The following is a 47,245-nucleotide window of genomic DNA, read 5'->3' as shown; positions in this document are numbered from 1 at the left end:
CCGGGGCTGTAAGAAAGGAAAGACTTGAAGAGCTGCCTCATGATCAAGGTGCCGCCACAGGCTCCAGCAAAGGCAGCGCTCCGACGGCACTCTCAGTGCTGGCTGCAGCAGCGGTCTTTGCTGCGTTCGGCTTGAAGGTTCGCGTGATTTCATCCGCCGCCTTGCGGCCATGGACCACCTTGCCAAGCACGACATACACGCCGTCTTCATCCTGAATCGGGTTCTTCACGCTGGCTTCAGCACCAGGATAGAGGTTTTCGATCACGCCGCTGTTCGGACCTTCCGCATCCGTGTGAGGAACTCCTGGTTCATCCGAGATGGTGTAGTCGAAGCTGATGATGCTCGTGCCCACATTGCGGAACTTCACGGTGTGTTCCAGAGTCTCTTCGTCCACCATGTCACTCACGAGCTGATAGGCGACGGGTGTGTTTGGAAAGGTGACACGTTCTGTGGTCACAGTCTTGCAGGAGACAACGGCCAGAGCAGCGGCGGCAACGGCGACGAAACGGGAGATAACAGGGCGCATGGGCGTCAGAAGGAAGGGTGGGAGTATGGAGGAATCAATAGCGGTAGCGGAAGCCAACGAGATAGCCGTCAGCGCTGTAGCCGCGGAGGTCTTCGAGATCGCCAAAATGGAAGTCACGGTATTCGGCAAAGACAGAGTATTGGTCTTTCCAGGTCCACTCGACCCCCGCGTACCAGTTCCAAGAGTTGATGAACTCATCAATGGTGAAAGGCGTCTGGGTCGGGTCCGTGCTGCTGGCGTTGCGGAACCACACCTGACCACCGCCGAAACCACCACCGATGTAAGGGCGGAAACCAGCGGCAAACTTGCCGATGCGCGCACGGTAGCGATACAGATCGAGTCCAATGGTGCCGTTCAGGTTGAAGAAGAGCGAATTCATGTCGGCTTCCACGGCATCACCCGTCAGTGTGGTGGACATGAAGGTGGATTCGACATCCAGCGACGTCATGATCGGCAGCTTCTTCATTTTCCAGCTTTTACCCACTTCAATGCTGAAGATGGCGGCACCATCCTGATCTTCGATCGTTCCACCACCGCGCAGAGATCCAGTCTGACTCATGGTCTCACCCACAGACACACCGACATAGGGGCCATATTTCCGCTTGGCACTCTGCCCCTCAGCGGCGTCGCCGAGGGACTTAAGCTCCAAATCGGCGGCGAAAAGGCCCGATGCCGTGAAGAGGAAAGAGAGAAGTAATGTCGTGCGCATGAGAATGATTAATCTACCTGCTTTTAGCGTGCAGACGAAGGTGTCGAAATGCCTTCGATGTGAAGAATTCGTCACACGGAAGCTGCCGCGGATTGTCACATGAAGGACACATTGAACCCATGCGACTGCTCAGACTGCTGTCCCTTTCCCTCCTTCCTGCCCTGATTTTCGCGCAGGAATCCCCCCCCAAACTCGTCGTGCCAGCGCCGCTGACGGAGCCTTTGCCCCTGCCCAGCTCCGAACCCGAGTTGCCGACAAATGCAGGCTTTCCCGTGGACGTGAACAACTACGAGAACCCGCTCCTCCTGTTCCAGGGCGCACCCAAAGGTCTACCCATGGCTGATGAGCCCAGTCCGGATCTGCTGCCCCCCATCTCTCCATATCTGCCCGGCGAAAAACCTCCAACCGGCACACCCGACCGCCCCCTGACCCCCGACGAACTCCGCCTGCGGAATCTCGGCGTCAAGATTGTCTCCTCCATCGTCGGACTTCGTGTGTGGGATGCTTTTGGCTCACAACTGGCAAACGGCGTCGGCTGCTATGTCTCCGCTGACGGCGTCATCCTCACGGACACTGGTCTCCTGCATCCTGAGATCGCCGAAAAAATCGACTACGTCACCGTCACAGGAGCGGATGGCACGCACCAAAAGATCACCGGCTTCTACATGGCCGATCTGGTCACCGGTGTGACCTTGCTTCAGGGTGAACGCACGGACACGCGCCCTCTCGAACTGCAGCCCGCCACGGATTTCCGCAGCAAACAGCCCTGCCACGTTCTCGCCATGTCAGAAAAGCGCGGCCTTGTGCTTGCCGATGCCACCGCAGAAGTGGACGGCGCTCTCACCGGCCTTGGCTGGTTGAATGTGCGTGGCCTGGACTCGCCCGGTGCCGTCGGCTCACCGGTCATCAATGACCTCGGCCAGGTCATCGGCATCGTCGGGATGCAGGTGCCTCTGAAGAGCTGGATGAACTTCGCCCTGCCCTGCGATGCCGCCGCTCTTCAGATCCGCAAATCTCGCGCCGCCCTTCAACCGCTCGCCAATCTCCCCAAAACGCCCAAATTGCGCGAGGTCGCCAAAGATGCTGATTTCGTCCGCGCCTTCGAGACTTTGCAGATGCGCCGCGTCGAGTCCGCCATGCGTCAGTTCGTCACCCTCACCCGCAAATACCCGCGCAGTGCCGAATGCTGGGCCTTGCTCGGTCTCAGCGCCTCCTATCTCGGAGCTGCTCCCGAGGCATTGAACTGCCAGCGCAAAGCCGTGGCTCTCGATCCCAAGACCGGCCTCTACTGGCATCAGCTCGCCTTTGCCAAGCTGCGCGAAAACCCCAATGCGGTTCCCGACACCACGGAAGATCGCGAAGCCCTCGAACTCGCCACCGAACAGCGTCCCAATGACGCCCTCGCCTGGCTCCTGCTCGCCAGTCGTCGCGTGCGGGATGGTGATCTCGGCAGTGCTGAAGATGCACTGAAGCGTGTCATCCTCCTCGCGCCGAACTATGCCCAGGCCTACTACCTCAGCGCTTATGTTCGTGGTCGCCTCAAAGACTACGACGGAGCGCAGGCCGCCATCACGCAGAGTCTCAAGCTCAACCCGGGCTACTCCGAAGCCTGGTATTATCAGGGCCTCCTTTTCGACAAGAGAAACAGCCTCGATGAAGCTGCCAAAGCCTACCGCAACACCGTCCGCCTCCGCCCGACACATCCGAATGCGTGGAAGAACCTCGCCTACTCTCTGAAGAAGAGCGGACACAGCACCGAGGCCAAAGAAGCCTTCGCCGAACACACCAAGCGAACCGCGAAACGGTAGCCACCACTACCTCCACAAGATCCGCGCGGCATACACCGAATTGTCCGCACCAAAAGCATTCTCCGGTGTGATCACGATGTTCGGCGACCACGTCTGCATCCACTCCGCCACCGTCACCCAGGTTTCGTTTTCACTGACTTCCGTGATGGCGAAGTTCCCCAGCCGTGCTCCACGCTCAGGGACGAGAATGCACTCCGTCGCACGCTTCACCGCCAGCGTTTTTTGATCCACCTCCGCCATGAACAGCGGTGCCCGATGCCGAGCGACATGGTCGTTGTGAGCGCCTTTGCGGTTATAAACGAGATAAAGCCGATCTCGATGCGTCACCCAGTGCTGCTGCGTGTTGTAGTTCCCCAGCTCGCTGCCGTCGTCGAACTTCCAAGGCTGGATGGGCCCGAATTGCAGCCCATCATCGCTCGTCGCCACATAGCCCGCTGTATCGTTTCTCAGCGTGAGGAAAAACTTGCCCGCGCAACGCGTGATCGACGGCTCATACACACCGCGACCACTTTCGAGCGCGAGTTCCGTGCCGTGCTCGAGATACTTCAGCGTCGTGCCATCAAAGGAGCAACGCAGCACGGTGGTGCGGTAGTATTTGTCCTTCTCGGCCTTGAAGTAGATCGGCAAAAGGATGTCTCCATTCTCCAGATCGAAGCGCTGCACACTGCCGGCACCTGCGTTGATGAATTTCACGTCATCCGGCATCGTCAGCGTCGTCCAGGCCGACCACGTCCGCGTCTTGTCATCATAGACGGCATAGCTCGCCTCGCGCTTCCGGTTCTCCACCACCTTGTCACCGCGATACCGCACCGTGTGGCCGATGCCGAGGAGCTTGCCCGACTTTGCGTGCCATTTCGGTGTGAAGTCACAAGCCGCCACGATCTGACCATCGGGCTCATTGCGTCGGCCCAACGTGTCCGCGTGCTCCTTGATCGGACTCCAACTCGTGCCGAGATCGTCAGTGCGCACATCGTTCAGCGCATAAAAGATGTCGCTGCCCGTGAGCAGCAGCTTCTGCATCGTCAGCACCACACTCGGTGTCTTGCCAGGGATCGCGCCTGCTCGCGGATGCACCCAGCAAGTCTTGCCATCGTAGCCTTCCGACACCGTCGTGAGCTTCACTTCAAACGGCAGCCCGGCGGGTGGTGGCGTCACGAGTTGGAGATGCTCGCGCAGCTCCGGCACTTCGCTCTGCAATCCCTCCGCCACCAGCCTCGCCATCATGCGGGCACCCTCGCGGGAGAAGTGTGACTTGTCCGTCACGCTCGGGCCATAGAGTTGGCAAAACTTCTCCCCCATCTGCTGAAACAACGCAAAGCTCGCACGATGCAGATCGACCACCGGCACCTGCATCTGTTTGCCCACGGCCTGCGCCGCTTCAACATACGGCGTCAGTGAAGTGGTCATCTTGCCATCCACATAAACGCGCCGTGCCACCGAGGTCACGAGCACCGGTTTCCCGCCGCCCTCGCGAACCTCGCGGATGAAGGCTTTCAAGTTATCGCGGTAGGTCGTCGCCGGATCAGTGAAGCGTTTAGGGTCCGCCGTCTTTTGATCGTTGTGCCCAAACTGGATCAACACCCACTGCCCCTTTTCCTTCAGCACCCGATCCCACAATCCAAGATCCCGAAAGCTCTTCGTGCTCGTCCCCGACCGCGCATGATTCACCACCGTCGCCTTCGGCAAAAACTCCCCCAACATCTGCCCCCACCCCGCCAGATCCGGCCGATCCTTCGGTGGGTTCAGAACACTCGCCACCGTCGAATCACCCGCGAGGACGATCTTGATCGGCTCTTGCGAAAAGCCGCTGATGACGAGGAGAAAGAAAGCCGAAAGTGCAATGAAGCGCATGAGTCGTGTACGACGACACAGCTCAGAACAATTCACCGATGGTCGAGCCTTCCGTCAGAGCCACAGGGCGGCCATCGGAGGAGCGATAGCTGATCTCACGGAAGTCATAACCTAGCGCGGCATAGATGCTGGCGTGGATGTCCGCTGGCGAGATGGGGCGCTCTTTGGGGTAGGCACCCGTGGCATCGCTGCTGCCGATGACCTGACCGCCACGCACACCGCCACCGGCGAGCAGGACGCTGTAGCAGCCTGGCCAGTGATCGCGGCCCGCGTCGCCATTGATCTTCGGTGTGCGGCCAAACTCACCCATCCAGACGACGAGCGTGCTTTCCAGCAGGCCGCGTTCTTCGAGGTCATCGAGCAAGGCCGCATAGGCCTGTTCCATCGGCGGCACGAGGCGGTTCTTGAGGCCGTTGAAGTTGTCCTTGTGAGTGTCCCAGGTGATCGAGGGGCCATTCACGGTGGTGACAAAACGGGTGCCAGACTCGATCAAGCGACGCGCGAGCAGATGCGACTGGCCCCAGCTATGCCGACCGTAGCGTTCGCGGACTTTGTCGGGCTCTTTGGAGAGATCAAAAGCCTCCGCCGCCTTGCCAGATTGCAGCAGTTGCGCGGCTTGTTGATTGAAGATGTCGATCTCTCCCACCTGCGGTGATGCGATGGGCTGCACGGCAGCACTGAGGTCACTCAGCAGCGAGAGGCGTTCCTGGAAGCGCTTCGGCGTCAGGCTGGTATCGAGCCCCATGTTGCGCACGCGGAAGGTGGCGGCATTGGGATCATCATCGAGCACGTAGGGGTCGTAGCGCTTGCCGAGACAGCCGCCGAACTGACCCGGCGTGAGGTACACCTTGCTGTCGCAGTGCGGAAAAGGCGTGATCACATACGGCGGCACGCCTTTGCTGTATCCATCGCGCTGGGCCAGCCAGCCGCAGAGGGTGCCGACACCGGGAAGATCCGTCGGACTCGGGTTGATCAGCGTGCTGTCCACGCGATACGGCCTGCCCGTCGTGGCCCAATGCATGCCGCCATTGTGGCTGCTGTGCCCGTGATGCACGCTGCGGATCAGCGCCAGCTTGTCCATGCGCTTCGCCATCTGCGGCAGCAACTCCGTGATGTGGATGCCGGGCACATTCGTTTTGATCGTCTTGAACTCGCCGCGAATCTCTGAAGGCGCGTCCGGCTTTGGGTCCCAAAGGTCAATGTGGCTTGGCGCACCGCCATTGAAGATCAGAATGACCGACTTCGCCTTGCCCAAACCAATGCTGCTGGGTTTTGAAGGTGCGCCGAGAGCCGAGAGCTGGCTCAACCCAAAATTCAGCATCCCCATGCCGCTGGCATGAAGCACGCTGCGCCTTGTCAGGCGAATCTCTGGAAGCTTGGAAGCCATCGCGGCAAACCTACGATGCCGCCCCGTTCATCTTGCTCAGCTCCGCCACTTCAGGTCCACCTTGATCCCATTCCATTCATGATCGGTGAGATGAGTATGTGTTGTGAAGCAGCCGCCGCTCGCGCTGATGGGAGCATCGAAAAATTGGGATCGGCGCGTTGCTTGGATGTAACCCTCAAAACAGCCAAGATGGGACGCTCGGGCGGTGATGTCCTTTGAAATGGCTTTCCGTCGTGAGTGCGGGCTGGATTCAATCCTTCTGGCCCCAGACGCGTGGGGTCTTGAAGCTGGCGGATTTGGGGGCGCTTTTCGGGGGCACTGCCTGGGCGGCGAGGGTTTCCAGCCGCGCCCGGAGTTCGGCGACTTTCTCGGGTTGGGCGGCGGCGAGGTTGATTTTCTCGTTCGGATCAGTGGCGAGGTTGAAGAGTTCCACACCGGGAGCATTGCCAGCGCTTTTCTTTTTGTCCTTCTTCTTGGCTTTGACCTTCGGTTCTCCGCCCTCCTCGCTGTCGGAGACGTTTCCGGCGAGCACGAGCTTCCAGTCGCCCATGCGGATGGCTCCATTGGCGGGGGTGGTGTTGAGCAGGATGGCATCGTGCGGGGAGGCGGAGCCCTGGGTGATGGCGGGCCAGGCATCGCGGCCATCGAGAGGGAGTTTTTGCTCCAGCGAGACGCTCGCGAGTTTCAGAAGGGTGGGATACCAGTCCACCATGTGCAGCGCTGCGGTGACCTGACTCCCGGCTTTGATGACGCCATCCCAGGTGGCAAAGGCGACGACGCGTGTGCCGCCTTCGTAGAGGGTGCCTTTGCCAGCGCGGAGCGGGCCGTTGTCGGTGATCTGGCCGGGGCTGGGGCCGCCGTTGTCACTGGAGAAGATGAAGAGGGTGTCTTTGCGCATCCCGGCGGCGTCGATGGCGGCGGCGATCTGCCCGACGGCCTCGTCCATGGCGGTGAGCATGCCTGCGTATTTCTGGCGGGTGCCTTTGAGGTCTGGGTAGGCCTTTGAGTAGCTCTCCGGGACCTGATAGGGGCCGTGGACGGCGTTGAAGGGGACGTAGAGGAAGAGCGGTTTGGATGGGTCGCGCTTCTGGATGAGGCGGACGGATTCTCTGGCCAGAAGATGCGTGGAGTAGCCTTCGTCGCGGTTCTCCTGGTCGTCGCGATGCCAGTCGTGACCACCATCGCGATCATGGGTGAAGTAGTCGAGCGCGCCGTTGTAGTGACCGTATTGATGATCAAAGCCGCGCTTCGTCGGCAGGTAGGCTGACTGGAAGGAACCGAGGTGCCATTTGCCGACGATGGCGGTTTCGTAGCCGCCTTCCTTCAGGGCCTGAGGCAGCGTGCGCTCCTCCAGCGGCAGGCCGTATTCAGCCCAGGGGCGGACCACGCCGACCTGCAAGCCATGCCGCATCGGGTAGCGGCCTGTCATGAGTGCGGCGCGCGTGGGGGAGCAGACGGGCTGGACGTAAAATTGATCCAGGATGGCTCCGGCCTTGGCGAGTTTGTCGAGGTGCGGCGTCTGGATTTCCTTTCCGCCCATGAAGCCGCAGTCAGCACGCCCGAGGTCATCGGCCAGCAGGAAGACGATGTGGGGGCGCGATGGTTCTGCGAGGGTCCAGGCTGCGGAAAAGAGGAAGAGCGCGATGAAGGCAACAGGTTTCATGAGCGCGGTGAAACGTGGGGCCGGGCCTTGTCTTGCCGACTTAAAAAGATGCTAAAAGATGCCATTCACCCTTCAGGCCGGGCATTTCGTCGCGTGCAGAGCGATGCCCTGTCGCTGGGGGGTAGTTCACCCCATGGCAAAGGAATGACGGATGGTTCAGCTTTCATCCTCAATCATGAATACCCATCCATCCACTCTGCCTCCGTCCAGCCCACTGCCCCAAGCCGCCAAGGAATTTAGCTGGCATGCCGCTGAAACTACCAAGGAAGCCGCCCAGCGCGGTGCTTCTGCGGCCAAGGAATTGTACCAGACGATCTCGACCGAGGCGAAGGACGGTCTCGCGCACGGCAAAGAGTATGCTCAGCAGGCATTCGATGCCACGAGGGACGCTGCCCAGCACGCGACAGAAGTCGTGAAGGACACCTACCTGACGGTGGCGGCAAAGGCAGAAGACACTCTGGCCAACTCGAAGGACTATGTGCGCCAGCACCCTCTGCCGGTCATTCTCGGAGCCCTCACGCTGGGGAAGACGCTCGGATGCCTGATCGGTATGTCGCACAGGCAGGAGCAGACGTTCCGCCAGCGCTACCTTTGGTAGAACAGGATCTCCGGCTGTCCTCCGTGACTCGGAGCAGGAGGATTGGCTGAGGAGAATGATGGACATCCGCCGTGAGATTGGCTGTAATCCACTTCCAGCCATGCTGGACCCCAACCTCAAAGAGCTGATCCAACGGAACCGGTTTCATTTGAAACCAGTGCTGGAGGTGGTGCCGCTGCTGCCGGAGACGGAGGCGGACGCCGCCGCACTCCGCGAGCTGCGGGAAAAAGTGCGCGAGCAAAAATCCACCATCCGTGAAACGCACGATGAGCGCTCCCAACTGCTACGCGAACTGGGGCAGGTTTACACGGAACTGAAAGCCCTGCGCAAAGAGCAGGCAAAAGCCCCTGCCCCGGCTCAAGAGCATCTGCCCGTCGAAGACGATCTGCTGCTGCCTGATGAGGTGGAAAACGCCCAGCCTCCGAGGTTGATCGAGTTTCCCCGCCGCTTCCAGGACACGCTTTTGCATCTACCACGCCAGATCGGTCGTGCAGCGCTGACTCTGTGTGGACGGCTGGCAGCGGGAGACCCCTCCGCCTATTCGGGCGTGGTGCGGCTGAAGGCAGCTCCAGACGTGCTGCGCGTGCGAGTGGGCATGGATCACCGGATGCTCTTCCGTCTCCTGCCAGAAACCGTGCAGATCGTGGACCTGATCAACCGCCGGGATCTGGAGAAGCGTATCCGCTCTCTGTGAGCACTCGTAGATGATAGGCTCGTGCCACCCGTCATTTCGTAAAAGCACGAAGCACCCTTCAGCCATGCCTCAAAAATCTTGTCCGCCAGAGACCGTCGTGCTCATCCATGGGCTCGGGCGCTCACCGCGCAGCATGAGCGTGCTGCGGTTTGGGATTCAGAGAGCTGGCTTTCGGGTGCTGAGTGTGGGGTATCCCTCGCGCTGCATTTCGATTGCTGAAGCGGTGAAGGATCACTTGGAGCCGGCTTTGGCGAGGTTGCCCATCGAACCAGGAGCTCGGGTGCATTTCGTCACGCATTCGTTGGGCGGCATCGTGTTTCGCGCCTGGGCGGCACAGCGTGATCCGGCGTTCCCACTCGGGCGGACCGTGATGCTGGTGCCGCCGAACCAGGGCAGTGAGATCATCGACATGCTCCAGCCGCTGCGCTGGCCGCGCTGGGTGCTGGGTCCGGTCGTGGATGAACTCGGAACCGCGTCCGGCAGCACGCCGAAGGCGCTGGGTATGCTGCCTCCTGAAACGGGCGTGCTGATGGGAAGCAAGGCGACGCTGCCTTTGTTCAGTCATCTGCTGGGGGATGAGCATGATGGTCTCGTCACCACGCGTGGCGGCCAGGTGGAAGGGCTCGCGGACTTCACGGTCCTGCCCGTGAATCATTTCACCGTGCTCTTCCGACCCTGTGTTCTACGCGCTGTGAATCACTATCTGAAAAACGGTAGTTTCACATGACGGGCAGGATGCGCCGGGTCAGTCCGCACACTGCGGGCACTGGCCGTAGAACTCGAGTTCATGGTAGATGCGCTTGAAGCCGGAGTTTTGGGCGATGGTCTTTTCCAAAGCTTCGACGGGACAGGCGATGTCGAGCCGCTCGATGCGACCGCAGCCGTTGCAGATGAGGTAGTCGTGGTGCTCGCCGGGCAGATTGATGGTGTAATAAGCGGCGCGGTCATGAAGGCCGAGTCGGCGGATGAGGCCGTGATGCTCCAGCTTGATGAGCAGGCGATAGACGGTGGCTTTGTCCGCACCGCTGGACAGCGCCTCGGACTCGGCGATGTCGCCAAGTGTGATGGGCTGGCATGCCTGGATGAGGATGCTGAGCACGTCACTCAGCGCCTTGGTGCGGCGAAGACCCACACCGCGAGCACGCTCCATCGACTCCGCGAGCAGCTTTTCCGGCTCATGCCGGTGACAGCCGTCGTGATGATGATGGTGGTGCTTGCTCATGCGCCGTGAAGTGAACTCTGGGTCAGATGCCCTCGGCCTGACGCTTTTTCTCGGCCTTTGCTTTCATGCGTATGTTCAGCATCTCGTTGAAGATGGAGAAGGCCATGGCGAAATAGACGAAGCCTTTCTGGAAGTGAACGCCGAAGCCCTCGGCCACGAGCGTGGTGCCGATGAGCAGGAGGAAGGAGAGGGCCAGTACCTTCACCGTGGGATGACGGCTGATGAAATCACTGACGGTTCCGGCGAAGATCATCATGAAGCCGACGGCGATCATGACGGCGATGATCATGACCATGACATCATCGACCATGCCCACGGCGGTGATGACCGAGTCGAGGGAGAAGACGATGTCCAAGATGGCGATCTGCACGAGGATGGCACCAAGGGCAGCCCTGGCTTTGCCAGCGTCCGGGTTCTCCTCTTCGTGACCTTCGATCTTGTGGTGCAGTTCCTTCGTGCTTTTCCAAAGGAGGAAGAGACCGCCGAGAATGAGAATGAGGTCCTTGCCTGAGATCTCATGCCCCATCACGGCAAAGAGAGGCTCTTTAAGCTGCATGACCCAGGTGATGCTGAGCAGGAGCATGATACGGGTCACCATGGCAAAGGCCAGGCCAAGGAAGCGGGCGCGCGGACGCTCCGCCACGGGCAGCTTGTCCACGAGGATGGAGATGAAGACGATGTTATCGATCCCCAACACGATCTCCATCACGGTGAGTGTGAGAAGGGCGATCCAGGCTTCGGGACTGCTGATCCAGGAGATGTCGAAGGGGTTGGCGGCGAGCAACGGGAGGAAATCGGTCATGCGGCGCGGAGACTAGATCAGGATGGCCTGCTGGCAAGGCTCACTGCTGTCTGGATGCACGCGCTGCGCTGCCTCAACGGACGATCTGCCACTTCGCCTGACGGAGCACGGCGAGCTTGGGTTCCTTCATGCTTTCATACCAGACGGTCAAAAGGGTGCCGTCGGCGAGTTCGACGGTGCTGGGGTAACCGAGGTCACCACCTTTGCCATCGCCGGAGAGGATCATGGGCTCGCTCCAGGTCTTGCCGTGGTCGGTGCTGAGGCGGGCTTGGTTGCCAAAAGGCGGGCGGCGGTGGCCGTAGGTCATGAGCAGGCGGCCATCGCGCAGGCGGAGGAGGTGGGAAGGAAGGCCGAAGGTGATGGCATGGGGCTCTGTCCAGGTCTTGCCGCCATCCTTGGATTCGGTTTGCAGGGTGCCGCCTTTGTCAGCGGGGTTATGATTGCGGATCTGGGCGATGATAGAGCCATCAGCAGCTTCGACAGCGTGGAGTTCATGGTAGCTTTTCACCGCGTCGTCGCCTTTGCGGGTGGGGATGTCTGCCAGCCATTGCCAGGTGAGGCCATCGTCCTTGGATTCGGCCACGCCGACCTTCTTTTCACCAGTCCAGAGCTGCTTGCCGGCATAGAGCAGGCGGCCGTCTTGGAGCTGGATGGGCCCGTGAGGACTGTTTACCACGGTTGGGATGCGGTTTGACCATGTTTTGCCGCCATCCGTGGAGCGGATGAGCCACTCCCCGAGTTCAGCCTTGCGCTCCTCGTCATTGAGACGGTCATGAGCGGCCTTCCACTTGGCAAAGCGCTCAGGGGGCATCGCTTTAGATACCCAACCCTTTTCGGTGTGCTCGGCCATGGCGGTGGCTTTCTTGAAGGAGTCCTCATAAGCGAGCGAGGTGAAGGTGGTAACGAGCAGGGTGCCCTTCGCCGTCTCCAGCACGCCGGAGTCTCGGTCGTCGATGGCTCCATCCAGCAGCACTCGTGGCCAGGTCCAGGTCTTGCCGTCATCGCGCGAGGTCATGGCGTGGACCTGGCCGAAGGGGCAGACGTGGGACTCGCGACCACCGGACCAGGAGAGCCAGAGCTCGCCATTCGCGCGGCGGACCACGGTGGACCAGCCGTGGTAATACTCGGACTGAGGGGAGATGACCATGGTCTCCAGGATCTTGATCGCTGGTGGTTCAGCGCTTTGCAGAATGCTGCCGAGAATGAAGATGCTGAGGATGGAGAGCAACGATGGGTTGGAGGTCATGCCGACACTACGGGAGAAGGGTGGCAGGTTTGCATTGTCACGTCGCGGGACCACGCTCCTATCCAGCGTCATGCCAGCACACGCCGACAGCTTTTCCATCACCACTCGGGGCAAGGGAACCTACGAAATCACGGACCGCTGCGAGCAGGTCGTGCGCGCTTCGGGCATCAGGACGGGCATGGCGACGATCTTCGTGCAGCACACGAGCTGCAGCCTCGTGATCTTTGAAAATGCCGACCCCTCAGCGCGGACGGATCTGCATTCGTTCTTCGATCATCTGGTGCCGGAGGACACGCCCTACTTCGTGCATACTCATGAAGGCGCGGACGACATGCCCAGCCACCTGCGCATGGCGCTGACACGCACGAGCGAGGTCATTCCGGTCGTGAACGGGCGGCTGGCGCTGGGGACATGGCAGGGGATTTTTCTTTTCGAGCATCGGCGGGCACCACACACGCGGAGTGTCGTGATCAGCGTGGTCGGGGAGTGAATTGACAAAACGGTTGCTCCACGAGCCTGCGAATGGCTATGATGACGAACTATGGCCTCCCTCAATAAAGTCATGCTCATCGGCAACCTCACCCGCGACCCCGAGGTGCGCTTCACTCCGAAAGGATCTGCCGTCTGCGATATGGCGATCGCCGTGAACCGCCGCTATCTGAATGAAAACACTGGTGAACGTGTGGAAGAAGTGACCTATCTCGACATCGTCCTCTGGAACAAGCAGGCCGAGCTTGCCGGGCAATACCTCTCCAAAGGCCGCTCTGTTTATATCGAGGGTCGCCTCCAGATGGACACCTGGGAGGATAAGGCCACTGGCCAGAAGCGTAGCAAGATCCGCATCGTCTGCGAAAACATGCAATTCCTCAGCGGTCCTGGTGGTGGCGGCGGTCCTTCAGGTGCAGGGGCCAGTGGTGGCTATCAGGGTGGCGACGACGAGGGCGGCTACAGCTCTCCTCCACCTCAGCAGCAAGCACGTCGTCCGGCAGGCAATGGTGGCGGTGGCGGCGGCGGCGGCGGTTACCAGCGTCCCGCTCCTGCACAGCAGCGTCCACCTCAGCGTCCAGCCCCCGCACAACAGCAGGATGACTTCGGCGAAGGCCCCATCACCGACGGTCTCGAAGGCGACGACATCCCCTTTTGATCGCCCGACTGCGCGCCCTTTGCGCATTCATGTGCAGCCTTTGGCAGCCCTCTAGGAAACTGGAGGGCTGTTCGTTTTGGGTCACAGAACGCCGCTTCCCCCACCGGCCAACCACCCAAAACTAAACGCCATGAAAGCACTCATCCCCGCCATCCTGCTCGCCCTCGTCAGCGTCACTGCCGTCTTTGCCAAAGGCGGTCCCGCCATCAATGATAAATGCCCCGTCGATGGCAAAGCCGTCCGCATCATCTACCGCGTCTTCACCGAAAAAGGCAACGTCGCCTTCTGCTGTGTGGACTGCATGGACACTTATCAGAAAAGCCCCGGCCGCTACACCGTCGAGCCCAAGGCACCCGGCAAATAAGCCGTCGCAGGAGGCAGCGTTTGAGAACTGGGAGGCGGCTGGGACCGGAACTTGCTCCAAAGAGCACCGGCAGGCGGCTGCAAACTTCTGTGCTCTCGCTGCGTCTTTTGAGTCCCCCCCAATGAATACCTCACGTCGTCTTTTCCTCCGTGGCACCGGTGCAGCGCTCGGCCTGCCGTGGCTGGAGTCCATCTGCGCTTTTGGAGCCGAATCGGTCAAAAACAACACCGCGCCGCGTCGGCTCGCCGTGTGCTTCACCGGCAATGGCGTGAACCCGCATCACTGGGGCGCGGAAACAACGCCCAGCGGCATGGTTTTCAAAAAATCGCTCATCCCGCTCGAAGGACTCAAGAAGCATGTGAACGTCTTCACCGGCCTGTGGAATCCCACGACCGTCGAAGGCGAAGGCGGTCACTATCCGAAGATGAATGTGCTCTGCGGCCTGAAGGTGAAAAAGACCACCACCGATGTCGAAGTCGGCACCACGATGGATCAGCTCATCGCGGCACAGACAGGCAAATTCACGCCCGTGCCCAGCGTCGTGCTCGGCACTGAGCGGCCCAGCTACAGCACGGACAGCGGCTTCACCTCGATCTACTCCGCCTACATCTCTTGGAGCACGCCCACGACTCCTGCGCCGAAGGAAATCTTCCCGCAGCAGGCCTTTGACCAGCTCTTTGACGATGGCAGTCGCCGCAAGCGCGACAAAAGCATCCTCGACCTCGTGCTCGAAGACGCCAGCAGCCTCAAACCGAAGCTCAGCAGCCGCGATAAGCAGAAGCTCGACGAATACCTCACCTCCGTGCGTGAAATCGAGCAGCGTGTCGAGCTCGCCGAAAAAATCAGCCAGGCCGAGACCAACGGCCAAGGCTGGATGCCCACCGTGAAGGCTCCAACCATCGGCCGACCCGCCGCAGGCATCCCCGCCAGCAGTGAGGACCATCTGCGCCTCATGTTCGACATCATGCTCCTCGCCTTCCAGATGGACCGCACCCGCGTCGCCACCTTCATGATGAACAACGACCTCTCCAACATGCGCTTCCCCAGCCTCGACGGCATCAGCGGCGGCATCCACGAGCTGTCGCACCATGCCAATGACGAGCATCGCCTCAGCCTGTATCAGCGGGTGAACGAGCATCAGGTCAAACTCTGGGCCGAGTTCCTCGCCAAAATGCAGGCCACGAACGAAGGCGAGCGCACCCTGCTGGAAAACAGCATGATCCTGCTCACCAGCAGCCTCATGGACGGCAACGCGCACGACTCCCGCCAGCTCCCCGTCGTCCTCGCCGGCGGCGGTGGCGGCACCATCCAAGGCGGCCGCTTCCACGACCTCAGCAAAGACGAAAACCGCAAACTCTGCCGCCTCCACATCGCCCTCATGGACCGCATGGGCGTGAAAACGAGTCACTTCGGTGACGCGGAGAATGCGTTGGTGATTTAGTAGATTCGTTCGGCATTTGAAGGCGGCTTAAATAAAACCAGCCTTCCCGTGCGTCGTCTGCCAAACTGACCACGGATGCCGCCTAGCGAAGCCACTCTCTCCCGACTCCATGCCGACCACGCCTTGAGCGTGTATCGCTTCGCGTGGTCGGTGACGAAGGATGAGGGGCTGGCGCAGGAGGTGGTGCAGGAGTTGTTTTTGAAGCTGGCGCGTGATGCCGAGGCGGTGACGACGGCACGCTCGGAGCGGGCGGTGATCTTCACGATGGCGCGAAACCTCTCGCTCGATGCGCTGCGGCGTCGCCAGCGGGAGGAAAAGGCGCTGGAGGCGTGGGAGCAGGAGTTGCCGGGCTGGTTTGAGCCGGCAGCGGATCACGACGCGCTCATCGCTGCCCTCGCGGAGTTGCCGGAGGAGCAGCGCAGCGTGGTCCACCTGCATGTGTGGGAGGACATGGGCTTTCGCGAGATCGGCGAACTGCTCGGCCAGCCCACGCAAACCATCGCCAGCCGTTACCGCTATGCCTTGGAGAAACTCCGTGCCCACAAACACACTCTCGTATGAAAACCAATGTCGAACAAACCCTGCGAACTCTGCGTTGGCGTGATCCGCCGCCGGAATTCTTGAAGCACAGCATGGAAGTGGCGCTCGCGGAGTCGAATCGAAAGCGTCGCGGCTTCGCATGGCTCACCTTCATCCCGCGACCTTTGCGCCTGCCGCTGGCGGCGTGCTGGCTGCTTGCGTTCTACTTCCGGCTCACCACGCCGGAGGCCATCCCGCAGAGCACGCTGCAAAACTACGCCAATCTGCCGCCGGTGACGCCCGCGCAGATGATCGCCCATCTCGCCGAAACCGAACGCCTCGCCCATGAACTCCTCGAACAACGCCGCGGCCCCATCCCGCCGCTGTGAAGAAAGTGGAACAGGTTTTGAACCTGTTCATTCCCCGTCGCGCTCATGAACCCAGCCACTCCTTCCAAACCGACAGGTTGCAAACCTGTCTCATGTTCTCGCCGCTGGCTCCGTCGCACCGCGTGGACGCTCGTGTGTTTCATCTCCCTCATCACCGTGCTCTGGCAGTGGGAGAACTGGCGCAGTGCCCGTGAACTCAAAGCAGCACGCGAACGCCTGCTCGCACGCATCGGCACGGAAAATTGGTTCGACCTCGCTGCTCCCAGCGTGCCGGATGAGCAGAACTTTTTCGCCCTGCCCGTCGTCGAGCAGTGGATGCACCGCGAAGGAAAGCGAATCCGCTACGTCATCCCGAAAGGCGTGTTTTTGCCCGAAGGCTTCGTAAAGCCAGAAATCCTCGAAAACGAGACCGACGGCACCTCCCGCGTCGATTTCGCGAATTGGGCCAACAATCGCGATTTGAAGGGCGAATCGCCCGCAGTCGCCCTGAACCGCGAACTCGGCAGCGGCAACGGTTTGCTACCCATGCTGGCAGCTGGCCTCTCCCGGCCCTTTTCCGCCTGGAAACCGCACCAGCATGACGAATTCATCACCGCAGGGGCCAATCCATACGAGGCACCGCAGCCGAATGTCAGCCAAGTGAACGCCACCATGCTCGATCTGGGCCTGCATCTTCGCGTCGCTGCCGCCGCAGTTGATTTGGAAAAGACACGCAACACCGCGCTCATCCTGCTGCGCTTGTTTCCTGAGTCCGCCACCTCACATCACTGGCTGGTCGATTCGCTGGTGTGCACCGCCACGCACGGAATCGCCTTTGAGGCGCTGCAAGACGCCCTCGGCAAACCTGCATGGACAGAAGAAAGCCTCCGCGCCCTTCAACTCCAGCTCGGCAAGATCAACGACCTCGAAGTGATCGAGCGTGCCATGAGCATGGAGACACTCACCGGCTACGGCGTCGGCCTCTTCATCCGTGAAAGCTGCCGCAAAGACGGCCTCGCTGTGGAAATGCTCCACTTTGGCAATGAGAACGACTCCTGGCTCGCCCGCCTTGGCAACCAAGCCACCCGCTTCGGCTACATCTACGGTCCCACCGGCTGGCACGACGCCAGCACCGCCTTCTATGTCGAGTGCTACCTCGACACGCTCGGCCCCGCAGGTGAAACCGAGTGGATAAACGCCGCGCAACGTCAAGAAGACATCAAAAGCCGCTACAAATCCGAATACGTCCACAACGACTGGCTCCGCGACTGGAACATGCGCCGCAAAATCGGCCTGATGGCGATCCCCCGCGTCGGCAACCTCTTCCCTGCCGCCGCAGAAACGCTCTTCCACCGCCGCTGCCTCATCCTCGCCTGTGAATTGGAAAAGCATCGCCTGCGTCACGGCGCGTATCCGGCCGCCTTGCCGATTCTCAGCGGCTTTGAAACGCACGACCCCGCCCGCCCGAAGCATCCTCCCGGCTACTGCCTCGAAAACGGCGGCTACCTGCTCTGGTCCGCCGGACCCGATGCCAGGGATGACGGCGGCGTGGCCGACAAAGACTGGCTCTGGCGCATGAAACGAACTCCATGAACTCGAAACCCATCACCGAAACCTGGTTCACGCTCCGTCTTGCTCGCTGGCTATGGCGGCTCATCTGGAATCGCCGTGCGGCGTGGACGCTCGTGGTGATCGTCTCCCTCATCACCGTGCTCTGGCAGTGGGAGAACTGGCGCAGCGCCCGCGAGCTGAAGGAGGTGCATCAGCGTGTGGTGGAGCGGCTGGGCACGGATGATCCCTTTGCCTTCATGCCGCCGACGGTCACGGACGAGCAGAACTACTTCGCGAATCCATTGATCGAATCGTGGCTGCACGAGACGAAGCCGGGAACGTTGGGCACGCACTACAACCCGCCACCCGATGTGCTGGTGCCGAAGGACTTCATCCTGCCGGAGATCGTCGAGAGTGATGACGGCGGGCCTAGCAGGCTCGATTTGAAGGCGTGGATGGTAAAAAGGGCGGCTCCAGCAGGTGAGGACGCCGTGATGGTGCTTTCTCGTGAGCTGGCGGATGGTAGGGCCGTGCTTCCAAAGCTCGCGGAGGGACTGAACAAGCCTTACTCCATCATAAAACCCGGCCAGCGGGAGGCCACGGAGGTGGCGGGCGGCAATCCATGGGAGGCGGCGATTCCCCAGTTTCAAAACGTGAACCGGTTTCAGCAGCAGCTTGGCCTTCATCTGCGCAGCGCGGCGATGGTGGGAGACAAGGAGAAGACCGCAATGACCGCTCAGATTATGCTGCGCTTCAGCGAGGCACCGGCACGCGGCGGCATCATCGGCATCCTGGTGCCGATGGCACTGCATGACATCACTTTTGACGCACTGCACGAGGCGCTGGAGCATCCATCATGGACGGAGGGGTCACTGAGCCGTTTGCAGGTGCGGCTGGGACAGTTCGATGAGTTGGTGAGCTATGAGAAATCCTTCGGCGGCGAGATCACGGGCATGTTTGCCGCACTGGTTTACTTCCGCAGTCATCCCGAGGTGTTGATGGGAAGAAGCGTGCATCAGCCGGGCTGGAAAGGCATGGTGGACCGTGCTTTCGAGTTTGCGATGATTCGTGGCCCCATCGGCTGGCATGATGCCAACATCGCCTTCTATGCAGACTGCATCCTGGAGCAGCTAGGCCCGGTGGGTAAGGACGCATGGCTCACCGCAGCAGCGCGTGATGAAAAAGTGCGCCTGCTTAGCAAAGAGGCCAATTCATGGCCTAACCCAAGGCGGATTCTGGGTGCCATCGCCATTCCGAATGTCGGCAACATCTCCCATGCCGTCGCCGAGGCCCTGTTTCACCGACGCTGCCTCATCATCGCCTGTGCTTTGGAGAAGCACCGGCTGTGTCACGGAGCCTTTCCGGCATCGCTGGAGGTGGTGAAGGAGGATTTGAAGCTCTTCACGCTCGATGATCCAGCACAGCCGGGGCATCTGCCGGGCTACCGCCTTGAAAACGGCGGCTACGTCCTTTGGTCAGCCGGGCCGGATGCGAAGGACAAAGACTGGCTGTGGCGGATGAAGCGTGAGCCTTGAGCTTCTCACCTTCGTGGTCGGCTCATCGGGATCGAGCAGAACGCTGGCGACGAGTGTTTGCGGAGCGACCCTCACCGAGCCAGCCGCTGAATCTCCGCCGCGCTGAGCACGCGCCCGAAGAGCATGAACTCATCCATCACGCCGCTGAAGTGGCGGATGGCGACGGCGTCGCCGCGCTTGCCGTCGTTCCAGTTGCCGAGCTCGGCCAGGGTCATGCGCACGGGGAACATCACCTGCCGGGGCACTCGGGCGACGAGCTCGCCATTTAGGTAATGCCGAACTTCTTTTGCCGCTGGGTCGATGCAGGTGGCCAGATGCAGCCATTGGCCGAATAGCTCGGGCGTGAAAAGCTCGGGCGTGTCGTGATCTTTGGCAGGGATGCCGTCGCGCCCCGCGAGGCCGAGTCGCAGTTTGCCTTCCCGCGTGATCTGCCAGTGAACGGCGCCGTCTTTGTAGCCCTCGACCATGAAGAGGGAGTTGTAGGCGCGGTCGAGCCCGTGGATGCGCACCCAGGCGCTGAGGGTGAGCGCCGAGTGATCTCCGGGGATGCTGAGACGCACGCGGTCGCTGACGTTGCGGAACTCGAGCGCACGTTTGCCCGGCCAGCGGCCCTCCGTCCACTGGCAGCCGACGATGCTGCCCGCCGGCACTTGGGCTGCTTTCAAAGCATGATTGCTCAGCATGCGTGTGTGGCTCGGGTCCTGGAAATCCAGCCGCGCCAGCAAACCCACGTCGGCATTCCACGGCGCACTGTTTTGCAGCCACTGCTCGAAGGCCACGCGCTGGGACTCCGCCGTGCGCTCGTCCACATTGCCGAGCGAGGCAAAGGCATCCTGATTCGCGGCCAGACGCTGAGTCGTGTTCGCCAGCAGCATGGCCTCGCCTTCCTTCAGCGGCTGCATGGCTTTGCCATCGGGATGCAGCTCGACCTCGCCTTTGAAGACATGCACCTGGGCTTCGGGTGAGTTCAGATCGAGCCCGAAGTCGGTGCCGAGATCCACCACGGTGCCCTTCGGCGTCTGGATCTTAAACCCACGGGCCTGAGGCGGCACATGGGCGCTGAGTTTGCCAGAAGTGCAGCGCGCCTCGCTCACGGAGATGAGTTCGAAGTTCGCCGGACCTTCCAGCGTCACGCGCGCTCCCTGATAAAACTCGATCTGCGCCAGCCCGCTCTTCAGCCTCAGCACTCCCGGCACCAGCGGAGTGCCGGTGGGCGGCGCGGCACCTTCCCACTCAGCATTCACGCCGCGCATGAGCACGGCGACGGCACTCGTCGTGGCTTCGTCGTCGGTGGTGAATCCTGCCAGCCAGGTGCCTGCGAGAGTCACACAAGCCGCGAGGGCGGCGGCCATCGTCGTGGGCAGCCAGATCGATTTGCGCGGCGTGGGCTTCACGATGTTCACCGCCGGGGCGAGGGAGCCGAGCCCTGCGGTCGCCTCGCGCAGCATGGCGTCGAGGTGGAGTTGCTCCATGAGCCGCTGCGCCAGCGCGGGGTCACGCTGCGTCATCTCCAGCAGCGCGGCGGCTTCCGCCTCGGTGAGGCAGTCTTCGAGGTAGTGCTGGATCAGCACTTCGGGATCATGAGCATCCTCACGCATAAGCCGGGCCTCCTTTCTTGATCTGACTTTGAATGCACTCGCGCAGCTTCTCGCGCACTCGCGACAACGCGCGGCAGACGGTGTCCGCCTTCATCTCCATCTGCCCGGCGATCTCCGGCGTGGCGACGTCGTGGTAGTAGTAGAGCTGCACGAGTTCGCGGCTTTTCTCCGGCAGCTTTTGCAGGCACTCGCGCAGGATGCCGATCTCCGCTTCGTAGCGCGGCGGCGCGTCCTGCTCCTCGGCCAGTTGGCGGATGTGCTCCGCCAGCTTTTGCACGACCTCCGGCTTTTCGCGTGTGCGATCCCGCCACAGTCGCATGGCCACATGCCGGGTCATCGTGGCGAGAAGCGGTCGCAGATCACGCTCCAGATCCCAGCGCTCTTCTTTGCCGATGAACTCGAGAAACACCTGCTGCGAGATGTCCTCCATCAGCCCCGGCCAGGGCGCGTATTTCAAAGCCACGCCCTTCACGAAATCGTGATGGCTGAGGAAGATCTGGGCGGCGCGCGTCTCGTGAGAGGTCATGTCATGAATTTACCCGCAACTGCCGAGAAAACCGGACAAAAAAGTGCGCCTCACCGGCCTCACTTCTTCCCGCCCTTGGAAAAGAGCCATTCATGCAGCGGCTCTTCTTCAAAGACCTTGCCGACGATGCCGTGGCCTCCGGTGGGATACTCGGTGTACTGGCATTCCTTGTCCCGCTTCAGTTCAGCCCAGAGTTCTTGCGAGCCGGTGACGGGCACCGTGGCATCATCGGCGGCATGGAAGAGCCACAGCGGCACCTTTTTAAAAGTGCCCGCCGTGTCCGGCCCGGTGCAACCAGCCACCGCCACACCAGCGGCGAAGAGTCGCGGCTCGGAGTTAATGAGATGGCAGGTGCCAAATCCGCCCATGGAGTAGCCGACACAATAGACGCGCTCCTTGTCGATGGGCAGTGACTTGAGCAGCTCTTTGACGAGGTCGATGGACTCCTCCCCCGGCGCTGAATTCCACGCGCGTCCGGTGCCGCCGAAGGGCTGGTAGCCGAGCGGGGCGACGATGATGCAGGGGTGCTTTTTGTAGCGCTCCTCCTTCGTGAAGCTCTTCATCCAGCCGCCGACCTGCTTGCCATTTTCATCATTCGGACTCCGGCCATGCAGGGCGAGGATGAGCGGGTAGGTCTTGGAGGCATCGAGATCCTTGGAGGCATAAAAGGCAAAGGGCAGGTTCCCCTGTTTCGAAAGCGCCCAGTCGCCCGTGGCGAGAGCGGCGAAGGGGCCTGAGAGCGGCTTCCCTGCACCAGCGGCAGCAGGCGCAGCGGTGGTGGATTGCTGCTTGATCCATGCCTGATCGGCAGCCGAGAGCCGTGAGATCTCCAGCGGGAAAGTTTGCCCATCAGTGGCGCGCTTCAGCGTCACATGCGTGGCAGTGGCGGAAACGAAGTCCGCCTGCAGCTTCCGACCATCCGCCGCAGTCCATTCGCGGGCGAGGCAGGAGGTGGCGAACGAGAGACTCAGGAGGCAAAGCAATGTTTTCATATCGCCGATCAGCTTAGCGCCCGTGCCTGTCTGGCGGCGAGAATAAAACGCGAGGCACGACTCCTCACTCACCCTTTTCCAGATACTCCAGCGCCTTCGAAAAGCTGGCCTGCTGGAGGAAGTGCGCCAGACGGTTCGGAAGGATGGGCTTCAGCCGATGATGCTCGGTGGTGATCAGCTCGGAGATCTGCTGGAGTGCGGCGAGGTGGCCGGGCGCATCCACATCACGAAACTCATGATCCGAGATGAGATAGAGCCTGCGCTGGAGCAGGGCGTGAAGGGTGCCGAATTCGGAATTCATCGGAGGTCATTACGCCGCCCGGGCGATTTCGGCAATCACGCGATCCATCTCCGCTTCGGTGTTGTAAAAATGCGGGCTGAAACGCAGGTAGGCTTTGCCCGCGCGATCATAACGCAGGCTCGGGCTGATGCGCAGGGCGGTGAGGTGATCGAAGACTTTGTCCACCGGCGGGCCGCTGCCTTCCACGCGATAGGCGGTCGTGATGCCGGAGGCGTTTGGCCCATCGACCGGACAGATGAAGCGGAAGCCCAGCGGCTCCAGCCCTGCCACGAGCCGGGCTTTCAGGCGCAAAAGCTGCGCGCTGACCTGCGGGATACCTTTCTCCAGCAGCAGCTCCAGGCCGACCTTCATCCCGAGAATGCCGGCGACGTTCAGCACGCCCGGCTCATACCGGCGGCCGCCTTTTTCAAACGCGATCTCGGGCTGCGCGATGAAGTTCGGGCTACATACATTCCAGGAGCCGAGCAACGTGGGCCGCAGGCGCTCCCGCACCTCTTCGCGGACATAAACGATGCCCGCCGCCATGGGGCCGAGCATCCATTTGTGGGAGTCGGCGCTGAGGAAATCGACGTGATCGACACGCGTCTCGAAGGCACCGAGCGTTTGGATGGCATCGAGACAAAACAGCACGCCGCGTGCACGCAGCATCTGGCCGATTTCGTCGATCAGTATCCGGTAGCCGCTGAGGAAATGGCAGGAAGCTAGGGCGACGAGCTTCGTTTTCGGAGTGAGGGCTGCCTCGACCAACTCGGGTGTGATGGCTCCCGGCGCGTCGGGTTTCAAAAGTCGCACGACGACGCCATGCCGGGCGAGGTCGGTCCAAGGATACACGTTCGCGGGGTAGTCGTCCTGATAACACACGACCTCGTCGCCGGGCTGCCAGTCGAGGCCGTTTGCCACGAGACTGAGCCCGAGGGAGGTGGGGCCAAGCAGAGAGATCTCGCTCGCCTGTGCCCCGATCATCTTCGCCGCGATGGCACGGGTTTCATTCGTGGCGCGCCAGGCTTCGGGGAACTCCTGCATCCGCGTGCAGGCCTCGTGCAGGTAGTCCTGCATCGCCTTCGCCACCCGCGCAGGCAGGATGGTGACCCCGGCATGGCCAAGGAAGATACTTTCGTGGGCGATGGGGAACTCGGCGAGACGTTCGGCTTCAGAGGTGAACATGGAGGAGAGTGGCATGGGAATGGCGAAATCCGAATGACGAATGACGAAATCTGGATGGCGAAGCCCGGAGAACGGAACGTTGATGTGGAACCATGACCCTTGCCCGCCGACTCGCCTTTCTCCTGCTGCCTTTGTTTTTCGCCTCCTGCTCCGGCTTCAAACCGCAGCCGATTTTGAGCAAGGTGCTCACTTTCTCCGCCGCCGACTTCGGCCCCGAATCCATGGCCGTGCCGCTGCTCGGGCCGGGCAGTGCCGGGAAGCAGGTGATCGTCCATCATGGGCTGCCAGCACGTTATCTGGATCAGCGCTACCCAGGCACGGTCCGCATCTACGCCGCCCCATCCATCAAGCACCTGAACCGATGCGTCAAAGACACGCCGCATGATGCCACTCACGCGGAACTTCGTGCCCGCCTGATCCACACCCGCACCCGCATCCTAGACTTCTACAATCAGCGCCGCGTCGCCTTCAACTCCGTGCCGCCCTATGCAGGTCGCGGCTACATGGCGCGGCAGATGATGATGCCGGGCATCGGCACGGTGAGGTAGCCTATAGCTCCGTCACCAAATCCGGCACGCGGACATCATGCGGCTCGCAGGGGATGTCCGGCAGTGCCTGGAGATGAAAGGCCACCCCGACCAGCCGCGCGCGGATCTCGGGTTTCGACAGCAGGCGGTCGTAAAAACCGCCGCCACGACCTAGCCGCGCGCCATCGCGCAGGGCAAAGGCCAGTCCGGGGACGAGGATGACATCCAGTTCACCCACGGGCAGAGGTGAAGTCCCCACGGGTTCCCAGACACCCAGCGTGCCGCGTTTTAAATCCGCCACCCCACGCACCTCCACGGGGATCAGCTCCGTGCCATCCACGCCGAAGAAAACCGTGCGCCAGCCGCGCTCGTGCAGCCAGGGCAGGAAGTCGGAGACGAGGTCCGGCTCGTTGCGCAGTCCGCCGAAGAGCGCCACCACGCCGGGCTGCTCCCAGAGGTCGGCACGGGCCTTCAGCCGCTCGACGAGTTGGACCGACCATCTCCGCAGCGTGCCGTCCGGCACGGAACGCATTCGTTCGCGGATCGAACGTCTCACCGTTGCCTTGGTCCATGTATCGCCAGTTTCTTCCATGATTCGGCGACCAACCTGCTCTCCGAACCCTCTGCTGCCAAGACGGATGACCAGGAAAAACAGGGTTGTCATCGCGGGCGAAAGGCCGTTTACTTTCCATAATAGTCAGGCATTCCCCCGCCAAGATGATTCACGACCCCGCTCCGGACCACGGAGGGCCCGCTCTCCTGAGCCGGCCCGACAGGAAGCGCTTCTTCAATCGCCGTCAGCGCGATGAAAACCACATCGGCCTCCGCCCCACCGAAGGCTGGCGTCAGCGAAACCTGCAATTCCTCGGCGAGGTCCTCATCCCCAGCATCCTCGCGCCGCGCAAACCGGGCCGCATCATCGACGAAGTGCCTCTGGCGGCCGTGGACCAACTCGGCGTCACCTGGCTCGGCCATGCCGGTTTCTTCACCCAGATCGGCGGCGTGAATCTGATCATCGACCCGAACTGGGCGCTCTGGCACGGCCCCGTGAAACGCCTCCGCCACCCCAGCCTCTGGGCCAGTGACCTTCCGTCCATCGACCTCGTGCTCATCACGCACGCCCACTTCGATCACCTGCACCTGCCCAGCCTCCGCCGCATTGCCCGTGGTCAGCCCATCATCGTGCCAAAAGGCGTCGGCAGCGTCGTGAAGCGCTGCGGCTTCGGGCAGATCGTCGAGCTGGAGACTTGGCAAAGCGCGCAGTTCCGCGATCTCCACGTCACACTGACTCCCGCCCGCCACTGGGGCGCGCGCATGATTCACGACACGCACCGCGGCTTCGGCGGTTACCTCATCCAGGCCCCCGAGCGCACCCTCTTCCACTGTGGCGACAGCTCCATGTTCGATGGCTTCCGCGACATCGGCCAGCGCGCCGACATCGACCTCGCGCTCATGCCCATCGGTGCCTACCTCGCCCCCAGCGGTCGCCCCGTTCACATGAATCCCGAGGAAGCGCTGGATGCCTTCGAGATGATGGGTGCCCGCCACATGGTGCCCATGCACCACGACACATTTCCATTAGGCGGCGAACCCCTGCACGAGCCCGCCGAATGGCTCGCTCGCTCCGCCCTCACCCGTGGCTTCGAAGACCGCGTCCGCCTCCTTCATGAAGGCGAGACAGCGGTGTATTGAAAATCACTTCTTCCCTGAGTCAGCCGCGGTCTTCGGCGTTGGCGTCCAGAGTTTCCAGACAGGGAAGATTCGCTCATTGATGTCCAGATAGGCGTTCGATGCGCGCTCCTGAATGGCGACGTAGTCGGTCTGGATGTTTTGCAGTTCTTGGAAGTTCTGAACCTTCTTGAACAACTCGTCGTGGGTCTTCTTGGCCGCATTGTAGCTCTCCTGCAGACGCTCCTGCTCGGCCAGCTTGGCTGCAAATTCGAGTGCTTCGGCCTGGGCGTTCTGGACTGATTCCTCCAGAACCCCGATCTGCTTTGTGAGCGCAATCTTCTCCTGGGCACATTGCTGGCTGAGCTCCTTTCTCCAAGACGATTCGAGATGGCTCGCCTTGGCAGCCCGGGTTTCGACATCGGCGACAGCCGCAGCATCCGTCGGCTGCTTTTGCTGTAGGAAATCCAGCTCCTGTTTTAGCGCAAAGGCCTCCGCTTTGCTCTTCAGATAACTTTGCTCAGCGATGGTCAGCCCGCGCCCAAGCTCGGGTTTCGCCGTGCCATCTGCGGTATAGCCACGCTCTAAATTGCCGACAGCCGAGCTGGGATCTCTCATCATCACCTCCAAGTCCGAGACCCGCTCCTCCGCCTCCGCTAATCTTGACTGCTGCTTTTGAAGTTTGGCGGCGGCACCGTTGTTTCCCTCGGCCAGAACGACGGAGTTGTTCGCTTTGCGGAAGGCTTCCAGCGCATTGGTCTTGTCTTGGAGTTCCTTGCTCTTTTTGACCACCGTTTCGGTGAAGGTATTGAGAGCACGCTCCAGTCCCTGTTCGCGAATCTGCTGTCTGAAGGCGATGAACTCATCCAGCAAGGCATCCAGGAAGATTTTGGTGAACTTTGGCTCTCCACCGATAGCGAAGACATGGAAGATAGCCGAGCCCTTCGTCTGCATAACGCGGATGTCCACGTTTGCACCCTTGAGGTCAGGATGCAGCGCATTCACCCGCGCCATGGCTCGCTTCTTCATCTCCGCGCTCTCCAGCGTCTCGATGATGGTGCCGTAGAAGTCGGTCATTTGGTCCTGCCAGTTGACGCCCCCTTCGTTCGCTACAATTCGACCACCTGCGACGAGCTTTGCCAGACTCGTAAAGGTCTGCGGACGTGGCTGGAACTCCAACCGCGTACTCGCTAGTGCCAGGAGGATGACGCCGATGATGGCAATGGCGACCAACGCACCTCCACCGATGCGCCCGCGCCAGCGATTGTCCCGCAACAGCTCGCGCACGCGGTGCTGGAGATTCTCACGGCTGCCAAACATGGCCACCCCTGCGGCGGGTGCCGTAGATTGACCCTGAGTCCATCCCGCGGCGATCTCCACCAGGGTGCGAGCATAGCCATGCGCATCGCCACCTGAGGTCACTGCCAAGTCATCCGCTGCCTGCTCCGCTTCAGCCCGCAGAGCACGAGCTGCCGCTGGCATCAGCGGCTGCCACCACCAGAGGCAGCCCGCCAAAGTCGTCAGCAGCTGCCAGCCGAGGTCACGCCGCCTCAGATGCGCCAGCTCATGTTGGAACACCGCTTGCAGTCGAGCCACCGACCAGTCTTTTGCCTCCTCCGGCAACCAGATATGAGCCTGCCAAAAACCTGTGAGCAGTGGAGACCCAATTCCCTCTGACAGATGACAAACAGCTCTTTGAGTCATCCCGAGTTGATGGGAGAGGTCGTCGCAATACTCCTGCTGTTCAGGTGTCGCCAAGCGGCTGCGTTTGAAAAGCTGCCGCAAGCTCCAAGTGCTGCGCAGCAGACGAAGGCAGAGCAGCAGACCCGCCACCACGAGCCAGACCTGATGCGCACGTCGATCCACCGAACTCAATGCATACTCCCACCACGCTGGAGGAGGCAGAGATGGCAGAATGAGTGGCTGAGGATCTACCACCGGCACAGGCTCCATCAGCTCCACATGCACCGTCATCGGCGGAGCATAGCGCGGCATGAGCTGCCAGAAGGCCAGCATCAGCAGAGCAGAGATCACGATGCGCCAGACGATGTTCCGGCTGGCTGCCGATCTCCGGCGCAGCAGTTGCGTCACCACCAGTGCCAGCAGAATGATGCCGCTGCTGATGAGCAGAGCAGAGAGCAGACGGCCCAGATCGGGACGCAGGCTGACTTCGAGCATGAGGGAGTCGAGGATGGTTTTCATGAGCGGCGGGCTTGGTCGATGAGTTGGATGAGTTTTTCGGCTTCCTGGTCGGAGAGCTTCATGTCCTTCTGCCCCAGGAGAGCCAGCGCAGCCTCACCTGGAGAGTCTTGGAAGAGGCGAGAGACGAGGTTCTTCAGCGCCTGCACACGCGCCGTTTTCACCGGCACTGGCGGACGGAACCAGTCGCGACCTTCCTCCGATTCTTTGATCAAAACGCCCCGCTCCACGAGCAGGCGCAGGATCGACCTCACCGCCGAGTAAGTCGGCGCATCCGGCAACTCTTCCTCGATCTGGCGCGCCGAGACACGCCCATGCTTCATGACGATTTCGATGACCTGGCGCTCCCGCCGACTGAGGTCCTGCGATTGATTGGAATCCCACATGCCTGCTGAAATATCAGCAGGCAGACGACTCGTCAAGCTCCGCCTGTTGATTTTTCAACAGGCGGTCAACTTCACTCATTTCGTGCCCGCTCCAATGCGCGCGCCCAGCCTGCCATGAGCATCTTCCGCTTCGCCGCCGTCATCGCCGGTTTGAAACGACGCTCTGCCTGCCATTGGCTGGCGATCTCGCTCGGGCTCTTCCACAAGCCGACACCCAAACCCGCGAGGTAGGCCGCACCGAGCGCGGTGGTTTCCGTGACGACGGGACGCACGACGGGCACGCCGAGGATGTCTGCCTGGAACTGCATCATGAGGTTGTTGTTACTCGCGCCGCCATCGACTCGCAGCTCGCGCAGCTTCACGCCGGCATCGGCCTGCATGGCATTCAAAATGTCCGCCACCTGATACACGATGCCTTCCAGCGCCGCGCGGGCGATGTGTGCCTTCTTGGTGCCGCGAGTCATCCCGCAGATCAAACCCCGCGCGTGCTGGTCCCAATGCGGCGCGCCAAGTCCGGCAAAAGCGGGCACGACATGCACGCCACCCGCATCTGGCACACTCGCGGCCAACGCTTCGACATCGGAGGATTTTTTGATGATGCCCAGCCCATCGCGCAGCCACTGCACGACCGCACCCGCGATGAAGACGCTGCCTTCCACCGCATATTCCATCGGCCCGCTGCCGAGCTGCCAAGCCACGGTGGTGAGCAGGTTGTTCGTCGAAACGATGCGCTTCGTGCCCGTGTGCATGAGCATGAAGCAACCGGTGCCATAGGTGTTTTTCACCATGCCCGGCTGCGTGCAGACCTGCCCAAACAACGCCGCCTGCTGATCGCCCGCGATGCCGGCAATCGGGATGCTCCCGCCGAGAAGCGTCGTTTCACCAAACACGCCGCTGGATGGCTTCACCTCCGGCAGTGCTGACGCCGGCACGTCGAAGAGCTTCAGCAGTTCCGTGTCCCAGATTCCAGTGCCGATGTTGTAGAGCATCGTGCGTGAGGCGTTGCTCACATCCGTGGCGTGGACTTTGCCGCCCGTGAGCTTCCACAGCAGCCAGGAGTCGATGGTGCCAAACGCGAGATGTCCGGTTTTCGCGAGCGCCTTGGCCTCCGGCACATTTTGCAGAAACCAATGCATCTTCGTGGCGGAGAAGTAGGCATCCACGACGAGCCCCGTCTTTGCGCCGATGCGTTTCGCCTCGCCCTTCGCCTTCAGATTGTCGCAAAACTTCGCCGTGCGTCGGTCCTGCCACACGATGGCCTTCGCGATGGCTTTGCCCGTGCGTTTGTCCCAGGCAACCGTCGTCTCACGCTGATTCGTGATGCCGATGGCGGCGATGTCCTTCGCCGTGAGTTTTGCCTTCTTGAGCACTTCTTTGGCCGTGCGTAGCTGCGTGTCCCAGATCTCCTCCGCATCATGCTCTACCCAGCCCGGCTGCGGGTAATGCTGCGTGAACTCCCGCTGCGCCACCGCCACGACCTTTCCGTGCGGGTCAAAGAGAATGCTGCGGCTGCTGGTCGTCCCTTGGTCGAGTGCGAGGAGGTATTTCATGGCGGTTGAAGCCGAGATTGTTCATATCCACGCGCCGATGACAAGACTTTGTCCTGTGTCCAAACTCAAGATCGGCACAGCGTTCGACAGTCCTTGCCGCGCCTCGGCATCTCCTTGGCCGTTTCTATCCATCATGAATGTACCTTTGATGAAACGTAACGGATCGAGACCTGACTTGATGGAGTATGATGGCTTCGATGAACGGCCTTTCCTCGTCTTCTGGGAGATCACACGCGCTTGTGCGCTGGCTTGCAAACACTGCCGCGCCGAGGCCCAGTCGCATCGGCATCCCGATGAACTGAATCGCGAGGAGTCGAGCCGGTTGATCCAGGAACTCGCCGAGCTAAAGCCGCCCATGCTCATTCTCACGGGTGGAGATCCGCTCATGCGGCGAGATGCCCTCGATCTCGTGCGCGAGGCCACGGATGCCGGGCTGCACGTCAGCCTCAGTCCATCGGCGACTGGCAAGCTCATGAACACCGACTTTGCCGAGATCAAAGCCGCTGGCGTCGAGCGCATCTCCCTGAGTCTGGACGGAGCGACGCGTGAGACCCACGATGCCTTCCGCGGAGTCACCGGCACCTTCGTCCGCACCATCTCCGCCGTGCATCGGGCTCATGCGGCGGGAATCGGCGTGCAGATCAACACCACCCTCACGCGTGGCAACCTGCACGAATACGAAGCCTTCAAGCAGCTCATGTTTGAGCTGAAGCCAGAGATGTGGAGCGTCTTCCTGCTCGTGCCGACAGGCCGCGCGCAGGCGAGCGATCTGCCCGATCCCCAGGACATCGAGCATGTCTTCCAGGACATGGCCACGCTCGTCGGCAAAGCACCCTTTGCCATCAAGACGACCGAGGGGCACCACTTCCGCCGCGTCCTCATGCAGAAGCTCGGCGCTGAAGGCCGCCACCGCCCCGGCATGAGATCACCACTCGGCATCCGCGATGGCCGCGGTGTGATGTTCATCTCCCACACGGGTGTCGTTTCCCCCAGCGGCTTCCTGCCCTACGACTGTGGCAACGTCCGCGAAGAGCACCCCGGCGACATTTATCGGCATCACGCTCTCTTCCGAGCCCTACGCGACAGCGATGCCCTCGGTGGCAAATGCGGACGCTGTGAGTTCCGCACGATCTGCGGTGGCTCCCGCTCCCGTGCCTACGGCATGACGGGCGATTCCTTCGCCGAAGACCCCGCATGCATGTATCAGCCGAAGCGAGAGCCTGAATTTGCATCTTGATGCGCGCCCAAATTCGGCGAGCCTCGGGCCGCTCTGAAAAGCACCCGTAGCTCAGTGGATAGAGCAGTGGATTTCTAATCCTCTGGTCGCAGGTTCGATCCCTGCCGGGTGCGCTCATTATCAACGATTTACGGCGGGTGAGTTTGAGCGAAAAAGTGAACTTGGACACATTTTGGACACTCAGGCGGGAAGCATAGCTTTCACCCGTTGCACGGTGGAAATCCCTTTGCCCGTAATCTTGGCGGCATTCCGAACGCTCTGGCCTGCTTTTAATGCCTTCACGATGTCCCTGTGTTTCTCCAGTAGCTCGGCACTGTCCAAGCTGCTTCCCGATGGCCTGCCCAGCTTCACGCCTTTCCGGCGCGCCTCAGCCAGCCCGCTATTGATGCGCTCCCGCAGGGTTTCCGTTTCGTGGCGCGCCATCTCTGCCAGCAATGCGAGCATCACAGAGGCGGCAGGGTTACGCTTGCCGGATGGCATGAGGGTTTCCACGGCCTGACTGTGCCAGTAGAGGGACACGCCCAGCTCTTCCAGCGTCTCCACGAATTTGTGAACGATGGAGTTTCGGCGGGCGAGGCGTGAGACTTCATGCACGAGCACCTTTTTCACCTTACCGGCCCGCGCCAGCTCTTCCACCTCATGCAGGCCGTGGCGGTCGCACTCATCAGCGCGGCCCGAGACTCCGGCCTCTTCACAGATTGCCACCACCTGCCAGCCTTTCGACTCTGCCAGGGCGCTAAGCTCGGAAACTTGGCGGGCCGTCTCCTGCTTGGCAGTGGAGACACGGACGAGGATGGCGACGGGGACAGGAGCGGAGGGCGATTTCATGTGTTCCACGCTGCCGAGTGTATTCAAATAATCAAATGTTTTCTCGAACACGCTAAAACGGCCCGTTTTCGGCCCGCCAGCCCTGCATTTTCCGTTCTCTGGCGGCAGGATGATTATTTGAATACACCAGCCAGGGCACGGCAGGCATTCCGGCGCGGTTTTCCTGCCAGATCGGGCCGCGAGCTGCCACTTTAGCGAGTAGCTGCCATTCGTCGGAGCCTTGATCTACTGGGAAAAATGGCAGCATGGCAGCATCCAGCAAATTTTAGCCGCTACTCCGCCAGCTACGACACAGGACACGTCCTCTCTTTCTATGTCTGGAATACCAAGTTTAGCTGCCATGCTGCCATTTCCCTTGATAAATCAAGGGCTCCAGAGTGGCAGCTAGTGGCAGGTGATCGGCGCAACGGCAGAGCGATTGCGCGATGATGGCCTTAACGCATCCCTCAACATCAAAGCGCAAGACCTGCGTTCAATCGTTGCGCTATTTGAATTGCGCGAGCACCCCCAAATGCAATGAGAGACACTTAACCTGCATACCTTAGGGGGTAGGGGAAAAGATTCCTTATCCCCCCGTGGGGGCATTGCCCCCGGCGGGTCGTGGCATCTCGACAAATGATGTGAAGCCTCCTCCTTTTGTAGGGGCGCGGGGGGCCTCCAAAACCAACGAGCGCGGGTTTCAACGCTCGTTGGTTTTTGTCGTGATCTCATTCGCTAGCGAGAATATCCAGCACGCGGATTTGATAGCGCGAGCCTTCGCTTGAATCAGGAGCTTTCCCGAACTCACAGCGTAAGCCCTGCTCATTCTGGAACACCCATCCACCCTTCGCATACTTGCGTTTGAGATGCTGGCCGATGGCATGATGGAGGGCACGGCCTTCCTTGTCTGCTTGGCCCGGTAGCATCTCCGGCATCAGGTCCGGCTCCTGCCGCGCCACGTCCACCATTTTCGTGAGAGTGAAGATGGTCACTGGCACCGCATCCATCTCCTTAGCCAAGCGGACAAAGTAGAGCGCCCACGCGGCCCCCTGCTCATCTGTGCCCATGAGTGGCTTTGTGAAGGGATTCGCAAAGCCGATGCCTTCCAGTATCCCGGCCATGATGCTTTCCCATTCTTGGAACGTGGTGCGCGTCTTAGCCACTCGCGGGCACTTGGCGGCGTGCCAGTGCTCTACCACGGCCCGCAGTGCGGCGAGCTGGCGGGCGCGCCAGCTCGGAGCGTAGAGCGTGGCTTTGCACAATGGCCGCTTGAGCGTGGCGAGACGTTCACCCGGATCGGAGCGGCTATGCAGCTCGATTTGTAGGAGCCTCCGACCGAGGTCCGCATCTGTCCGCGCGCCGTTGGCCGTGACGAAAACCACCCGCCTATTTTCAGCGCTGCCCATCTCATGCCGGTTCATCAGTCGGCATTCCGTCTCGGGCGAGGTAATGAGCTTGTCGAGAGTATCAGACGAGAGCTTGGCTTTCACGTTGTCGAGAAAGATGTAAGACGCCCCTTCGAGCGCTTTGGAATCCAGCTCCTTTTTCAGCGTCTCCTCGTTTCGGCTCCATCCCATTGCCTTAGCATGGCCGAACACGGGAAGCAGGGCACACTCCACGAGCGTTGTCTTGCCAGAACCGGGCATGTTTGCCGAGTAGAGAAAGCCCATCCTCAAAAGCTCCGGCCCCCACATCGGCAGCATGTAGGCCGTGAGACAGGCGGCGATATGAGCAGAAAAGCTCCGGCTCGTGTCCATCTCGCCATCCGCTGCCCACGGGAAATCAGCATAGGTTTCCATCAGCACCTCCCGCGCTTCCTTCTCAGTCATCGCGGCAGAGTAAGGGCACAAGTCCACCGTAAAAACGCCCGTGCGTTCATGGTAGCCAGGCATCAGCCATTCCACGCCCGAGGCGTCCGCATTCCAGCACGGTAGCACCACCTTTTGCACGGCCCTCAGCTCACGCAGGCACGAAAGAAAAGCATCTGAGGCTAGCACGCCCTCCGCCGTCTCCTTGCTCATGCTGCAAGTCTTGAAGCCCTCAATACTCGGCTTGCCAGTCACCGCGTAGACTTCCACCCATGAACGGAACTTCGTGGCCCGCATCTCGGAGACGTCACCCGTTGTTTCGTCCACCCTGACAATCCGGCCATTCATTCGGAAGATGGGGCACGGCCTCAGCAGCGCCCCCAGCTCACGCCCGAGTTTTCCGATAGGCTGCGAGATGTCCACCTCGATCACGGCCCTATCATCCACCGGCGGCACATCCGCCATTTCTCGGAGCGCCATCAGGCGCGGAGACTCTGGCGGCGTGGCAGGCTTGGCTGTCTTTTTCGGCGTTGGTGCAGTTGTGTTGTTCACTTGATGAAATCAAAGATAGCCGCGTCTTGTGGCGGCTTTGGGTTCAGGTAGATCAGGCGTTGCAGCGTGGGCCGCTCGTAGCGGATCAATGCGCCATCCTTGCCGCGCTTCCCGTGACGGAGACAGCCAGGCAGGCGTGAGAGACGAACAGCACTCATGGCCGCGCCATCCGCCCCCAGCTTGCACAATAGCGGCATCAGCTCATCACGGCGCGCATCCCATTCCAGCTTCCCGCAGGCGTCCAGTCTCACGAGGGCATGGAGAGAGCGCCCGCCGCTCGTGTAGATGGCAGCGATGGGCAGGGGTAGCACCATCAGACAGCGCAACCAAAGATCATCCGGCGCGTGATCGGACTCAAGCAGTAGATACCGCCACGAGGTTACACAGTCGCCATGTCTCCGACTCCAGCGCGGCCCGCGCTCGCTATGGCGTGCCTGCGCATTGATTCGCCATTCTCCAGATACGGGATTCGTGAGGAACCAAACGCCCTCAAGTCCACCCGTGGGCAGGGGCGAGGGCACAGGCGGCACGCCCCTTTCTCGTGCCAGGCGTAAGGCTCCGCCGCCCTGCTCCCAAAGGAAATCCCCCTGCGAGAGCTGCGAGGCGAACACGAGCGCCTTTTCCCCCGGCTCATACAGCGCCCCAAGAAACGCCCCCGCCATCCGCTCCGCGCTCGGCACTGGCACCGGAGAGCGCTCCGCCAGCCAATCAGGCGAGACAGCACGCCCACACAGCCCCGCCACACGGCGGAGGGCATCAGGATCATAAGGCGGGCGCTTTGGCCCCTGCGCGGGCTTTGGCAGCGGGGAGACACCACCCAAGGTTGAAGGCATCCGCGCCCCATCGCTGCCGCTCTCAGCGCCTCCGATGCGCCGCCTCAGCTCGTGATTGAAGCTCTCCACCTCCGCCGAACACGAATCATGTACACAGCGGCCCGAGGGCGCGCCATCCAGCCACACCTTGAAATCTCGCGCCCCATCTCGGGACGTGTGCTTGTGCCTGCCAGGACACGGCGCGTAGCCGTCCACATCCAGAGCACAGCCAAGCAGCCCCTCTGCCACACGCTGCCGTAAAGCTTGGTCAATCATGAGGGAGATTCCCTTCCTTAAATAGCAGCGGCTCCAGCCCATCGAAGCGGCTTGGTCTAGTCTTGAACCGCAGTTCCGTTTCTGCCTCGATCTCACGCGCAAAAGCTGGTAGCCAATCCCTCCCGCAGGTAAGGCCGTAAAGCTCAGCAGCAAGGCCGTAAGCCGTGTGAATATCACACTCAACCTCAAAGGCTTGCTTAATGGCGCGGGCGGCCTTGATGAGCGCGGGCTTGATCTCGGGGCGGCTGGCCTTGAAGACTTCAAACGCCTGCAACGGCGTCGGCTCATCTGGAAAAGGAAGCTCGGCACTCATACCAGCGCCTCCTTTTCCAAGCGCTCGATTTCTTCGATAGGAATCCGCACGCAGGTAGAAGAGAAACGGCGGACTTTCAGCTTACCATCCGCCGCCCATCGCCTCAGAGTCACAGCGGCGACATTGAAGCGGGCGGCAGCCTGTTTGTAAGTAAGGCCGCGAGGTGCGGCTATGATAGAGTTTGGTGATATGGGTTTGGCATCTTGCATAAGGGCCAAACAATCCCCGAATCAGAGCCAACGGGTCAGGGGCAGCGCTGCAAATCAGAATCCCCAGGGGAAAACATAATCATCACTTCCCCCTTTTGACGCTCTTCTTGATTGGCGCGGCTCGTGGCAAACCAGAGAGACCAAGCATCTTTAACTCAAGCCGATATGTCCGCTCATCAAAAACCTTTCCCAGCTTCTCCCATTCTATCAAAACCTTGCTTTGGAGTTCTGCTTTCGTGGGAACACCGTGAAACATGCCCTTCCACTCATCGAACTCGCCCGCTTTCGCCTTCAAATCCTTACGAAGCACCCCAGTTAAGCGTTTGAAGTTATACCAAATCACAAGTGGAAGTGTCGGGCGTTTTTTGAGGGCGCGCTGAATGAATGAAAGCTCGTAGTCTGAGCCGAAACTTGCGCTCCGCTCCATTGTGCAATCGGGCATCTTTTCCATCAGATCAGCCAGCTTCCTGAATGAAGTAAAATCGCGCGCCTTGATCCATTGATGTAACTCTTTGCCAATCTGGCTATAAAACCAACTCCTGCGCTTCAAAATGCCAGGGCGTTCTTTTGGCGGAGGTGTAGCACCGCCGAAACGAGAAGGCTTTCCAGAATGGTTATCCTCCATCGAAGTCAGAATGTCAGAAATCGACATCATCGCTGCCGCATTTCCATCTGTGTAAAACCGCTCATCAACGAGCAACCTCTGCCGGTAATCAACTGCCTGCTTGGAATTGTATGCAGCGTGGAAAGCTGCCGCTTGCACATCATCAAGATTACAGGTCGCCAAGCCGAGATTCCCGCCTGGCATATCACCGGGATAAGCTCCTTTGCTCAACCTCACCTTTGGTTTTGCAGGCTTGGCGTTCATATCTATTTCTCATAGCCAGCGCCAACGATGGCGACTGGGCAAACGCTGAAAAACGTAGCTACGCCTATGCTGCTACCTCCCGTCATCATGGTGACAAGAAATGCAGCCGGGAGGCTCAGAAAGATCAGGCCGAAGATCATAAGGGAAGAAAGCACAGGCGAAGAACTGACACCAAGGAAAAGGCTTCATCACACTTGGCCCGGCGCTTGTGCCTCCTCATTCAGCAGCGAGCCAAGCCCCAAGGTGACACGCTCCTTCTTGTCGAGATAATGCGCGCTCGTGGTGGAGATGTTCGCATGGCGGAGAAAGCGGGAAGCCGCGTAAATGCCGTGCTTTTGCGCCACGAGTGAACCGGCCTCTTTCCTCAGCTCGTGGAGTGCCTTGCGTGCCGTGACTCCTTTCCCCTTCAACCAATCCGCCAGCACCTCAAACGTGCGAGGGGCGCGGTAATGACGCTGCCGCCCCACGAGGATAGGAGCGATGGGAGAGCGCAGGACATACACGCCCTGAGGATCAAGCGCCCGCCAGCTTTTCAGCAGTGCCACCACCTGCCCGTCTATCTCCACAGCGTCTTTGCTGGCCTCACACTTGGCTTGAAAGCATTCGTGATCTTCGATGCGAAGCAGGCCCGCGCCAAAGTCCACCGATGCCCAGCGCAGTTTATCCGCTTCATTCTTCCGCAGGCCCGCGAACATCAGCAGGACAAAGGCTTTCCAGCACTCAAGCCAAGCCATGTCTCCACCAAGCTGTTTCCGTGCTGCCTCGATCAACTCCGGCGCATTGATCCTCGATTGATAGCGCATGGATGGCCGCTCGAAAAACTCCGCCTCATTGAAGGGATTCGGCGGCAGGATCAAGCCGCGCCCGATGTGCCGGATGATCTTTGGCGAGAATAGAGACTTGGCCTTTCTCAGCGTACTATTGACCGTCGTTTTCATCGCCCGCAGTGCCAAAGGGTTGTCACTCACAGCCTTGATACGTCCAAGCCTCCAACGATGCACGGCGGCAGGTGTCAGCAGATCAAGCGGCAGCGTGTCCACCTTGTCACGCCATGCTTGAGCGCCGCCTGTGCGGCCCGCCCATTTCTTCGGATCATCACGCGAGACGCCCGCCACATCCGCCGCGATGCGCCGGAGACTACCGCCATACTCCCAGACAGTCGGAGCGCGTGCGCTGGATATGGCCGCTGCCGCTGCGATGAACTCGCCCACGGTCGCAGGCGTTGGAACTTCTACCGGCTTAGGCTTCCACTCCGCCAGCATCTCATCCCAGCCCCGGCGCATCAGGCCCTTGTAAAACTCCGCCGCTTTCTGTGCTGCCGCCGCTTGATTGGCCGTGCGTAGATTCACCGTCTCACGCCTGCCACCGTGGGCAATCTTGATGCACCAATGCGTCACATAGTAGCGCTGCCCGTTCTTCGTGCTGCTATTCCGATACAGGCGCGGCTTCCAGTAACGCGCATCAGTCTTTCCGAATCCTATTGTGGCCTGTTTTTTGAGCTTTGGACTATCCTCTTTTTCGGCCTCCAAAATCCCGAACTCGGCAGGCTTGGACGTTTCTTGGACTTTTATTTTGTTCATAGGTGATAAAGTCAGATGATTTGTGATGAATGCTTGAGGTGAATCAAAAGCGTTTCAAGCCTTGTTTTTCAAGGCTCACGCGCTCATTCTCAATCATTCGTTATCAGACTGACTCAGGCACCTTTCTTTTTTCTAATCCTCTGGTCGCAGGTTCGATCCCTGCCGGGTGCGCTTATGATAGACGATTAAAATGGGTGATTTTGAGCGGGGCCGAGTTGCCGACCCCTGCCCGATTCTAATGCTTCGGGTGTATTTACGTTTTCGAAAAGCGGCTGATGCTCAGGTGGAAGTGCTGCTGAAGAGGCCAAGTCGAGCTGGATAGCCTCTGTGATCAGGTTTTGCAGTCCGAACTGGTGCTCATGCAGGTGATGTTTCATCAGTGGAAGCATGATGGGGGCATAACAGGCTGCCATGGGCTCGAAATAATCCCCCATCTTGAAAAAGAACCCCTGATGGGCGCTCAGTTTGGGACAAATCACGTCACTCATAAACTCCTCCGTCATCAATGGCATGTCCACGGCCAGTGCTAGCACCGGCATGGATACAAATTGCAGCACCCGATGGATGGCTCCCAGTGGCCCTGAATCTTCCCCATCGGGGTCAAATACCCAGTCAATACCGGAGGGGATCCCGATGGCTGAATGAAGCTGTTGCTCGCGGCGGCAGGCGACCACAAGTTTGCTCGCTCCAAGCTGGGAAAGTTTTCCCAACTGAACCTGCCACAACGGGCATCCATGCCAGTCCAGCCAGGCTTTGTCTGTGCCCATTCGCGACGAGCGACCTCCTGCCAGAAGCAGGACGGCAAAGTCTGGTAAGCTTTCACGGGACATACAAGAATACTGTCTTCACAAAAACCTTGGTGAACTCAGGATCAACGGATGCACAAAAAAATAGGTGCCCTGGGATCAGGGCACCTATGATCTTTGCCATCATGGCCACGGCTTAGCCGATCACTTCCGGCCATTCGGTATGGAACATCTGGCCTTCGGGCTTGTCGGTGCGCTCGTAGGTGTGGGCACCGAAGAAGTCGCGCTGGGCCTGGAGGAGGTTGGCGGGGAGACGTTCGGCGCGGTAGCTGTCATAGTAGCCGAGGGAAGCGGAGAACGCTGGGCATGGGATACCGTTCAGCGTGGCGAGGCTGACCACTTCGCGCCAGTTTTGCTGGGTCTGGCTGAGCACGTCGATGAAGAACGGGGCGAGCATGAGATTGCTCAGCTCGGGGTTCTCGCGATAGGCGTCGGTGATGCGGTTCAGGAAGCGGGCACGGATGATGCAACCGCCGCGCCAGATGCTGGCGATACGGCCGAGGTCGAGACCCCATTTTTTGGCTTCACCCATGGATTTGATGAGATCGAGACCCTGGGCGTAGCTGATGATTTTGGAGGCGTAGAGGGCGTCGTGAACTTTCTTCACGAGCTCGGCTTTGGCGGTGGTGATGTTGACCGCTGGACCGGTGAGCAGCTTGCTGGCGGCGACGCGGGCCTTCTTCTTGGAACTCAGGATGCGGGCTTCGACAGCGGCGTTGATGGTACTGATGACGATGGCGTTTTCCGCCGCGTTCATGAGCGTCCACTGACCAGTGCCTTTCTGGCCGGCTTTATCGACGATGAGTTCGACGATGGATGCGCCAGTCTCGGGGTCTTTCTGTTCGAGCGCTTTGCCAGAGATCTGGATGAGGTAGCTCTGCATGGCACCTTCGTTCCATTCATTGAAGATGGCGGCCATCTCGTCGGTGGTGAAGCCGGCGTGCTTGAAGATATTGTAGGCTTCGCAGATGAGCTGCATGTCGCCGTATTCGATGCCGTTGTGGATCATCTTCACATAGTGACCAGCACCGCCGGGGCCGATATGGATGACGCAGGGCTCGCCATCGACCTTCGCGGCGATGGATTCGAAGATGGGCTTCATGACCTCCCAGGTGCTGGCAGGGCCGCCGGGCATGATGGAGGGGCCTTTGCGTGCGCCTTCTTCACCGCCGGAGACGCCTGCGCCGATGAAGCGGAGACCTTTCTCGGCGAGATACACGTCGCGGCGCTCGGTGGTTTTGTAGAAGCTGTTGCCGCCATCGATGATGATGTCGTCTTTCGCGAGGAGCGGGATGAGCTGCTCGATCACGGCGTCCACGGCATCGCGATCGGAATCGACGACAGCGGTGGACTTCACCATGATGTGGATCTTGCGCGGGGTGGCGAGGCTCTCGACGAATTCTTCCAAGGTGTGGGCTCCGACGAGGGCTTTGCCGGGGTGTTTGGCGATGAATTCATCCGTCACGCTGGTGGTGCGGTTATAGACGCTCACCTGGAAGCCGCGGCTCTCCACGTTGAGAACGAGGTTTTGGCCCATCACAGCGAGGCCGATCAATCCGAAGTCACTTTTTTTGCTCATATTTAGGGGCCGAGTCCATACCTGCCCCCTCCGGCTTGGCAAAGGAGATTTTCCTCATGCAAGGCATGAGCCGGGCTGATCGGGTGCCTCAGGCGGGCGGCAGTTTTTGCCAGAATGGAAGATGTCAGCGACAGGCGACGTGCTATGCTCCGCCTCGCAATCCCATCACATGTCTCAGATCACCTCATCCACCGGCTGGAGCAGCACTCCACGCGCTGCCTTTCGTGCGCGCGAGGACTGGAGTCTCAAATGGTGGATCATGTTCGCTCTAATTCTTTCGTTTGGCTTTCATGGTCTGCTCTATGTGAGCATTGACAAAATAAACACCGTCTTCGGCAGCACCGCACGCGCGGTCCCTGAAAAGAAGATGCCAGATCGCATCAAGATCGACCCCCGGCTGCTCCAAGAGCAAAAGGCCATTCAGGAAATCCCCGAGCTGATCGCGCCGGGCACACAGCCAGACATCAAGGCTTTCGAAGCCAATCTCGATGACTTCGACAAAGCCCAAATGATCCCTGAAAATCAGGAGATCGATCTCACCCCGAATGTGAAAGAGGTGACCAATTTCCTCCGCGAAACCGACCCTGGCGATGGACGCACACCCGGTGGTAGCAAAATGAATGACATGGCGTCCCTGCTCGCCCCGCAGGCAGCCATGGCTGCGCCAGATCTCGCCAGCGCGATGGCCAGCGTGCGTCGTGACATCCTCTCGAAACCCGTCTCCGAAAAGCAGATGCTCCTCGATGCCGGCGCGCTGGAACCCAAGGATGGCCAAGCCATTGATGCCGACCTCCTCGGCGAGGTCAAAAAGCAGGGTCAGGGCGCAGGTGATGCCGCTGCGACTCGGGTGAAAGGCTTCAGCAATCTCGATGACTTGCTCGGTGGAGGTGGTCGCCTCGGTGGCAGTACCGCGCCGATCCTCATGCCCACCGACCTCCTCTTTGAGTATGGCAGTGATCAACTCGCGGAAGGCGCACGCCTCAGCCTCATGAAGCTCGGCTTCCTCATTCAAAAGAACCCCAACAGCCTCTTCATCGTCGAAGGCCACACCGACAGCTTCGGTGGCGAAGACTTCAATCTCGATCTCTCCCTTCGCCGTGCCAATGCCGTCGTCGAATGGCTGCGCCAATCCCTCCGACTTGGCACTGACCGCATCCAGGCCGCTGGTATGGGCAAAAGCAAACCCATCGTCAGCACCAGCGGAACCGTGGAAGAGCAGGGCATGAATCGCCGCGTGGAAATCAAGGTGCGGGCGAAGCAGTAAATATCCATTCAGCCGGTCTTGCCGGTGAGTTGGGATTTAAAAGATCTCGGCCCAAGCCTGAAGGCTGTGAGTCTGGATTGATGCCCGAACTCACTTCTTCCCGATGCACCAGAGGTTCTTGTAACCTCGGATGAAGAGCTGGCCGTCACTGACGGCGATGCTGCCGATGATTTTCTCCCCGAGCGTATTCGTGGAGAGCAGCTCAAATTTGGGGCTGGCTTTGAAGACGAAGCAGTCGCCGCCCTGGTTTGCCGCATAACATTTGCCGTCGGCGCTGAGGACGAGAGATGACCAGTTTTGGCCACTAGGGCCGGGGCCTTTGAGACGTTCGTTGTAGATCATCTCGCCGGTTTTGAGGGCGCGACACTCGACGATGCCGCCATCGCTGAGAATGTAGTGATGGCCTTCATGGATGACGCCGCTGCCGATGCGCTGGCTGACTTTGGGCAGATGCCAGAGTCGCTTTTCGGTGACATCGCCTTTGCCGCCTGCTTTGACGGCGACGCCCATGCCGCCGTAACCGCCAAAGGCGATGACGACGTTGTCTGGGGTAAGCAGCGGCGAGTTATAAACCAGCGGGTTCAGGCCAGAGCAGGTCCAGAGTTCCTTGCCCGCGATGGGATCAAAGGCGGCGACGCGACCTGGATAGCTAAGGATGAGTTCGTAGCGGTTGTCGATCTTGCGGAAGAGCGGATCAGCCCAGGAGCCGAGCCATTTTTTGTCCGCCCCTTCGCCGCTGGCACCACCGGGTTCGTCGTGCTCCCAGATCGTTTTGCCGGTCTTGAGGTCGAAGGCATAAAGGGTGGTCTTGGGACCAGGGCCGAAGTTGAGGAAGAAGCGGTCGCCAGCGATCACGGGAGAGGTGCCGTTGCCCCAGATGTGATGCTGTTTGCCGAGGTCGGTGCGCTTCCAGAGTTCCTTGCCGTTCATGTCGTAGCAAAAGACACCCGCGCTGGCATGGAAGACGACGATTTGTTCGCCATTCGTGGCCGGCGATGCCGCGCAGTAGGGGTTAGTGCCGTGGGTCAACTCGGGCTCTTTGTAGGTGATGCCAGCTTCCCAGAGTTGGGTGCCTGACTTGCGGTCAAAGCAGAGCAACAGGCGACGACCAAGCTTCTCGATGGCCTGCGTGACGAAGACTTTGTCGCCCCAGACGACGGGCGTGGAGTTGCCACGATCTGGCAACTCGACCTTCCAGACGACATTCTCAGTCTGGCTCCACTTTTCCGGCAGGCCGGACTCGGTGGTGGTGCCATCACCATTCGAGCCGCGCCACATGGGCCAATTGGCGGCTTGGGCGGAGAGCAGAGGGAGGAGCGCGGAGAGAATGAGGAGCCGTTTCATGGTTGGTTGGCGATTGAGTGAAGCATGAACGCATGAAAAAGGCGGAGTTGGTCATCCAACTCCGCCTTTTCAATGAGGCCTGCGCGCTGGGGCAGGCTCTGGATTACCTGAACTTCTTGCCGAACTTGTCGGGATTGGAATCGAACTTGGCTTTGCAGTTGGTGCAGCAGAAGCCGATCGTCTTGCCCTTGTATTCGGAGGTGACGCCAGCTTTGACGTCCTTGCCGCTCATGGGGCAGGTGGTGTTCACGGGGGCGGCGCTGGCAATGCCTGCGGCGACGAAGGAGACGGCGAGGAGGGTGAGAATGGATTTCATGGGAGAAGGGGGGTGTTTGACCCAGAGCAAGATACGAGCAAACGGACGCTGGATAAGCAATCAAATTTCTCTCGGACTGCACGCTGCCGTCTTGACGAAGGGGAGGAGTTTGCCCCAGCTTCTTTGCTCTGCTCGAAAAATACGGCCCCAACCCCGTCGTAGTAGTCGGCCCAACCTCACCATGTCCACAGCCCCAGCTCTCTCGCCTTCATCCGTGAAGGCGCTTCGAAACGCCGTCATCCGCCTCGCCGGAAATTCGCAGGACGGCATCCAATCCATCGGCGGCATCCTCGCTCGTCTCGCGGGGCGCACGCAGCAGGATGTGATGACCTACATGACCATCCCGTCCACGATCAGTGGCGGCCCTTCGATCTTCCAGGTGCATCTCGGCAGCGGCGAGGTGCTGCATCCAGGTGATGAAAGCGACGTGCTCGTGGCCTTTTACCAGCACAGCTACGACAGCCACATCAGCGCAGTGCGCGAGGGCGGCATCTGCTTTTACGACAGCGGTGAAGTCACCGAAGTGAAGCACGAGCGCGGCATCCATCACATCGGTGTGCCCTTCACCACGGCGACCGTGGAGGCCGTGGGCGGCAGTGCCCGTGATCGTGGGAAAAACATCTTCGTCCTCGGCATGTTGTGCGCGGTTTTCCGCCTCGATAAAGACAAGGTCGCGAGCATTCTCAGCCGTCAGTTTGGCAAAAAGGACGAGAGCGTACTGCGCAACGCCATGCTGGCCTTCGACGCAGGCTATGCCTACCCGGTGGGTGACATCACGACTTTCCATTTCGAAGAGGGCGAGCACACCGACACACACCGCATCAGCAGCGATGGCAACACGGTCATGACCATGGGTCTCATCGCCGCCGGAGTGCGCTACGGCTCCGCGTATCCGATCACGCCTTGGTCGAGCATCATGGAGACCCTGCGCACGGAGTTGCCAAAGTATGGCGGCATGTATGTGCAGGCGGAGGATGAGCTGGCCGCCGTGTCCATGACCATCGGCGCGGCCTTCGCCGGGCATCTGGCCGTGACGGGCAGCGCTGGCCCTGGGCTGAGTTTGAAAATGGAGGCGCTGAGCTATGCGAGCATGGCGGAGATCCCGCTCATCGTGATCAATGTCCAGCGCGGCGGCCCCTCCACCGGCATGCCGACGAGCATCGAGCAAAGCGATCTCATGCAAGCCATCTACGGCAGCCATGGCGACTGCCCGCGCATCGTGCTCGCGCCACAGGATGTGGAAGATTGCTTCTACATCGCTCTCGAAGCTGGCCGCCTCGCCCGCGAGTACTCCTGCCCGGTCATCATTTTGAGCGATCAGGCCCTCAGCAGCCGCATCGAGGCCTTCACTGAGCCGGACCTCGACAAGCATTGGATCGAGCCCACGCTCGACCTCTCGGATCGTGGAGCCGACTTCAAACCCTACCCGCTGGATGCCATGACGCGTCACGCACCTCCGGGCACGAAGATGAGCGGCAAATACCCGCACGTCACCGGCCTGGAGCACGACGAGTGGGGCCATCCGAGCGGCAACGCGAAGATGCACCAGAAGATGACCGACAAGCGCCGCAACAAGCTTGTCGAGCTCAGCAAGAAGCTCCCGCTCCCCGAAGTCTATGGCGACTCGGAAGGCGACCTCCTGCTCATCAGTTGGGGCAGCAACTACGGTCAGATCAAAGAAAGCGTGAACCGCCTCCGCGCCGAAGGTCACAAGGTCGGCGCTGCGAATCTGCGCCACGTGCATCCGATGCCAGCGGGCATGGACAAGCTGTGGGCAGGCTTCAAAAAGGTCGCCGTCGTCGAGCTCAACGACGTGGGCATGTATGGCTACGGCCAGCTCGCCATGATGCTGCGCGCCGCGTATGCCGATCCGAAAATCCAGTCCATCTGCAAGACCGACGGCCTCACCTTCCGCATCCGCGAGATCGTCACCGGCGCTGAAAAAATCATGAGCGCCTGATCGACCTCCGACTCGTCCACCTGACCCACCTTTACCCAATCGAAACGACCATGTCTGCCACCACTCAGGAAGCCGCCATCACCGCCGCTCCATCGACACTCGTCACTCCGCCCTCCATGGGCGCGGAGGAAAAGCTCACGAAGAAAGCTCTCACCGCCGATCACCCGACTTGGTGCCCTGGCTGCGGCGACTTCGCCGTGCTCGCCGCCTTCTACAAGGTGCTGGAGAAGCTCCAGTATCCTCATGAAAAGATCGTCTGCGTGGCCGGCATCGGCTGCTCCAGCCGCTTCCCCTACTTCATGAACACGCACGGCATCCATTTCATCCATGGCCGTGCCCTCCCACTCGCCACGGGTGTCTCGCTGAGCCGTCCTGACGTGCATGTCTTCGTCTTCGGTGGTGATGGCGATGGCTTCTCCATCGGCGGCAACCACCTGAACCATGCCGCGCGCAAAAACATCAAGCTCACCTACGTGATCATGGACAACTACGTCTATGGCCTGACCAAAAAGCAGACCAGCCCCACGAGCCCCATCGGCTTCAAATCCAAGACCGACCCCACCGGCAGCATCGACCGTCCGATCAACCCCATGAAGCAGCTCCTCGCCAGCGGAGCCACCTTCATCGCCCGCACCCACGCCGCGCAGGTGAAGCACATGGTCGATACCTTCGAGCGCGCCATCCTGCACGACGGCTTCAGCGTCGTCGAGTGCCTGAGCGAGTGCATCATGTTCTATGAAGGCAGCTTCAATGATAGCTGGCCCAAGAAAGGCGGCACCTTCGACATCATCGACGAAACCCAGCACAACGTGAAGGACGACGTCGCCGCCTTCCAGCTCGCCGACCTCCCCAGCCCCGGCAAATTCGGCGTCTTCTACGACGTGGACCGCCCCACCAAGAACGCCTTGGAGCAGAAATGGATCGACGACACCCAGGCCAAACTCGCCGGCATGAGCCAACGCGACATCCTGCGCAAGCGCTTCGAGACGATGCGGTGAGGCACCTCTGGCATAATGCATTCACGAAAGACCCAGCCGCGAGGCTGGGTTTTTTTCTTCGCTGCTGGAAGATACCTATCCAGCCAACGTGCCAGCTCATTCTGATGGAGTAACGTTCAAACCAAGCCGCCAGATGGTCGTGCTTATTCTCTTCGACTTTAGCATTCTCGATTGGGA

General features: G+C 60.5%; 47 protein-coding genes and 1 tRNA gene. 19 read left to right on the top strand and 29 right to left on the bottom strand.

All coding sequences use genetic code 11. From position 1 onward, the window contains the following. Positions 1-43: 43 nt before the first annotated feature. On the bottom strand, positions 44-526 hold the full coding sequence (locus tag AC6FTP_RS09670) for a hypothetical protein (RefSeq protein ID WP_497201914.1): 483 nt from the start codon (positions 524-526) through the stop codon (positions 44-46). Between the two features lie 34 nt (positions 527-560). Beyond that, a complete protein-coding gene (locus AC6FTP_RS09665) occupies positions 561-1,235 on the bottom strand; it encodes an outer membrane protein (protein WP_497206703.1) in 675 nt (224 codons plus the stop codon). A 119-nt stretch (positions 1,236-1,354) separates the two neighbouring features. Between AC6FTP_RS09665 and AC6FTP_RS09660 the strand changes: the two genes are divergently transcribed. Then, the gene (locus tag AC6FTP_RS09660; protein ID WP_497206702.1) at positions 1,355-3,043 is read left to right on the top strand and encodes a tetratricopeptide repeat protein; all 1,689 of its coding nucleotides are present in this window, start codon (positions 1,355-1,357) and stop codon (positions 3,041-3,043) included. Between the two features lie 6 nt (positions 3,044-3,049). On the opposite strand, the gene AC6FTP_RS09655 is transcribed toward AC6FTP_RS09660, so the two are convergent. The 3 genes from AC6FTP_RS09655 to AC6FTP_RS09645 form a co-directional block, all read right to left on the bottom strand. Beyond that, positions 3,050-4,894 (bottom strand): GDSL-type esterase/lipase family protein, encoded by a 1,845-nt coding sequence (locus AC6FTP_RS09655; RefSeq protein ID WP_497206701.1) that lies wholly within the window; start codon positions 4,892-4,894, stop codon positions 3,050-3,052. Positions 4,895-4,916: 22 nt separating this feature from the next. Next, positions 4,917-6,281, bottom strand: a complete 1,365-nt coding sequence (locus tag AC6FTP_RS09650) for a DUF1501 domain-containing protein (RefSeq protein WP_497206700.1) — start codon at positions 6,279-6,281, stop codon at positions 4,917-4,919. A gap of 250 nt (positions 6,282-6,531) precedes the next feature. Further along, positions 6,532-7,944, bottom strand: coding sequence for an arylsulfatase B (locus AC6FTP_RS09645; protein ID WP_497206699.1), 1,413 nt, complete (start codon positions 7,942-7,944; stop codon positions 6,532-6,534). A gap of 175 nt (positions 7,945-8,119) precedes the next feature. Here AC6FTP_RS09645 and AC6FTP_RS09640 point away from each other — a divergent pair, with 175 nt between their 5' ends. From AC6FTP_RS09640 to AC6FTP_RS09630, 3 genes are all read left to right on the top strand, one after another. Beyond that, the gene (locus tag AC6FTP_RS09640) at positions 8,120-8,542 is read left to right on the top strand and encodes a hypothetical protein (protein ID WP_497206698.1); all 423 of its coding nucleotides are present in this window, start codon (positions 8,120-8,122) and stop codon (positions 8,540-8,542) included. A gap of 100 nt (positions 8,543-8,642) precedes the next feature. Continuing rightward, positions 8,643-9,236, top strand: a complete 594-nt coding sequence (locus AC6FTP_RS09635; RefSeq protein WP_497206697.1) for a hypothetical protein — start codon at positions 8,643-8,645, stop codon at positions 9,234-9,236. A gap of 64 nt (positions 9,237-9,300) precedes the next feature. Continuing rightward, positions 9,301-9,963, top strand: coding sequence for an esterase/lipase family protein (locus AC6FTP_RS09630; protein WP_497206696.1), 663 nt, complete (start codon positions 9,301-9,303; stop codon positions 9,961-9,963). Between the two features lie 18 nt (positions 9,964-9,981). Here the strand turns inward: AC6FTP_RS09630 and AC6FTP_RS09625 are convergent, their stop codons facing one another. The 3 genes from AC6FTP_RS09625 to AC6FTP_RS09615 form a co-directional block, all read right to left on the bottom strand. After that, entirely contained in the window at positions 9,982-10,458 is a 477-nt protein-coding gene (locus AC6FTP_RS09625) for a Fur family transcriptional regulator (protein ID WP_497206695.1), read from the bottom strand. 22 nt (positions 10,459-10,480) lie between these two features. Then, positions 10,481-11,218, bottom strand: coding sequence for a TerC family protein (locus tag AC6FTP_RS09620; RefSeq protein ID WP_497206704.1), 738 nt, complete (start codon positions 11,216-11,218; stop codon positions 10,481-10,483). A 115-nt stretch (positions 11,219-11,333) separates the two neighbouring features. Then, positions 11,334-12,506: a sialidase family protein gene (locus tag AC6FTP_RS09615; protein ID WP_497206694.1), complete on the bottom strand. Its 1,173-nt coding sequence runs from the start codon at positions 12,504-12,506 to the stop codon at positions 11,334-11,336. Positions 12,507-12,576: 70 nt separating this feature from the next. Between AC6FTP_RS09615 and AC6FTP_RS09610 the strand changes: the two genes are divergently transcribed. The 8 genes from AC6FTP_RS09610 (at position 12,577) to AC6FTP_RS09575 (ending at position 19,428) form a co-directional block, all read left to right on the top strand. Then, positions 12,577-12,996, top strand: coding sequence for a secondary thiamine-phosphate synthase enzyme YjbQ (locus AC6FTP_RS09610; RefSeq protein ID WP_497201840.1), 420 nt, complete (start codon positions 12,577-12,579; stop codon positions 12,994-12,996). Between the two features lie 51 nt (positions 12,997-13,047). Then, complete coding sequence (locus AC6FTP_RS09605) at positions 13,048-13,650, top strand: single-stranded DNA-binding protein (protein ID WP_497201841.1); 603 nt, start codon at positions 13,048-13,050, stop codon at positions 13,648-13,650. Between the two features lie 130 nt (positions 13,651-13,780). After that, on the top strand, positions 13,781-14,014 hold the full coding sequence (locus tag AC6FTP_RS09600) for a hypothetical protein (protein WP_497201842.1): 234 nt from the start codon (positions 13,781-13,783) through the stop codon (positions 14,012-14,014). Between the two features lie 121 nt (positions 14,015-14,135). Then, complete coding sequence (locus AC6FTP_RS09595; protein WP_497206693.1) at positions 14,136-15,455, top strand: DUF1552 domain-containing protein; 1,320 nt, start codon at positions 14,136-14,138, stop codon at positions 15,453-15,455. Positions 15,456-15,530: 75 nt separating this feature from the next. Beyond that, complete coding sequence (locus AC6FTP_RS09590; RefSeq protein WP_497206692.1) at positions 15,531-16,016, top strand: RNA polymerase sigma factor; 486 nt, start codon at positions 15,531-15,533, stop codon at positions 16,014-16,016. After that, a complete protein-coding gene (locus AC6FTP_RS09585; protein ID WP_497206691.1) occupies positions 16,013-16,363 on the top strand; it encodes a hypothetical protein in 351 nt (116 codons plus the stop codon). The genes AC6FTP_RS09590 and AC6FTP_RS09585 overlap by 4 nt, the downstream gene beginning before the upstream one ends. Before the next feature lie 45 nt (positions 16,364-16,408). Then, on the top strand, positions 16,409-17,935 hold the full coding sequence (locus AC6FTP_RS09580) for a hypothetical protein (RefSeq protein WP_497206690.1): 1,527 nt from the start codon (positions 16,409-16,411) through the stop codon (positions 17,933-17,935). Then, on the top strand, positions 17,932-19,428 hold the full coding sequence (locus AC6FTP_RS09575) for a hypothetical protein (RefSeq protein WP_497206689.1): 1,497 nt from the start codon (positions 17,932-17,934) through the stop codon (positions 19,426-19,428). The genes AC6FTP_RS09580 and AC6FTP_RS09575 overlap by 4 nt, the downstream gene beginning before the upstream one ends. Positions 19,429-19,499: 71 nt before the next feature. Here the strand turns inward: AC6FTP_RS09575 and AC6FTP_RS09570 are convergent, their stop codons facing one another. From AC6FTP_RS09570 to AC6FTP_RS09550, 5 genes are all read right to left on the bottom strand, one after another. Next, positions 19,500-21,026 (bottom strand): LamG-like jellyroll fold domain-containing protein, encoded by a 1,527-nt coding sequence (locus tag AC6FTP_RS09570; protein ID WP_497206688.1) that lies wholly within the window; start codon positions 21,024-21,026, stop codon positions 19,500-19,502. Continuing rightward, on the bottom strand, positions 21,019-21,552 hold the full coding sequence (locus AC6FTP_RS09565) for an RNA polymerase sigma factor (protein WP_497206687.1): 534 nt from the start codon (positions 21,550-21,552) through the stop codon (positions 21,019-21,021). The genes AC6FTP_RS09570 and AC6FTP_RS09565 overlap by 8 nt, the downstream gene beginning before the upstream one ends. A gap of 59 nt (positions 21,553-21,611) precedes the next feature. Beyond that, entirely contained in the window at positions 21,612-22,544 is a 933-nt protein-coding gene (locus AC6FTP_RS09560) for a carboxylesterase family protein (protein WP_497206686.1), read from the bottom strand. A 64-nt stretch (positions 22,545-22,608) separates the two neighbouring features. Further along, the gene (locus AC6FTP_RS09555; RefSeq protein WP_497206685.1) at positions 22,609-22,845 is read right to left on the bottom strand and encodes a hypothetical protein; all 237 of its coding nucleotides are present in this window, start codon (positions 22,843-22,845) and stop codon (positions 22,609-22,611) included. 9 nt (positions 22,846-22,854) lie between these two features. After that, positions 22,855-24,024, bottom strand: a complete 1,170-nt coding sequence (locus AC6FTP_RS09550) for an aminotransferase class V-fold PLP-dependent enzyme (RefSeq protein WP_497206684.1) — start codon at positions 24,022-24,024, stop codon at positions 22,855-22,857. 77 nt (positions 24,025-24,101) lie between these two features. Here AC6FTP_RS09550 and AC6FTP_RS09545 point away from each other — a divergent pair, with 77 nt between their 5' ends. Beyond that, on the top strand, positions 24,102-24,557 hold the full coding sequence (locus AC6FTP_RS09545) for a hypothetical protein (RefSeq protein WP_497206683.1): 456 nt from the start codon (positions 24,102-24,104) through the stop codon (positions 24,555-24,557). 1 nt (position 24,558) lies between these two features. On the opposite strand, the gene AC6FTP_RS09540 is transcribed toward AC6FTP_RS09545, so the two are convergent. Next, on the bottom strand, positions 24,559-25,200 hold the full coding sequence (locus AC6FTP_RS09540) for a 5-formyltetrahydrofolate cyclo-ligase (RefSeq protein ID WP_497206682.1): 642 nt from the start codon (positions 25,198-25,200) through the stop codon (positions 24,559-24,561). A gap of 53 nt (positions 25,201-25,253) precedes the next feature. Between AC6FTP_RS09540 and AC6FTP_RS09535 the strand changes: the two genes are divergently transcribed. Next, the gene (locus AC6FTP_RS09535; RefSeq protein WP_497206681.1) at positions 25,254-26,228 is read left to right on the top strand and encodes an MBL fold metallo-hydrolase; all 975 of its coding nucleotides are present in this window, start codon (positions 25,254-25,256) and stop codon (positions 26,226-26,228) included. Positions 26,229-26,231: 3 nt separating this feature from the next. On the opposite strand, the gene AC6FTP_RS09530 is transcribed toward AC6FTP_RS09535, so the two are convergent. From AC6FTP_RS09530 to glpK, 3 genes are all read right to left on the bottom strand, one after another. Then, positions 26,232-28,406 (bottom strand): M56 family metallopeptidase, encoded by a 2,175-nt coding sequence (locus AC6FTP_RS09530; protein WP_497206680.1) that lies wholly within the window; start codon positions 28,404-28,406, stop codon positions 26,232-26,234. Further along, complete coding sequence (locus AC6FTP_RS09525) at positions 28,403-28,789, bottom strand: BlaI/MecI/CopY family transcriptional regulator (RefSeq protein WP_497206679.1); 387 nt, start codon at positions 28,787-28,789, stop codon at positions 28,403-28,405. Before AC6FTP_RS09525 ends, AC6FTP_RS09530 begins: the two co-directional genes overlap by 4 nt. 71 nt (positions 28,790-28,860) lie before the next feature. Beyond that, positions 28,861-30,339: a glycerol kinase GlpK gene (gene glpK, locus AC6FTP_RS09520; RefSeq protein WP_497206678.1), complete on the bottom strand. Its 1,479-nt coding sequence runs from the start codon at positions 30,337-30,339 to the stop codon at positions 28,861-28,863. A gap of 148 nt (positions 30,340-30,487) precedes the next feature. On the opposite strand from glpK, the gene AC6FTP_RS09515 reads away from it, so the two are divergent. Together AC6FTP_RS09515 and AC6FTP_RS09510 are read left to right on the top strand one after the other, a co-directional pair. Continuing rightward, a complete protein-coding gene (locus AC6FTP_RS09515; protein ID WP_497206677.1) occupies positions 30,488-31,576 on the top strand; it encodes a radical SAM protein in 1,089 nt (362 codons plus the stop codon). A 40-nt stretch (positions 31,577-31,616) separates the two neighbouring features. Beyond that, a tRNA-Arg gene (locus AC6FTP_RS09510) sits at positions 31,617-31,689 on the top strand. Positions 31,690-31,756: 67 nt separating this feature from the next. Here AC6FTP_RS09510 and AC6FTP_RS09505 read toward each other — a convergent pair. From AC6FTP_RS09505 to gnd, 10 genes are all read right to left on the bottom strand, one after another. Next, positions 31,757-32,404 carry a recombinase family protein gene (locus tag AC6FTP_RS09505; RefSeq protein WP_497206676.1) on the bottom strand — a complete coding sequence of 216 codons (648 nt, stop codon included), beginning with the start codon at positions 32,402-32,404 and terminating at the stop codon, positions 31,757-31,759. A gap of 52 nt (positions 32,405-32,456) precedes the next feature. Next, a complete protein-coding gene (locus AC6FTP_RS09500) occupies positions 32,457-32,651 on the bottom strand; it encodes a hypothetical protein (RefSeq protein WP_497206675.1) in 195 nt (64 codons plus the stop codon). Between the two features lie 460 nt (positions 32,652-33,111). Beyond that, positions 33,112-34,743: a hypothetical protein gene (locus AC6FTP_RS09495; RefSeq protein WP_497206674.1), complete on the bottom strand. Its 1,632-nt coding sequence runs from the start codon at positions 34,741-34,743 to the stop codon at positions 33,112-33,114. Then, complete coding sequence (locus AC6FTP_RS09490) at positions 34,740-35,831, bottom strand: hypothetical protein (protein ID WP_497206673.1); 1,092 nt, start codon at positions 35,829-35,831, stop codon at positions 34,740-34,742. The genes AC6FTP_RS09495 and AC6FTP_RS09490 overlap by 4 nt, the downstream gene beginning before the upstream one ends. Then, a complete protein-coding gene (locus tag AC6FTP_RS09485) occupies positions 35,824-36,144 on the bottom strand; it encodes a hypothetical protein (protein WP_497206672.1) in 321 nt (106 codons plus the stop codon). The genes AC6FTP_RS09490 and AC6FTP_RS09485 overlap by 8 nt, the downstream gene beginning before the upstream one ends. Then, positions 36,141-36,353 (bottom strand): helix-turn-helix domain-containing protein, encoded by a 213-nt coding sequence (locus tag AC6FTP_RS09480; protein WP_497206671.1) that lies wholly within the window; start codon positions 36,351-36,353, stop codon positions 36,141-36,143. Before AC6FTP_RS09480 ends, AC6FTP_RS09485 begins: the two co-directional genes overlap by 4 nt. Before the next feature lie 82 nt (positions 36,354-36,435). After that, positions 36,436-37,221 (bottom strand): hypothetical protein, encoded by a 786-nt coding sequence (locus AC6FTP_RS09475; RefSeq protein ID WP_497206670.1) that lies wholly within the window; start codon positions 37,219-37,221, stop codon positions 36,436-36,438. A gap of 188 nt (positions 37,222-37,409) precedes the next feature. Beyond that, on the bottom strand, positions 37,410-38,801 hold the full coding sequence (locus tag AC6FTP_RS09470) for a site-specific integrase (RefSeq protein ID WP_497206669.1): 1,392 nt from the start codon (positions 38,799-38,801) through the stop codon (positions 37,410-37,412). 185 nt (positions 38,802-38,986) lie between these two features. Then, positions 38,987-39,631 carry a molybdenum cofactor guanylyltransferase gene (mobA, locus tag AC6FTP_RS09465; protein ID WP_497206668.1) on the bottom strand — a complete coding sequence of 215 codons (645 nt, stop codon included), beginning with the start codon at positions 39,629-39,631 and terminating at the stop codon, positions 38,987-38,989. 112 nt (positions 39,632-39,743) lie between these two features. After that, the gene (gnd, locus tag AC6FTP_RS09460) at positions 39,744-41,186 is read right to left on the bottom strand and encodes a decarboxylating NADP(+)-dependent phosphogluconate dehydrogenase (protein WP_497206667.1); all 1,443 of its coding nucleotides are present in this window, start codon (positions 41,184-41,186) and stop codon (positions 39,744-39,746) included. Between the two features lie 169 nt (positions 41,187-41,355). Here gnd and AC6FTP_RS09455 point away from each other — a divergent pair, with 169 nt between their 5' ends. Continuing rightward, positions 41,356-42,450 (top strand): OmpA family protein, encoded by a 1,095-nt coding sequence (locus AC6FTP_RS09455; protein WP_497206666.1) that lies wholly within the window; start codon positions 41,356-41,358, stop codon positions 42,448-42,450. Positions 42,451-42,540: 90 nt separating this feature from the next. Here the strand turns inward: AC6FTP_RS09455 and AC6FTP_RS09450 are convergent, their stop codons facing one another. Both AC6FTP_RS09450 and AC6FTP_RS09445 read right to left on the bottom strand, forming a co-directional pair. After that, on the bottom strand, positions 42,541-43,794 hold the full coding sequence (locus tag AC6FTP_RS09450) for an outer membrane protein assembly factor BamB family protein (RefSeq protein WP_497206665.1): 1,254 nt from the start codon (positions 43,792-43,794) through the stop codon (positions 42,541-42,543). Between the two features lie 103 nt (positions 43,795-43,897). Beyond that, entirely contained in the window at positions 43,898-44,110 is a 213-nt protein-coding gene (locus AC6FTP_RS09445; protein WP_497206664.1) for a YHS domain-containing protein, read from the bottom strand. A gap of 181 nt (positions 44,111-44,291) precedes the next feature. Here AC6FTP_RS09445 and AC6FTP_RS09440 point away from each other — a divergent pair, with 181 nt between their 5' ends. Further along, on the top strand, positions 44,292-46,070 hold the full coding sequence (locus tag AC6FTP_RS09440; protein WP_497206663.1) for a 2-oxoacid:acceptor oxidoreductase subunit alpha: 1,779 nt from the start codon (positions 44,292-44,294) through the stop codon (positions 46,068-46,070). A 50-nt stretch (positions 46,071-46,120) separates the two neighbouring features. Beyond that, positions 46,121-47,068, top strand: coding sequence for a thiamine pyrophosphate-dependent enzyme (locus AC6FTP_RS09435; RefSeq protein ID WP_497206662.1), 948 nt, complete (start codon positions 46,121-46,123; stop codon positions 47,066-47,068). Positions 47,069-47,245 lie beyond the last annotated feature (177 nt).

It is taken from the genome of Prosthecobacter sp. (assembly GCF_044378005.1).
Taxonomy (GTDB): domain Bacteria; phylum Verrucomicrobiota; class Verrucomicrobiia; order Verrucomicrobiales; family Verrucomicrobiaceae; genus Prosthecobacter.
Note: the sequence above shows the minus strand (reverse complement) of the source record. Positions and strands in the feature narration are given on the sequence as shown.

Excerpts from the sequence above, each read along its gene's own strand:
- AC6FTP_RS09665 (WP_497206703.1), bottom strand. The coding sequence starts at position 1,235 with ATGCGCACGACATTACTTCTCTCTTTCCTCTTCACGGCATCGGGCCTT.
- AC6FTP_RS09605 (WP_497201841.1), top strand. The coding sequence starts at position 13,048 with ATGGCCTCCCTCAATAAAGTCATGCTCATCGGCAACCTCACCCGCGAC.
- AC6FTP_RS09575 (WP_497206689.1), top strand. The coding sequence starts at position 17,932 with ATGAACTCGAAACCCATCACCGAAACCTGGTTCACGCTCCGTCTTGCT.
- AC6FTP_RS09525 (WP_497206679.1), bottom strand. The coding sequence starts at position 28,789 with ATGTGGGATTCCAATCAATCGCAGGACCTCAGTCGGCGGGAGCGCCAG.
- AC6FTP_RS09555 (WP_497206685.1), bottom strand. The coding sequence starts at position 22,845 with ATGAATTCCGAATTCGGCACCCTTCACGCCCTGCTCCAGCGCAGGCTC.
- AC6FTP_RS09550 (WP_497206684.1), bottom strand. The coding sequence starts at position 24,024 with ATGCCACTCTCCTCCATGTTCACCTCTGAAGCCGAACGTCTCGCCGAG.
- AC6FTP_RS09440 (WP_497206663.1), top strand. The coding sequence starts at position 44,292 with ATGTCCACAGCCCCAGCTCTCTCGCCTTCATCCGTGAAGGCGCTTCGA.
- AC6FTP_RS09670 (WP_497201914.1), bottom strand. The coding sequence starts at position 526 with ATGCGCCCTGTTATCTCCCGTTTCGTCGCCGTTGCCGCCGCTGCTCTG.
- AC6FTP_RS09570 (WP_497206688.1), bottom strand. The coding sequence starts at position 21,026 with ATGCGTGAGGATGCTCATGATCCCGAAGTGCTGATCCAGCACTACCTC.
- AC6FTP_RS09530 (WP_497206680.1), bottom strand. The coding sequence starts at position 28,406 with ATGAAAACCATCCTCGACTCCCTCATGCTCGAAGTCAGCCTGCGTCCC.
- AC6FTP_RS09640 (WP_497206698.1), top strand. The coding sequence starts at position 8,120 with ATGAATACCCATCCATCCACTCTGCCTCCGTCCAGCCCACTGCCCCAA.
- AC6FTP_RS09515 (WP_497206677.1), top strand. The coding sequence starts at position 30,488 with ATGAAACGTAACGGATCGAGACCTGACTTGATGGAGTATGATGGCTTC.
- glpK (WP_497206678.1), bottom strand. The coding sequence starts at position 30,339 with ATGAAATACCTCCTCGCACTCGACCAAGGGACGACCAGCAGCCGCAGC.
- AC6FTP_RS09485 (WP_497206672.1), bottom strand. The coding sequence starts at position 36,144 with ATGAGTGCCGAGCTTCCTTTTCCAGATGAGCCGACGCCGTTGCAGGCG.
- AC6FTP_RS09625 (WP_497206695.1), bottom strand. The coding sequence starts at position 10,458 with ATGAGCAAGCACCACCATCATCATCACGACGGCTGTCACCGGCATGAG.
- AC6FTP_RS09490 (WP_497206673.1), bottom strand. The coding sequence starts at position 35,831 with ATGATTGACCAAGCTTTACGGCAGCGTGTGGCAGAGGGGCTGCTTGGC.
- AC6FTP_RS09475 (WP_497206670.1), bottom strand. The coding sequence starts at position 37,221 with ATGAACGCCAAGCCTGCAAAACCAAAGGTGAGGTTGAGCAAAGGAGCT.
- gnd (WP_497206667.1), bottom strand. The coding sequence starts at position 41,186 with ATGAGCAAAAAAAGTGACTTCGGATTGATCGGCCTCGCTGTGATGGGC.
- mobA (WP_497206668.1), bottom strand. The coding sequence starts at position 39,631 with ATGTCCCGTGAAAGCTTACCAGACTTTGCCGTCCTGCTTCTGGCAGGA.
- AC6FTP_RS09505 (WP_497206676.1), bottom strand. The coding sequence starts at position 32,404 with ATGAAATCGCCCTCCGCTCCTGTCCCCGTCGCCATCCTCGTCCGTGTC.
- AC6FTP_RS09650 (WP_497206700.1), bottom strand. The coding sequence starts at position 6,281 with ATGGCTTCCAAGCTTCCAGAGATTCGCCTGACAAGGCGCAGCGTGCTT.
- AC6FTP_RS09645 (WP_497206699.1), bottom strand. The coding sequence starts at position 7,944 with ATGAAACCTGTTGCCTTCATCGCGCTCTTCCTCTTTTCCGCAGCCTGG.
- AC6FTP_RS09560 (WP_497206686.1), bottom strand. The coding sequence starts at position 22,544 with ATGAAAACATTGCTTTGCCTCCTGAGTCTCTCGTTCGCCACCTCCTGC.
- AC6FTP_RS09615 (WP_497206694.1), bottom strand. The coding sequence starts at position 12,506 with ATGACCTCCAACCCATCGTTGCTCTCCATCCTCAGCATCTTCATTCTC.
- AC6FTP_RS09445 (WP_497206664.1), bottom strand. The coding sequence starts at position 44,110 with ATGAAATCCATTCTCACCCTCCTCGCCGTCTCCTTCGTCGCCGCAGGC.
- AC6FTP_RS09470 (WP_497206669.1), bottom strand. The coding sequence starts at position 38,801 with ATGAACAAAATAAAAGTCCAAGAAACGTCCAAGCCTGCCGAGTTCGGG.
- AC6FTP_RS09545 (WP_497206683.1), top strand. The coding sequence starts at position 24,102 with ATGACCCTTGCCCGCCGACTCGCCTTTCTCCTGCTGCCTTTGTTTTTC.
- AC6FTP_RS09500 (WP_497206675.1), bottom strand. The coding sequence starts at position 32,651 with ATGCTGCCATTTTTCCCAGTAGATCAAGGCTCCGACGAATGGCAGCTA.
- AC6FTP_RS09610 (WP_497201840.1), top strand. The coding sequence starts at position 12,577 with ATGCCAGCACACGCCGACAGCTTTTCCATCACCACTCGGGGCAAGGGA.
- AC6FTP_RS09590 (WP_497206692.1), top strand. The coding sequence starts at position 15,531 with ATGCCGCCTAGCGAAGCCACTCTCTCCCGACTCCATGCCGACCACGCC.
- AC6FTP_RS09540 (WP_497206682.1), bottom strand. The coding sequence starts at position 25,200 with ATGACAACCCTGTTTTTCCTGGTCATCCGTCTTGGCAGCAGAGGGTTC.
- AC6FTP_RS09455 (WP_497206666.1), top strand. The coding sequence starts at position 41,356 with ATGTCTCAGATCACCTCATCCACCGGCTGGAGCAGCACTCCACGCGCT.
- AC6FTP_RS09635 (WP_497206697.1), top strand. The coding sequence starts at position 8,643 with ATGCTGGACCCCAACCTCAAAGAGCTGATCCAACGGAACCGGTTTCAT.
- AC6FTP_RS09660 (WP_497206702.1), top strand. The coding sequence starts at position 1,355 with ATGCGACTGCTCAGACTGCTGTCCCTTTCCCTCCTTCCTGCCCTGATT.
- AC6FTP_RS09595 (WP_497206693.1), top strand. The coding sequence starts at position 14,136 with ATGAATACCTCACGTCGTCTTTTCCTCCGTGGCACCGGTGCAGCGCTC.
- AC6FTP_RS09655 (WP_497206701.1), bottom strand. The coding sequence starts at position 4,894 with ATGCGCTTCATTGCACTTTCGGCTTTCTTTCTCCTCGTCATCAGCGGC.
- AC6FTP_RS09565 (WP_497206687.1), bottom strand. The coding sequence starts at position 21,552 with ATGACCTCTCACGAGACGCGCGCCGCCCAGATCTTCCTCAGCCATCAC.
- AC6FTP_RS09435 (WP_497206662.1), top strand. The coding sequence starts at position 46,121 with ATGTCTGCCACCACTCAGGAAGCCGCCATCACCGCCGCTCCATCGACA.
- AC6FTP_RS09580 (WP_497206690.1), top strand. The coding sequence starts at position 16,409 with ATGAACCCAGCCACTCCTTCCAAACCGACAGGTTGCAAACCTGTCTCA.
- AC6FTP_RS09600 (WP_497201842.1), top strand. The coding sequence starts at position 13,781 with ATGAAAGCACTCATCCCCGCCATCCTGCTCGCCCTCGTCAGCGTCACT.
- AC6FTP_RS09535 (WP_497206681.1), top strand. The coding sequence starts at position 25,254 with ATGATTCACGACCCCGCTCCGGACCACGGAGGGCCCGCTCTCCTGAGC.
- AC6FTP_RS09450 (WP_497206665.1), bottom strand. The coding sequence starts at position 43,794 with ATGAAACGGCTCCTCATTCTCTCCGCGCTCCTCCCTCTGCTCTCCGCC.
- AC6FTP_RS09480 (WP_497206671.1), bottom strand. The coding sequence starts at position 36,353 with ATGCAAGATGCCAAACCCATATCACCAAACTCTATCATAGCCGCACCT.
- AC6FTP_RS09630 (WP_497206696.1), top strand. The coding sequence starts at position 9,301 with ATGCCTCAAAAATCTTGTCCGCCAGAGACCGTCGTGCTCATCCATGGG.
- AC6FTP_RS09585 (WP_497206691.1), top strand. The coding sequence starts at position 16,013 with ATGAAAACCAATGTCGAACAAACCCTGCGAACTCTGCGTTGGCGTGAT.